This is a genomic window from Ruegeria sp. YTSC002, from assembly GCF_059609845.1.
Genome location: NZ_JBXWML010000006.1, coordinates 172,473 through 228,977 on the forward strand (window position 1 = coordinate 172,473; position 56,505 = coordinate 228,977).

General features: G+C 52.8%; 57 protein-coding genes (2 of these 57 running past the window's edge). 23 read left to right on the forward strand and 34 right to left on the reverse strand.

Annotation, left to right across the window (positions count from 1 at the left end):
• The 3 genes in view from AC2FFD_RS13580 to AC2FFD_RS13590 are tightly spaced (each overlapping or abutting the next) and all read left to right on the forward strand, a layout consistent with a single transcriptional unit that may run on beyond the window.
• Positions 1-1,439, forward strand: partial view of an ABC transporter permease gene (locus AC2FFD_RS13580; RefSeq protein WP_496873322.1) — the 3' portion only. It extends 778 nt beyond the left edge of the window; 1,439 of the gene's 2,217 nt are visible here — the last part of the coding sequence; its start codon lies off the left edge, out of view; the stop codon is at positions 1,437-1,439.
• Positions 1,436-2,506 (forward strand): ABC transporter ATP-binding protein, encoded by a 1,071-nt coding sequence (locus AC2FFD_RS13585; RefSeq protein WP_496873323.1) that lies wholly within the window; start codon positions 1,436-1,438, stop codon positions 2,504-2,506. Before AC2FFD_RS13580 ends, AC2FFD_RS13585 begins: the two co-directional genes overlap by 4 nt.
• Complete coding sequence (locus AC2FFD_RS13590; RefSeq protein WP_496873324.1) at positions 2,507-3,079, forward strand: histidine phosphatase family protein; 573 nt, start codon at positions 2,507-2,509, stop codon at positions 3,077-3,079.
• Here the strand turns inward: AC2FFD_RS13590 and AC2FFD_RS13595 are convergent.
• The 4 genes from AC2FFD_RS13595 to AC2FFD_RS13610 form a co-directional block, all read right to left on the reverse strand.
• Positions 3,076-3,867 carry an inositol monophosphatase family protein gene (locus AC2FFD_RS13595; protein ID WP_496873325.1) on the reverse strand — a complete coding sequence of 264 codons (792 nt, stop codon included), beginning with the start codon at positions 3,865-3,867 and terminating at the stop codon, positions 3,076-3,078. The two genes, AC2FFD_RS13590 and AC2FFD_RS13595, sit on opposite strands and share 4 nt — an antisense overlap.
• Positions 3,868-4,525: 658 nt before the next feature.
• On the reverse strand, positions 4,526-4,933 hold the full coding sequence (locus AC2FFD_RS13600; RefSeq protein WP_425078527.1) for a universal stress protein: 408 nt from the start codon (positions 4,931-4,933) through the stop codon (positions 4,526-4,528).
• A 60-nt stretch (positions 4,934-4,993) separates the two neighbouring features.
• Positions 4,994-5,443 carry a phasin family protein gene (locus AC2FFD_RS13605; protein WP_480683633.1) on the reverse strand — a complete coding sequence of 150 codons (450 nt, stop codon included), beginning with the start codon at positions 5,441-5,443 and terminating at the stop codon, positions 4,994-4,996.
• A 131-nt stretch (positions 5,444-5,574) separates the two neighbouring features.
• Positions 5,575-6,045, reverse strand: a complete 471-nt coding sequence (locus tag AC2FFD_RS13610; protein ID WP_082643718.1) for a c-type cytochrome — start codon at positions 6,043-6,045, stop codon at positions 5,575-5,577.
• Between the two features lie 263 nt (positions 6,046-6,308).
• Here AC2FFD_RS13610 and AC2FFD_RS13615 point away from each other — a divergent pair, with 263 nt between their 5' ends.
• Positions 6,309-7,529 carry an APC family permease gene (locus AC2FFD_RS13615; protein WP_496873326.1) on the forward strand — a complete coding sequence of 407 codons (1,221 nt, stop codon included), beginning with the start codon at positions 6,309-6,311 and terminating at the stop codon, positions 7,527-7,529.
• A 48-nt stretch (positions 7,530-7,577) separates the two neighbouring features.
• The gene (locus AC2FFD_RS13620; RefSeq protein ID WP_425078529.1) at positions 7,578-9,194 is read left to right on the forward strand and encodes an MFS transporter; all 1,617 of its coding nucleotides are present in this window, start codon (positions 7,578-7,580) and stop codon (positions 9,192-9,194) included.
• A 9-nt stretch (positions 9,195-9,203) separates the two neighbouring features.
• Here the strand turns inward: AC2FFD_RS13620 and AC2FFD_RS13625 are convergent, their stop codons facing one another.
• From AC2FFD_RS13625 to AC2FFD_RS13660, 8 genes are all read right to left on the reverse strand, one after another.
• The gene (locus tag AC2FFD_RS13625; protein WP_170397476.1) at positions 9,204-10,778 is read right to left on the reverse strand and encodes a trypsin-like peptidase domain-containing protein; all 1,575 of its coding nucleotides are present in this window, start codon (positions 10,776-10,778) and stop codon (positions 9,204-9,206) included.
• Between the two features lie 150 nt (positions 10,779-10,928).
• Positions 10,929-11,429: an Hsp20/alpha crystallin family protein gene (locus tag AC2FFD_RS13630; RefSeq protein WP_496873327.1), complete on the reverse strand. Its 501-nt coding sequence runs from the start codon at positions 11,427-11,429 to the stop codon at positions 10,929-10,931.
• A gap of 196 nt (positions 11,430-11,625) precedes the next feature.
• Positions 11,626-12,744 carry an ABC transporter permease gene (locus tag AC2FFD_RS13635; protein WP_170397480.1) on the reverse strand — a complete coding sequence of 373 codons (1,119 nt, stop codon included), beginning with the start codon at positions 12,742-12,744 and terminating at the stop codon, positions 11,626-11,628.
• Positions 12,745-15,441 carry a ribosome-associated ATPase/putative transporter RbbA gene (rbbA, locus tag AC2FFD_RS13640; protein WP_496873328.1) on the reverse strand — a complete coding sequence of 899 codons (2,697 nt, stop codon included), beginning with the start codon at positions 15,439-15,441 and terminating at the stop codon, positions 12,745-12,747.
• Positions 15,438-16,397: an HlyD family secretion protein gene (locus AC2FFD_RS13645; protein ID WP_480814663.1), complete on the reverse strand. Its 960-nt coding sequence runs from the start codon at positions 16,395-16,397 to the stop codon at positions 15,438-15,440. The genes rbbA and AC2FFD_RS13645 overlap by 4 nt, the downstream gene beginning before the upstream one ends.
• Positions 16,398-16,780: 383 nt before the next feature.
• On the reverse strand, positions 16,781-17,158 hold the full coding sequence (locus AC2FFD_RS13650; RefSeq protein WP_496873329.1) for a SnoaL-like domain-containing protein: 378 nt from the start codon (positions 17,156-17,158) through the stop codon (positions 16,781-16,783).
• A gap of 458 nt (positions 17,159-17,616) precedes the next feature.
• The gene (locus tag AC2FFD_RS13655; protein WP_496873330.1) at positions 17,617-18,402 is read right to left on the reverse strand and encodes a formate/nitrite transporter family protein; all 786 of its coding nucleotides are present in this window, start codon (positions 18,400-18,402) and stop codon (positions 17,617-17,619) included.
• A gap of 349 nt (positions 18,403-18,751) precedes the next feature.
• The gene (locus tag AC2FFD_RS13660) at positions 18,752-19,198 is read right to left on the reverse strand and encodes a universal stress protein (RefSeq protein ID WP_058283451.1); all 447 of its coding nucleotides are present in this window, start codon (positions 19,196-19,198) and stop codon (positions 18,752-18,754) included.
• A gap of 269 nt (positions 19,199-19,467) precedes the next feature.
• On the opposite strand from AC2FFD_RS13660, the gene AC2FFD_RS13665 reads away from it, so the two are divergent.
• The 4 genes from AC2FFD_RS13665 (at position 19,468) to AC2FFD_RS13680 (ending at position 21,896) form a co-directional block, all read left to right on the forward strand.
• On the forward strand, positions 19,468-19,953 hold the full coding sequence (locus AC2FFD_RS13665) for a hypothetical protein (protein ID WP_496873331.1): 486 nt from the start codon (positions 19,468-19,470) through the stop codon (positions 19,951-19,953).
• A gap of 133 nt (positions 19,954-20,086) precedes the next feature.
• Complete coding sequence (locus AC2FFD_RS13670) at positions 20,087-20,611, forward strand: flavodoxin domain-containing protein (RefSeq protein WP_496873332.1); 525 nt, start codon at positions 20,087-20,089, stop codon at positions 20,609-20,611.
• Positions 20,612-21,256: 645 nt separating this feature from the next.
• Complete coding sequence (locus AC2FFD_RS13675; RefSeq protein ID WP_142636283.1) at positions 21,257-21,532, forward strand: hypothetical protein; 276 nt, start codon at positions 21,257-21,259, stop codon at positions 21,530-21,532.
• A 187-nt stretch (positions 21,533-21,719) separates the two neighbouring features.
• Positions 21,720-21,896, forward strand: coding sequence for a hypothetical protein (locus AC2FFD_RS13680; RefSeq protein WP_496873333.1), 177 nt, complete (start codon positions 21,720-21,722; stop codon positions 21,894-21,896).
• A gap of 40 nt (positions 21,897-21,936) precedes the next feature.
• Here the strand turns inward: AC2FFD_RS13680 and AC2FFD_RS13685 are convergent, their stop codons facing one another.
• Both AC2FFD_RS13685 and AC2FFD_RS13690 read right to left on the reverse strand, forming a co-directional pair.
• A complete protein-coding gene (locus tag AC2FFD_RS13685) occupies positions 21,937-22,554 on the reverse strand; it encodes a recombinase family protein (RefSeq protein ID WP_496873334.1) in 618 nt (205 codons plus the stop codon).
• Between the two features lie 187 nt (positions 22,555-22,741).
• Positions 22,742-23,026, reverse strand: coding sequence for a hypothetical protein (locus tag AC2FFD_RS13690; RefSeq protein ID WP_496873335.1), 285 nt, complete (start codon positions 23,024-23,026; stop codon positions 22,742-22,744).
• A gap of 314 nt (positions 23,027-23,340) precedes the next feature.
• Here AC2FFD_RS13690 and AC2FFD_RS13695 point away from each other — a divergent pair, with 314 nt between their 5' ends.
• The 6 genes from AC2FFD_RS13695 (at position 23,341) to AC2FFD_RS13720 (ending at position 29,875) form a co-directional block, all read left to right on the forward strand.
• The gene (locus tag AC2FFD_RS13695; RefSeq protein ID WP_496873336.1) at positions 23,341-23,562 is read left to right on the forward strand and encodes a helix-turn-helix domain-containing protein; all 222 of its coding nucleotides are present in this window, start codon (positions 23,341-23,343) and stop codon (positions 23,560-23,562) included.
• 167 nt (positions 23,563-23,729) lie between these two features.
• Positions 23,730-25,328: a transposase gene (locus tag AC2FFD_RS13700; RefSeq protein ID WP_496873337.1), complete on the forward strand. Its 1,599-nt coding sequence runs from the start codon at positions 23,730-23,732 to the stop codon at positions 25,326-25,328.
• The gene (locus AC2FFD_RS13705; RefSeq protein WP_170347526.1) at positions 25,325-26,179 is read left to right on the forward strand and encodes a TniB family NTP-binding protein; all 855 of its coding nucleotides are present in this window, start codon (positions 25,325-25,327) and stop codon (positions 26,177-26,179) included. Before AC2FFD_RS13700 ends, AC2FFD_RS13705 begins: the two co-directional genes overlap by 4 nt.
• Positions 26,180-26,190: 11 nt before the next feature.
• Positions 26,191-27,237 carry a TniQ family protein gene (locus AC2FFD_RS13710; RefSeq protein WP_170347525.1) on the forward strand — a complete coding sequence of 349 codons (1,047 nt, stop codon included), beginning with the start codon at positions 26,191-26,193 and terminating at the stop codon, positions 27,235-27,237.
• 331 nt (positions 27,238-27,568) lie between these two features.
• Entirely contained in the window at positions 27,569-28,393 is an 825-nt protein-coding gene (locus AC2FFD_RS13715; RefSeq protein WP_496873338.1) for a hypothetical protein, read from the forward strand.
• A 21-nt stretch (positions 28,394-28,414) separates the two neighbouring features.
• The gene (locus AC2FFD_RS13720) at positions 28,415-29,875 is read left to right on the forward strand and encodes an SMODS domain-containing nucleotidyltransferase (protein ID WP_496873339.1); all 1,461 of its coding nucleotides are present in this window, start codon (positions 28,415-28,417) and stop codon (positions 29,873-29,875) included.
• 153 nt (positions 29,876-30,028) lie between these two features.
• Here the strand turns inward: AC2FFD_RS13720 and AC2FFD_RS13725 are convergent, their stop codons facing one another.
• Together AC2FFD_RS13725 and AC2FFD_RS13730 are read right to left on the reverse strand one after the other, a co-directional pair.
• Positions 30,029-31,936, reverse strand: a complete 1,908-nt coding sequence (locus tag AC2FFD_RS13725) for an NACHT domain-containing protein (RefSeq protein ID WP_257600042.1) — start codon at positions 31,934-31,936, stop codon at positions 30,029-30,031.
• Positions 31,933-32,952 (reverse strand): nucleotidyltransferase family protein, encoded by a 1,020-nt coding sequence (locus AC2FFD_RS13730; RefSeq protein WP_496873340.1) that lies wholly within the window; start codon positions 32,950-32,952, stop codon positions 31,933-31,935. Before AC2FFD_RS13730 ends, AC2FFD_RS13725 begins: the two co-directional genes overlap by 4 nt.
• Before the next feature lie 514 nt (positions 32,953-33,466).
• On the opposite strand from AC2FFD_RS13730, the gene AC2FFD_RS13735 reads away from it, so the two are divergent.
• Positions 33,467-34,177, forward strand: coding sequence for a glutathione S-transferase N-terminal domain-containing protein (locus AC2FFD_RS13735; RefSeq protein WP_496873341.1), 711 nt, complete (start codon positions 33,467-33,469; stop codon positions 34,175-34,177).
• On the opposite strand, the gene AC2FFD_RS13740 is transcribed toward AC2FFD_RS13735, so the two are convergent.
• The 3 genes from AC2FFD_RS13740 to AC2FFD_RS13750 all read right to left on the reverse strand — a co-directional run bounded on the left by AC2FFD_RS13740 (position 34,174) and on the right by AC2FFD_RS13750 (position 36,800).
• Positions 34,174-35,751 carry a GMC oxidoreductase gene (locus AC2FFD_RS13740; RefSeq protein WP_496873342.1) on the reverse strand — a complete coding sequence of 526 codons (1,578 nt, stop codon included), beginning with the start codon at positions 35,749-35,751 and terminating at the stop codon, positions 34,174-34,176. The genes AC2FFD_RS13735 and AC2FFD_RS13740 overlap by 4 nt on opposite strands.
• Before the next feature lie 42 nt (positions 35,752-35,793).
• Positions 35,794-36,345 carry a gluconate 2-dehydrogenase subunit 3 family protein gene (locus AC2FFD_RS13745; protein WP_496873343.1) on the reverse strand — a complete coding sequence of 184 codons (552 nt, stop codon included), beginning with the start codon at positions 36,343-36,345 and terminating at the stop codon, positions 35,794-35,796.
• A gap of 92 nt (positions 36,346-36,437) precedes the next feature.
• A complete protein-coding gene (locus tag AC2FFD_RS13750; protein WP_496873344.1) occupies positions 36,438-36,800 on the reverse strand; it encodes an antibiotic biosynthesis monooxygenase in 363 nt (120 codons plus the stop codon).
• Positions 36,801-36,935: 135 nt separating this feature from the next.
• Between AC2FFD_RS13750 and AC2FFD_RS13755 the strand changes: the two genes are divergently transcribed.
• Positions 36,936-37,340, forward strand: coding sequence for a PaaI family thioesterase (locus tag AC2FFD_RS13755; RefSeq protein ID WP_496873345.1), 405 nt, complete (start codon positions 36,936-36,938; stop codon positions 37,338-37,340).
• Between the two features lie 344 nt (positions 37,341-37,684).
• Here the strand turns inward: AC2FFD_RS13755 and AC2FFD_RS13760 are convergent, their stop codons facing one another.
• The 5 genes from AC2FFD_RS13760 to AC2FFD_RS13780 all read right to left on the reverse strand — a co-directional run bounded on the left by AC2FFD_RS13760 (position 37,685) and on the right by AC2FFD_RS13780 (position 41,778).
• Positions 37,685-39,061 (reverse strand): pyridoxal phosphate-dependent decarboxylase family protein, encoded by a 1,377-nt coding sequence (locus AC2FFD_RS13760; protein ID WP_170556127.1) that lies wholly within the window; start codon positions 39,059-39,061, stop codon positions 37,685-37,687.
• Between the two features lie 344 nt (positions 39,062-39,405).
• Positions 39,406-39,984: a hypothetical protein gene (locus tag AC2FFD_RS13765; protein WP_496873346.1), complete on the reverse strand. Its 579-nt coding sequence runs from the start codon at positions 39,982-39,984 to the stop codon at positions 39,406-39,408.
• 245 nt (positions 39,985-40,229) lie between these two features.
• On the reverse strand, positions 40,230-40,874 hold the full coding sequence (locus AC2FFD_RS13770; RefSeq protein WP_171615710.1) for a LysE family translocator: 645 nt from the start codon (positions 40,872-40,874) through the stop codon (positions 40,230-40,232).
• On the reverse strand, positions 40,871-41,374 hold the full coding sequence (locus AC2FFD_RS13775) for an anthrone oxygenase family protein (protein ID WP_171615708.1): 504 nt from the start codon (positions 41,372-41,374) through the stop codon (positions 40,871-40,873). Before AC2FFD_RS13775 ends, AC2FFD_RS13770 begins: the two co-directional genes overlap by 4 nt.
• Positions 41,374-41,778, reverse strand: coding sequence for a hypothetical protein (locus AC2FFD_RS13780; protein WP_171615706.1), 405 nt, complete (start codon positions 41,776-41,778; stop codon positions 41,374-41,376). Before AC2FFD_RS13780 ends, AC2FFD_RS13775 begins: the two co-directional genes overlap by 1 nt.
• Positions 41,779-41,864: 86 nt before the next feature.
• On the opposite strand from AC2FFD_RS13780, the gene AC2FFD_RS13785 reads away from it, so the two are divergent.
• The 3 genes from AC2FFD_RS13785 to AC2FFD_RS13795 are packed head-to-tail and all read left to right on the forward strand — an operon-like array spanning position 41,865 to position 43,264.
• The gene (locus tag AC2FFD_RS13785; protein ID WP_171615703.1) at positions 41,865-42,461 is read left to right on the forward strand and encodes a TetR/AcrR family transcriptional regulator; all 597 of its coding nucleotides are present in this window, start codon (positions 41,865-41,867) and stop codon (positions 42,459-42,461) included.
• A 28-nt stretch (positions 42,462-42,489) separates the two neighbouring features.
• Positions 42,490-42,792 carry a chorismate mutase gene (locus tag AC2FFD_RS13790; protein ID WP_171615701.1) on the forward strand — a complete coding sequence of 101 codons (303 nt, stop codon included), beginning with the start codon at positions 42,490-42,492 and terminating at the stop codon, positions 42,790-42,792.
• A gap of 43 nt (positions 42,793-42,835) precedes the next feature.
• Complete coding sequence (locus AC2FFD_RS13795; protein ID WP_496873347.1) at positions 42,836-43,264, forward strand: hypothetical protein; 429 nt, start codon at positions 42,836-42,838, stop codon at positions 43,262-43,264.
• Between the two features lie 167 nt (positions 43,265-43,431).
• Here AC2FFD_RS13795 and AC2FFD_RS13800 read toward each other — a convergent pair whose 3' ends face one another.
• Positions 43,432-44,064 (reverse strand): tyrosine-type recombinase/integrase, encoded by a 633-nt coding sequence (locus AC2FFD_RS13800; RefSeq protein WP_425079689.1) that lies wholly within the window; start codon positions 44,062-44,064, stop codon positions 43,432-43,434.
• A gap of 210 nt (positions 44,065-44,274) precedes the next feature.
• On the opposite strand from AC2FFD_RS13800, the gene AC2FFD_RS13805 reads away from it, so the two are divergent.
• A complete protein-coding gene (locus AC2FFD_RS13805) occupies positions 44,275-45,108 on the forward strand; it encodes a methyltransferase domain-containing protein (RefSeq protein ID WP_425079690.1) in 834 nt (277 codons plus the stop codon).
• A 281-nt stretch (positions 45,109-45,389) separates the two neighbouring features.
• Here AC2FFD_RS13805 and AC2FFD_RS13810 read toward each other — a convergent pair whose 3' ends face one another.
• The 9 genes from AC2FFD_RS13810 to AC2FFD_RS13850 form a co-directional block, all read right to left on the reverse strand.
• Positions 45,390-46,754, reverse strand: a complete 1,365-nt coding sequence (locus tag AC2FFD_RS13810) for a sensor histidine kinase (RefSeq protein WP_480774573.1) — start codon at positions 46,752-46,754, stop codon at positions 45,390-45,392.
• 556 nt (positions 46,755-47,310) lie between these two features.
• Positions 47,311-47,637, reverse strand: a complete 327-nt coding sequence (locus tag AC2FFD_RS13815) for a hypothetical protein (RefSeq protein ID WP_480774574.1) — start codon at positions 47,635-47,637, stop codon at positions 47,311-47,313.
• A gap of 88 nt (positions 47,638-47,725) precedes the next feature.
• Positions 47,726-49,087, reverse strand: coding sequence for a sensor histidine kinase (locus AC2FFD_RS13820; protein WP_496873348.1), 1,362 nt, complete (start codon positions 49,085-49,087; stop codon positions 47,726-47,728).
• Positions 49,074-49,751 (reverse strand): response regulator, encoded by a 678-nt coding sequence (locus AC2FFD_RS13825; protein WP_480901135.1) that lies wholly within the window; start codon positions 49,749-49,751, stop codon positions 49,074-49,076. The genes AC2FFD_RS13820 and AC2FFD_RS13825 overlap by 14 nt, the downstream gene beginning before the upstream one ends.
• Complete coding sequence (locus AC2FFD_RS13830) at positions 49,748-50,389, reverse strand: roadblock/LC7 domain-containing protein (protein WP_496873349.1); 642 nt, start codon at positions 50,387-50,389, stop codon at positions 49,748-49,750. The genes AC2FFD_RS13825 and AC2FFD_RS13830 overlap by 4 nt, the downstream gene beginning before the upstream one ends.
• Before the next feature lie 1,290 nt (positions 50,390-51,679).
• Positions 51,680-52,969: a PIN-like domain-containing protein gene (locus AC2FFD_RS13835; protein WP_496873350.1), complete on the reverse strand. Its 1,290-nt coding sequence runs from the start codon at positions 52,967-52,969 to the stop codon at positions 51,680-51,682.
• A 123-nt stretch (positions 52,970-53,092) separates the two neighbouring features.
• A complete protein-coding gene (locus tag AC2FFD_RS13840; RefSeq protein ID WP_496873351.1) occupies positions 53,093-53,299 on the reverse strand; it encodes a hypothetical protein in 207 nt (68 codons plus the stop codon).
• The gene (locus tag AC2FFD_RS13845; RefSeq protein WP_496873352.1) at positions 53,296-53,850 is read right to left on the reverse strand and encodes a hypothetical protein; all 555 of its coding nucleotides are present in this window, start codon (positions 53,848-53,850) and stop codon (positions 53,296-53,298) included. The genes AC2FFD_RS13840 and AC2FFD_RS13845 overlap by 4 nt, the downstream gene beginning before the upstream one ends.
• An 82-nt stretch (positions 53,851-53,932) precedes the next feature.
• Positions 53,933-54,439: a hypothetical protein gene (locus AC2FFD_RS13850; RefSeq protein WP_496873353.1), complete on the reverse strand. Its 507-nt coding sequence runs from the start codon at positions 54,437-54,439 to the stop codon at positions 53,933-53,935.
• 182 nt (positions 54,440-54,621) lie between these two features.
• Here AC2FFD_RS13850 and AC2FFD_RS13855 point away from each other — a divergent pair, with 182 nt between their 5' ends.
• Together AC2FFD_RS13855 and AC2FFD_RS13860 are read left to right on the forward strand one after the other, a co-directional pair.
• Entirely contained in the window at positions 54,622-56,124 is a 1,503-nt protein-coding gene (locus tag AC2FFD_RS13855) for a type I restriction-modification system subunit M (protein ID WP_496873354.1), read from the forward strand.
• Positions 56,121-56,505, forward strand: the 5' end (the start) of a protein-coding gene (locus AC2FFD_RS13860) for a restriction endonuclease subunit S (protein ID WP_496873355.1). 863 nt of this gene lie beyond the right edge of the window; only the first 385 of its 1,248 coding nucleotides appear in the window; it begins with the start codon at positions 56,121-56,123; its stop codon lies off the right edge, out of view. Before AC2FFD_RS13855 ends, AC2FFD_RS13860 begins: the two co-directional genes overlap by 4 nt.

Sequence of the window (56,505 nt, forward strand, 5' to 3'; positions counted from 1 at the left end):
GCTACAAGCGCGCGTTGCGGGCTCTGACCGTTCTGCCCATAATCACCCCGCCATTCGTGATCGGCCTGGCGCTGATCCTGCTTTTTGGCCTGTCCGGGTCCGTCACCCGGTTCTTTGCCGAACTGTTCGGCACGCAGCCGACACGCTGGCTGTATGGAATGCCGGGCATCCTGATCGCGCAGACACTCGCGTTTACGCCAATTGCCTTTCTTGTTCTGATCGGTGTGGTTGAAGGTGTCTCTCCGTCGATGGAAGAAGCGGCGCAAACGCTCCGCGCCAACAGATGGCAGACATTCAAGACGGTTTCCTTGCCCCTGATGCGGCCTGGTCTTGCGAACGCATTTCTTCTGGGCTTCATCGAAAGCATGGCCGATTTTGGCAACCCACTTGTATTGGGCGGGAATTTCGACGTGCTTTCGACCGAGATATTCTTTGCCATCGTCGGCGCTCAGTACGATCAGGGCAGGGCCGCGGTTCTGGCCATGGTGCTGCTGTTCTTTACTCTTTCCGCCTTTTACGCGCAGCGTGTTTGGCTGGGGAAGAAAAGCTATACAACCGTCACCGGCAAAGGCGATGCCGGCGTTCATCCACTGATGCCGACTGGCCTTTCTGTTCCGGTATTGCTCATCGCTCTGGGCTGGGCGCTGTTCACGATTGTTGTCTACGCAATGATCATTTACGGCAGTGTTGTCGAGCTGTGGGGCGTCGATAACTCGCTGACGATCAAACACTACATCACTGCATTCTCGGTCCGCTTCGAAGACGAGGGAATTCGCTGGACCGGAGCCGCTTGGGACAGTTTCTGGACCACCATAACCATCGCGGCCATTGCTGCCCCATTGACTGCCGCCGTTGGTCTGGTGACCGCTTACCTGCTGACAAGACAAAGTTTTGCAGGCAAGAACGCTTTCGAATTTGGAACAATGCTGTCCTTCGCCATCCCCGGGACAGTGATCGGCGTCAGCTACATCCTGGCCTTCAACGTTCCGCCAATTGAAATCACGGGTACGGGTGTCATTCTCGTTGTCAGCTTCATCTTCCGCAACATGCCGGTTGGCGTTCGTGCGGGGATCGCGAGCATGTCGCAGCTTGACCGCAGCCTGGATGAATCCTCGCTGACCCTTGGTGCAAACTCGTGGCAGACGTTCCGAAACATCATTCTGCCGCTGTTGCGCCCTGCGATACTTGCTGCGCTTGTTTACAGCTTTGTGCGCGCCATGACGGCGATCTCGGCCGTCATCTTTCTGGTCAGTGCAGAATATGACATGGCGACCAGCTACATCATCGGTCGGGTCGAGAACAACGACTATGGCCTTGCGATCGCCTATTCGACGACGCTGATCTTCGTGATGCTCGCGGCGGTCGGCTTTTTGCAACTTCTCGTCGGTCGGGTCCAGATTGGTCGACGCACGCAGCACGGAACGGAGACATCGCCATGACCGACACCAAAATCGGTTCCAAGGCTGCCCCAGTACGCTTTGAGAACGTGTCGAAAGTGTTCGGCAAGGATGTCGTCGCCGTCGACAACATCGACCTGCACGTCGAGGCAGGAAAACTCGTCACACTGCTTGGCCCGTCAGGCTGTGGGAAAACAACGACTCTGCGCATGATTGCCGGGTTGGAAATGGCGAGCTCGGGCAAGATCCTGATCGGTGATCGGGACGTGACCAAATTGCCTGCCACCGACCGTGACGTATCCATGGTGTTCCAGTCATACGCGCTTTTCCCTCACATGAGCGTACTGGAAAACGTGATGTATGGCCTCACTTTCTCGGGCTTTGCAAAGGATGAAGCCCGCAGCCGCGCTCTGAACGGGCTGGAACTGGTTGGTCTTCAGGGGTTCGACAACCGTCTTCCCTCTGAACTGTCAGGGGGTCAACAACAGCGTGTTGCAGTCGCCCGCGCGCTGGTTCTTGAGCCGCAGGTTCTACTGTTCGACGAGCCGCTGTCCAATCTTGATGCCAAGCTTCGCCGTCAGGTGCGAGAGGATATTCGGGCTATCCAGCAAGATCTTGGTTTGACCGTTGTCTACGTGACCCACGATCAGGAGGAGGCACTGGCGGTCTCGGATGAGATTGTTGTCATGCGCAACGCAGCAATCGCCCAAATGGGCACACCACGCCAGCTTTATGATGCCCCGAACGACCGATTTGTTGCGGATTTCATAGGCGAGGCAAACCTTTTGGAATGCCAAATCGTCGATATCAATGGCGGCGCGGCAACGATAGAAATAGAAGGCTACTTTCACACGCTACCACGTCGCGGATTGTCCGAAGGACCCGCGACCATTGCCGTGCGACCCTCTCGTCTGGTCATCGGCTCAGACCAAGGCATCCCAGCCACGGTGGCCAAGGCGACCTATGTTGGCGTTCGGATGGAATACACGCTGACCGGTGAATTCGGTCAGGTTTTTGCCGTTCACGATGACGTCGATGCGCCGCTGGATCCCGGCACCGAGATCAAAATGGGCTTTGCTGACAAAGGCCCCGTTCTTTTGCCGGATTAAATGCCGAAACTCATTATCATCTCGCACCCCGAGGTCGCAATCGATCCGGCCGTCCCGATAACCGAATGGGGCTTGAACGCTGTGGGCCACAAACGCGCTACTGGATTTGCATCCAGTGAAGTCTTGTCCAACGTGACGCAGATATGGACCAGTGGCGAGCGGAAGGCCCGCGAAACAGCTGAGATTCTTGCTGCACCACGAGCGCTACCCGTGAATTGCAACTTGAGTCTTGGTGAGAACGACCGCAGCGCAACCGGTTACTTGCCTCGGGACGATTTCGAGGCCGCGGCCGATGCTTTCTTTGCTCAGCCGGATAGGAGCTATCGTGGTTGGGAAACAGCTGTCGAGGCGCAGAGACGCATTCATCGAACAGTATCAGAGATAATCCAGTCGCATGATGCCGGGGATCTTGCAATCGTGACCCATGGGGCAGTGGGCACATTGCTTTGGTGCGCACTCTCGGATTGTTCGATAGACCGCACATACGACCAACCCTCACAAGGCCATTTCTGGCAGGCTGATCTGGCGACACTCAAACCTGATTCATGTTGGGTCGCCTGGCATAGGCGCTAAGCGTTCCAAGCGTTCTCTGCGATCTCACGCAACGTCTCGAATACATCTGGCGTGCCTGCGATCACGCGCCCGCCGTCTCGGATCATCGCATCCGCGTTCTGATCCTCGACAACGCCACCCGCTTCTGAGACCAGCAATTGCCCAGCCAGGCAATCCCAAGCATTCATGTGCTCCTCGACATAACCCAGAAGGCGCCCGGCCGCGACGTAAGCCAACGAAAGCGCTCCGCTGGCGTTTCTGTGAAACATCGCCCCGTGTTCGATCAGATCCTCGATCACAGGTAAAACATGACGGCTTTCAATCCGGTTCGAATACCCTACGGCCACAGTTCCATCGCGCAACGCCACTCCTGATGCGACGCGTATCGGTGATCCGTTGAGTGTCGCTGTTTCTCCGCGCGTTGCGACAAATGTTTCATCCACGTTCGGATCATGGATCACACCAATCTCCGTTTGGCCGTTGGTGACACCAGCCAGAACAATGGTCCATGCTGGAATACCGTTCACGAAATTCGTGGTTCCATCGATTGGATCAATAACCCAGTCAAAGCCACTCTCTCCCGTTGCCGCGCCATGTTCTTCACCGTAAACGCCATCTTTGGGCCAAGCCTCCGCGATCCTTTGACGAATGAAAGTCTCGACGTTCCTGTCTGTCTCGCTAACCCAGTCCTGAGCGCCTTTTTGATCAACGACAAGATTGACCCGATCTGCAAAGAGCTTTTTGGCCATTACCCCGGCCTGCTGGCAGACTTCGGTGGCAAAATCTCTGCGTTCTGAAAGTCGAGACATAAGTGCTCCTTTTTCGGTTGGAGAGTTGCCAGCAACATTTTCTGGCGTATCCGATCTCTTCCGCGCCCAGAGTGCTGGGGCAGGGCATTCTGCTGATCAACTATGCTCCAGTAAGATACACTACGCCGGTTTCCAGGTTGCGAAAAGGCTCACTGGTTTTCCGTTTGACGTAGACTTGAAGCGCTTGAACCGTCGAAGCATTCAAAAAGCGCAAAAATCTCAAGGTGTTGAATTCAAAGGGGGACGAGTCTCAATAATTCGATCCCATGTCGGATCACCTTAATAGTGAGACTGCGATTCCAACAAAAACAGCTACTTAGAGTTTTGAATTTTTGAGACTCCAGAATCCGCGATTTTCTAACCGAACAATTAACAAGCAGTCCTTCATTCAACGAGCAGAGAACGACTGCAATGAGCCCAACCCGTGAATTTGATTTTCTCGCTGCGAGCGCTCGCAGCACGGATTTTGCCGCGAAGGCATCATCTTTAGCGCGGCAATGCTGTGTTAACAGCCGCCATTCATGTCGGGCGCAGCAAGATTTCGTCAGGCAAGGAACGAGTCGCGGGACAAAGGGTAAATTCACCGCGTTTGCGCCAAGGTCTGCAATATCGAGTAACCGGCCGCATAATCGACGTGCGGCACTCACCAGAAACCGTTTCAGCGGATCACGTGGACAGAACAATTGGCGTGGTGAACGACCCGGTTTGCAGTTGACCCAATAAAAATGTTCTCGATCCCCGGCTTGTGTGAGGCCAGCACTATGCAATCGATGTCATTTTCATTTGCGAAGTCAACGATCGCGCGGCCAGCGCTCCCCGAGACAAGGCGCGGTTTCGCACCCGATAGCTCCGCAGCATTCAGATGTAAGCTTTCCTGAAGTTCTTTTCGCGTATTTGCCAGAACTTCCTCGGGTATCTGAGATGCCACATATGCAGGGATCGGTTCCTGCACATGAAGCACTGTGAATTCCGCATCGGCATTTGCCAGCAAACGAGCAGCTTCAAATGAGGCCTGTGTATCGTGATCTTTGTCCAGTGCGACTGGTACCAGAATGTTTTTATACATATGAGCTACCTTCCATTGCTCCAGCTGCGATCGTTCCGACCTCTGCGGTGATACGGCTCTCTATACCGGTTCTGATTTCGAAGACTTACCCGCTTTCTTTGCTGTGCTTGCAACATCATCTATTGTCTTTTCCACAGCTTCGGCTTCGGTTTCCGCTGCATATGCTGCACATCGGGCAACTGTTTCGAACCATTCCTGAGCGTCAGCCACAAGGCGTTCGGCTGAGTGCTTCTGCCACTCTGCTATGGATTGCAGCGCTTTTGCCGGATCAGTCGGGTCTGCAGCAGACGCCGAGCGCGAAGCTTCCAGCGCGGTTCGCACAGCCTCGTGACGCCTCTCAAACCAATGTTGAGCAAAGGCCTCTGCCTCTTTCAGTGACTTCTCCTGCGTGTCCCAAAATTGCTCAAGCTGAGCGCCCAGAAACGGATTGGCTGTAGTAGTCGGCTGCATCTGCTTGAAAATATCTACAAGTGTGTTGGAGTAACTTGATTTTGGCTTCTCTTCAGGCATCGGAGATTCCTCCTCATCTCTAAATGCTGAATATTAACTGAGATCGTGGAAACTTGCCTTAATGTAAATCAACCACCGCCGGCAAACGTGGTAGTGGTGTCCTGCAACCCAAGGGTGGGCTTTGTGCCAACCTATTCAGTCTGTATAGCCTCAAGATACGCAATCACATTCGCCAACGGCACACCTGCGAACATCGGTTGGCCGTCAGGCATCGTCAGCGCAACTTTTTGATCCGAATCCAAAGCTGGTCCAAAAATGGGCATTTCTCCACCATGCGCGAGCAATGGTGCGCGACCATCAATTTGACGCGCCACCGCCTCAATCGGAAAAACACCGTCGTTTTGGGCCGCGAGCCTCGTCAGATCAGGTGTCCTTATCGCCAGCATCTCCGCCATTGGACCATCTCCTGTGGCCTCGAAACCATGGCATTGCCAACAATAAGTTCTGTAGAGATCGTGCCCATTTTGAAGGTCAATATCCTGCGCCAGTGCAGCACTTGCAGCAAATATTGACAAAAGAAGTCCGCGACAAACTAGCATCTGTTCCTCCTCCGAGATCAGCATTTCGAGTTGAAAATACGCGATATCGAATGAATGCTTCATTGATCTCGCTCATATTCAACCTTTGAGTACCAGCTGGGAAAAACCATCACGAAACGACGGTCGCAACACTCGGATCCGCCTCTCCGATCAGTCTTAGCGCCTGATGATATAGATCAACGCCAAATAAAGAATTACATATCAAAGTATGAATGTTTCAGAAGAAGCTCGGCATGAGCGGTGATGAGCCCTTGGTTTATCATCGGGGTGCTTGTTTGCGGCACAGCTTCGGTAACCCGGCAATTGCCCATCAAGGAGTGAGGTGAATGCATACAGTTGATCCACCGTCCCCTAAACTCCGACGTTCTCTCACCACCCCGTTGCTTACATTATATGGGCTCGGTGTTACCGTCGGTGCGGGAATTTATGTGCTCGTCGGCGCAACCGCCGAGGCCGCGGGCCCTTATGCTGCAGTTTCGTTTCTTGTTGCAGCGCTCGTCGTTTCGCTGACGGCTTTGTCGTACGCCGAACTCGCGACACGCTATCCCGTAAGCGCGGGTGAAGCGGCATACGTTGAAGCGGGATTTCAAAGGGGCTGGATGGCGGTTCTAATCGGTCTTGCCGTTGCTGCGTCTGGGATTATTTCAGCCTCCGCTGTTGCGATTGGGGCGGCCTCATACCTTCACACCCTGACGGGGCTTGGCACCGCATTGCTTACGATCGGCGTTGTGTCGGTCATGGGGCTGATTGCAATCTGGGGCATTACACAATCGGTATTTGTGGCAGCCGTGATCACGGTCATCGAGATCGCGGGGCTTCTTTTTGTGATTGGCTGGGGCATGTCTGTGCAGGAACCGCAAGGCCATGAAATTAGTGAGATGATTCCGGGACTCGAGCTCAGTACCTGGCGCGGTATTATGGCGGCATCTCTGCTGGCATTTTTTGCCTTTGTCGGCTTTGAGGACATGGCAAACGTCGCGGAAGAGGTAAAAGACCCAACCCACACAATTCCAAAGGCCATCCTTTTGACGCTCGTTCTGGCGACGGGTTTGTATCTAGCGACCTCGATCACGGTTCTGCTCGTTGTTCCTATCGATACTTTGTCGACCTCGGCCGCCCCACTCACGCTGGTTTTCTTCGACGCACCCGAAGTAATCAAACAAGGGTTCGCCGCAGTCGCAGTCGTTGCAACAGTCAATGGCGTCTTGATCCAGATGATTATGGCGTCGCGGGTGATCTATGGTCTTGCCGACCGGGATCATCTTCCGAAAATACTGGCGACTGTCCCGCAGGTTACCCAAACACCGGTCGTCGCAACCCTGTTGGTAGTTGCGGTAATTCTTCTGCTGACGCAAACCTTGCCAATCGGCATACTAGCGGAACGCACATCCCAGATCGTTTTGGGGGTGTTTGTTTTGGTCAACATCTCGCTGATATTGCTGAAGTCCCGGCCAGGGTCAACTCGGGAACATTTCCGCGTACCTCTTTTTGTACCAATTCTTGGGGTGCTGACCAGCGCTCTGCTTTTTGGTGCCGGATTTCTCTGAGAGAAAAACCGACAGCACAGGGTCATCAGAACGGGGTCCAACTGACGCATGAACACTGACCGATCAACATTTGGAAGGCGGTTTTCAGGCTGGTGGCACCGGACTTTCGTCGATCTGATCGCGCAATTGCAATGGTCTTACCTGCCACCATTGATGGTTTACTTTGCGGCCGGGGTTTCGGGGCTAACATCCGTCGTCGGTGCGTTTTTTCTTAAGGACTATCTGAATCTATCCGCCGCTTTTGTTGCGGGATTGGCATTCTGGGCCGGGTTGCCATGGATTCTAAAAATGCCGCTGGGTCATCTGGTTGATCTGTTCTGGCGCTGGAAATCCCTGCTGATTGTTGTTGGCGCATCCCTTATCACGGCGTCATTGCTCATCATGTACAGGCTTGTGGCTGCGCCTGACCGAATGGCCGGCATTATGCCACTTGAGGATTGGTACGTCGTTGCCTTGATGTTGGCTCCTTCAGGTTATGCCATTCAGGATGTCGTTGCTGACGCCATGACAGTCGAAGCAGTGCCGCAATCGGACCAAGACGGACGCGCGTTTATTCAGGACGAAGTTCGTGCCCGGCACACCACCATGCAGACCCTCGGCAGGATTGCGATCATATCAGGGTTTGCGGGGGTCGCCGCGGTTAACATCTGGATTTTTTCGGGGGCGGAAAATCTGGAGCAAACCGATCGTTTGGTTCTCTACGGTCGGGTCTATCTCATTGCCCTGGCTATCCCACTGTTGTCCGTCAGTGGAGTGGTTCTTCACGCTCTGATACAGCGTCGCCTCGTTCGTCGAGGACACCTTCTGCACAGACCAGATCAAACCACCGAAGTCAGGTGGCCGATACTGCTGGGCGGATTTGCGTTTGTTGTTCTCAGCATAGTGTTGGGAACCGCAAATTTTGCCTTCGCGCAAGAGACCGTTTTTGCGGTGTCGCTCACGGTTATTCTCTACCTCATGTCGCGTTTGCTGAGAGAGCTAGAGTCGAAACAGGCCAAAGTTCTGATCGGGACAGCAACTATCATTTTCGTTTTTCGAGCTGTTCCCTTGCCAGGACCGGGCCTGACCTGGTTCGAGATCGACGAGCTTGGGTTTGACGAACAGTTCCTGGCCATTCTAGCGCTTCTGACCTCACTACTTGCTCTGCTTGGCCTGATTATCCTCAGGCCGTTTATGGCAAGTCGTTCGATTGCGCAGGTTGTAGTGTTACTCACGATTGCCACCGGAGTGTTGTCCCTGCCAAACCTTGCCTTGTACTACGGGGTGCATGAATGGACGGCCGCGCGCACAGGTGGGGTCGTGGATGCAAGGTTTATCGCCATTCTTGACACAGCCGTTGAGTCACCGCTGGGTCAGATCGCGATGGTCCCAATGTTGGCTTGGATCGCGCGCAACGCCCCAACACATCTGAAGGCTACCTTTTTTGCGGTCATGGCTTCGTTCACCAACATGGCATTGTCAGCAAGCAGTCTCGGTACAAAATACCTGAATCAGATCTTTACCGTTACCCGCGCGGTTACCGATCCCAGAACGGGTACCGTTGCCTCCGTCGCTGACTATAGCCATTTGGGGAACTTGCTGATTACCGTGGGCTTGATCTCTGTCATCATCCCACTGGCTGTGGTTTTTCTGGTGCAAAACTCGCCTTATCAGACGCGCGATTGAATATGCGGATCAATCGCTTTCATCGAGAAGTATCTTGAGGTGTGACACCGGAACGCCAATATTCGAGCCGCCAAATTCGGGTAAGATCGCGGCATTTATAGCAACCACCTCGCCGTTTCGGTTAAGGGCAGGTCCGCCGCTTCCGCCGGTTGTGGTTTCAGCATCATAAACGACTGCACCGGGACTGGTCTGGGCGACGATCCCCCGGCTGGCCAGAGGCCTGATCTTGTTCTGCTCTGAAAGGTGTTTTGCAATAGTCCAGAAATCGACAGCGCCGTCTCTCTCAAGCGTTTTCAGAAAATCCGGCCCAGCCTGCACAATCAAGGCCTTAAGGCCAGTCGGAAATCCAAGCAAGAAAACTTCTTCACCTGCTCGCGTCGGGTGAGGTGCCAGTGAAAGTCCAAGCCCTTGAACACGGTTCGCATCAACGGACAGAAGCGCCAGATCGGCCGTTTTGCTTGCCCTAAGCAATACCGCTTCCATTGGCTTGGATTGTTCTGGAAGATAAGCCAGCAGGCTAAGTATCTCGGCTTCAAGCCCTGCTGCCTTCAGGGCCTGCGCTCGATCCCCGGTCGTCCAGGGCAAGGCGACATGACGGTTGGTCACCAAAAGAGATGTGTCCTGCAATAGAAACCCGGTTCCGGTGAACTGAAATTCTGCCGGCGCGCCTTCCGCATCTGGCTCAATCCATGGTTTTCCGAATGGAGTTTTTAGTTTCTCCCCGTCCGGGCCAAGCACATGCCGCAGCAATTTGCCGCTTTCGGTCTGTCGCAATCCGTAAGCACCCTGGATAAAGGCAATAGATCGCGTCGAGGCTGTGATAACTCGCCTTGACGCACCAGCGCGTTCTTCCAAAGTGCCAAGGCGCTGCTCGGTGGAAATCACCTGGTTGTCAAACGCTTCTCTGAGCGCGACCAGATCATCCGCCGTCAGTGCATCTTCTCGCGTCTGCGTAAGCATGACAGCAACCGCCTCGATCTTGAGAGACTCCTGTTTAAGGCTGTCCGCCAGCTTCCGATCGTTCTGAAAAAGCAAATAGCCAAAGGCAAAGATCAGAAGAAGCACACCGATAACGGTAACCCTGAACAAAACCGTGGTTTGTGATGTCAGCCGACGCCCGCCTTCGCGCAGCGCACCGGACATTTTTCTGGCGAAGGGTCGTCGGCTGGAGCGCGCATACACATAAGCGTCACTTATTATGTCTTCGACCGTGTGATGTGCCGGGAATGAGTGGTCACACACCCTGTAGCGCGACATGGGCCCCTCTGCACCGAACTCAATCATGTCGCCATGCCCAAGAACTGCCGAAGCAGTTTTTTGACCATTGACCCAGATATCCCGGCCAGGCAAAGCGTTTAGCGCGTAACCGCCTTGCGACCACTGAATCGTTGCCACGTCTTCGTCATGCGGGGGCAAATCCTCTTTTCGCCTGAACTTCAGGATACGATCAGGACCCACCGAAGCAGCCAAAGCGTTGCCGACAAGCCAGGTAACGGTTCCGCGGGACGGCCCCGTCAAGCTCTCCAGAAATGCACGGACATCGCCCGTTTCAGTTTCCACATCGCTTTTGTCCGGCGTCCGCATTGTCCATCTCAGTACTCTAGCCCTATTGGCACATTATCATGCGCAGCAGTGAAACCGCTATGGTGGGCAATAGTGTGCTCGTTTTAAGAACACCAAGGGTCCGCGCATGCTGCCTGGACCATGAAGGTTGCGTGTGCGCCTCCATTGCGCCTATTTCGATGAGACCTTGATCTTCCGGCTGGGATCCTGAGGTTCGGTTTTCGGCATCGTGACGTGCAGGACACCTTTGTCGAACGCAGCGGAAATCTCCTCGATATCGACTGCATCAGGCAGCGTCATTGTCCGAGTGAAACTGCCATAGCTTCTCTCGCTAACGCGCAGATCGCCTGTGTCATCATGCGTAACATTCTTCTGGCCCCGCAGCGTCAATCTACGGTCTTTGATTTCGACTTCGACGTCGTCTTCTTCGAGACCCGGCAATTCAGCCGTGAGAACGATCGCTGTATCCGTTTCGTGGATGTCAATCGCCGGCGAAATCGCACCCGTCATGTCCAACGACGGGAAGCCGGTGCGTTGCGCGGCTGTTTCCAGCGGAAGGAATGGCGCTGCGCCCCCGAAAAAGCGCGACATCATGGATTCCATTTCGCGTCGAAAATTATCAGAGAGCGGATGTGTTCCAGCAAACAGTTGTGTTTTTTTGTCTTCAAGCATTTTCTGATCCTCCTCCTTCGGTGCGATTGGGGAGAGGCTGCATTATGGCAAAAAACTCGTCCAATTACCTTGATCTTGCGCAAGCAAGCGTCCTCGGTAACGCGCCAAAAGGACATCCCGGCCGTATCGGCATTCCGAATGAAACAAGGCGCATTACCGGTCATACGTCCAGGCCAAGGGGTAAACTGATCTGACTCTATTGCGCCACCGAGCGTCTGAAAAGCATCAGGCTTGACGCCAGAAGGATTGCGCCGAGTAACGCCATCCATAAGAACTCTGGCCAGACCGTCTCAAACCTCGCCCCCTTGAAGATGATGGATTGGCTGGCGGACATGTAATGGCGGGACGGAAGGATCGATGTTCCGACCTGAAGCCAGTCGGGCTGCCCCTCGATCGGTGTCTCACCTCCCGACAGCATCAGCATCGGAAGGACTGTCAGCATTACCAAAAGTGCGAATTGCGCCATTGAGCGTGCAATCGTTGCAAGAAATACCCCAAGTGCGGTTGCTGTGAAAAGAAACAGCGCGGTGCCAAAAAGAAACAACACCTTCGACCCCGCGATGTTGATCCCCAGGAAACCTTGCATAACAAAGGTCAGCGATAAGGCGGCCGCGACAAGAACCACCGCTGCGTTTGCCCAAATCTTGGCCATCGCAATGTCAAACGGGGTAAGCGGCATCGCAAGCAGATGTTCGATTGTACCATGTTCACGCTCGCGGATCATCGCGGCACCGGTGAGGATCGTGGTCAGCCACATGATCTGGCCGATGAGCGCCACAATGCCAGCAAAACGAACAGTATCACGGTTGGGATTGAACGCACTGCGCATGATGATATCGACGGGCAATGACTCAGCCAGGTCCGCACCAATGGCAAAGCGACGGATCTCGGCGCTTAGGATATTGACGATATAGTTTGCGCCAATCCCGGCCTGTTCCATCGCCGTCGCATCAATCAAAACCTGAATTTCCGGCGTGCGCCCGGCGCGAACATCTTTCTCGAACCCTGGTGGCACCGCGACCACAAACAGGAAATGCCCGGCATCCATCTTTTCGGCTCCGGTACCCGGTGCGATCTGGACAACGGGTTGAAACTCAGGAGGGAAGAATGCCGTGGCAAGAGACCGTGAAAGGGGCGAGCCATCCTCATCGGCAAATGCAATGGAGGCATTGTTGACCGAGTTCGAAACCCCCGTCGCCTCCATCACGGGTGCCAGCGTGAATGACCAGACCAGCAGCGCCATCATCACCCAATCACGCCGAAGGCTCATCATTTCTTTCAAGCCAAGCCAGAAGATGCAGGACAACCGTTGCATTTATTTCTCCTGCGCTCGAAGTAAAAGGGCAGCGATCAACGTTAGCACCGGTCCGAAACAGGCCAGGGCCAGAAGATCAGGGGCAAGCGCATCCCAGCCCAGCCCTTTGGTGAAGGCACCGACATTCAGGTGCAGGAAATAGGATGACGGCCAGAGCGATCCGATTGTTTGCGCACCGCCTTCAAGCGTTGAAACCGGTTGTAACAACCCGGAGAACTGAATCGTAGGTACGACCGAGGCGATCGCGGTGGCGAAGGTAGCGGCCACCTGGCTTGAAGTCATGGTCGCAATGAGTAGCCCATAGGATGTTGTAGCCCAGACATACAGCAACGCGCCGATTGCCAGAGGAACCGGGTTGCCTTTGAGCGGTACATCAAAAACCAAGACCGTCATTCCAGCCAAGAGCAGGAAATTGGCGAACGCGATTGCGATATAAGGGATTTGCTTGCCAACCAGAAACTCAAGCCGCGTCGTTGGCGTTGCATAGAAATTGGTGATTGTTCCCAACTCTTTTTCACGTGCGACGCTAACCGCCATCAGAACTGCCGGTAACATTATCAAAAGGATCGCAGGCATGGCCGGGGCCATTGCGGCAATACTCTCGAAACTCTGATTGTACCTGAAGCGTGGCTCGATACGGGCGATCTCGACCGGATGCACACCGTTTTGGCGGGCCATTGCCGCCAAAAAGGTATTGTGGAGCCCCGCCACATAGCCTTCTACAGTCTCGCCTTTGAACGGAATTGCGCCGTCCACAATTGCAAGCACGTCCGTTGCTTCAACAGAGCGGATCTTGCGCCCAAAGTCAGGTGGGAGTTCGACAACCAGCGAGGCATCTCCTCGGGCCAGCCGTTCATGGCCCTCATCGATACTCGTCAGTGGCTGCGTTGGGTTGAAGTAGCGCGATCCTGAAATCTCTGCAATGTAGGCGCGGCTTTCTGGCCCCTGTGACAAATCCAGTACCGCGAAATCCAGTTCTTCGATGTCCAGCGTAATCCCGTAGCAAAAGACCAGCATCAGGATCACCGAGCCCAGGAACGCAAACGCCAAACGCACGCGGTCGCGCAAAATCTCGATGGTTTCACGCTTCGTGTATGCCAGTGTGCGCCTGATACCCCCGCCAGCGCTGTCATCAAGGGCATGAACCGATGCCTCAGGAGCTTTTACCGGTGCCGGAGGGTCAGCTGCCTTCAATACCGTGACAAATGCTTCTTCCAGACTGTCTACCTGTGCCCCGGCGATCAACTCATCCGGTGTTCCCTCAGCCAGAACACGGCCCGCGTGCATGAACGACACCCGATCACAGCGCTCTGCTTCGGCCATGAAATGGGTCGAGACGAAAATCGTCACTTCTTCATCTCTCGAAAGCTCAATCAGCAACGCCCAAAACGAGTCGCGCGCCTCAGGGTCCACCCCCGAGGTTGGCTCATCCAGGATCAGCACGCGAGGTCGGTGGATCACAGCGACGGCCAGGGAAAGACGTTGCTTGATGCCAAGTGGCAACGCCGTGGCCAGCATGTCCATTTGTGCAATCAGGCCAAAGCGTTCCGCCAGTTCATCGATACGCCTATCGCGGTCCGTGATTGCAAAGATCCGGGCATGTAGCTGGAGATTCTGCCGAACGGTCAACTCGCCATAAAGCGAGAATGCCTGACTCATATAGCCAATCTCGCGACGCATCCTCAGGTCGCGTGCATCAACCGGTCTTCCGAACAGTAGCGCCTCACCGTCACTTGCGGGCAGAAGACCTGTCAGCATTTTCATGGTGGTCGACTTGCCGCAGCCGTTTGACCCGAGGAAGCCGAAAATCTCACCACGGTTGATCGAGAATTCGACGTTATTGACTGCCGTGAAATCGCCAAAGCGCCGCGTCAATCCACGTGCCGTGATCACTGGGTCTGCCTCACGGTGATGTGTGGGCGCTTTCCTTGGTGCGATCAGGGGATCTCCGTGCGCCTGCAACCGCCGGTAGGACGTTTCAAGATCGCTGGCTTCCCCCTTCAATTCTGCCGGAGAACCATGGAAAAGCACGCGCCCGGCATCCATCGCGACGATAAAGTCGAATTGTTCGGCTTCTTCCATATAAGCTGTCGAAACCAGTATGGAGAGGTCGGGTGTAGCCTCTCGGACCGCGTCGATCAGCGCCCAGAACTGACGCCGCGACAGTGGGTCGATGCCGGTGGTCGGCTCATCCAGAACCAAAAGCTTAGGGTCATGGATCAGTGCACAACACAGCCCAAGCTTCTGTTTCATGCCGCCCGAGAGTTTTCCCATCAGCCGATCAGAGAATGGCGCAAGCCCGGTTGCCGACAGCAATGCTGCGATCCGGATGTCACGCTCCTGCTGCCCTTGTCCGAAGAGACGCGAAAAGAACTCAAGGTTCTCGCGCACCGACAATTCTGCATAGAGGTTCCGGCCCAACCCCTGCGGCATAAATGCGATCGCAGGGCAGATTTTGTGACGATGGGCACGGTCGTCGATTGGGCCTCCGAGAACATTGATTGTGCCGGATTGAAGCTTCTTCGCGCCGGTGATCAATCCCAAAAGCGTTGATTTGCCAACCCCGTCAGGCCCGATCAGCCCAATAAGCTGACCTACCGGCAGGTTAAGCGACAGGTTATCGAGTGCTGTCCGCTGGCGGTACTTATGCGTGACACCACTGACGCAGAAATCAGATGTGCCCACCTGGGAATTCATTCGAACAGTTCGGGTGGAATCCGCCTTTCCAGATATTCCGGCCATACACTGTCAGAAGAAAGCCTGATCACAGCGATACCGCGAAGGCCGGTTTTCACATGTTCGATCCGTTCAGTGATCAGATCCTCAGGAATGCGAACCCGAACGCGAAAGACCAACTGTTCACGCTCGCTCAATGTCTCTACCTGCTTCGGAGTGAACTGGGCTTCGGGGGATACAAAAGTGACGGTTGCAGGAACGGCAAAATCCGGCAAGGCATCAAGTACGATGCGCGCCTCAGCCCCGATGGGCAGCAACCCCGCTTCGCGTGCGGGCAGGTACACGTCCATATAGACGTTCTCTAAGCTGAGAAGTGTAAGGATCGGCTCCCCTGCGCCAACAACTTCACCTGGCTCAGCCAGTCTGTAAAGAATGCGCCCTGGCATAGGGGCAACAAGCGAAGCATCCTCGATCTGGGCGGCGATCCGGCGCACTTCGGCTTCGGCAGCCGCGATCTGGCTGTCCGAGGTTGCAACCCGGGCCTTGGCGGCACCCAGAACGGCGTCGGCAACCTGAAATGCGGTTTCGCGATCTTCAAAGACTGTCATCGAAATGTTTTGACCGGCCAACAGTGCCTTTGCCCGTTCCAGTTCCTGCGCCGCGCGACGCTGTTGGCTTTCTCGTTGGACAACAACAGCCTCGGCTTCGGCCTTGGCTTGACGCGCCAATGCTACTTCGGCTTTGGCGCGATCAAGCGCTGCAGACAGTTCATCGGTGTCCATCTCAACCAACAGTTCACCCACAACAACCAAGTTGCCTTCTGCCGACAAAACCTGTGCAACCCGCCCTGCGAAGGTGGGGGCAATTTCCACTTGTTCGGCCTCTATCCGTCCATTGCCCTGTACAAATCCAATTGGCAATTCACTGCTGTCTTCTGAAACGAATATGTACAACGCCGCACCTGCGAGAAGGAGCATTACGACGATCAGTATTGCGCGCACATTCTTTTTCATGATCTGGCGTACCGCGGTTAAAGCTACTAGGTGACGTTATCTCAAACCCCGCATAACGCTTTGTTTTGGATCAAACAGAGCCCTTTAGAGGGTTGTTCAGGCCAAACTCGGGTAGAAAACCGGCGCAGCAGTCTGATTGTTAACCCGCATCAATAGCTCAATGCGGATTCCACGGCGTGACTTTAGATTTCGGTTGCGCCGAACTGACGGAATTGTTGCGCATGCGCAAGCATCACGCGATCGAAACAAATGCCCAATTGTCCATCCATCGTGTCAAAGCACTTACAAGTCACACTTCCAGCGTGCGGATGAAACCAACACTGCGTCAGTATTGCGGGTTGCCGCTCCTACTTCGGCAACATGAAGAACTCTTCCAGTACAATCTTTCCGTCTGCTACTGAATAAACTGCAATCTCACTCAAGGTGATACGTTGCCCAGTATCCTTCTGCTTTACGTCAGCCTTATATCGCACACTGAAGCGGTTTGGGGGATGAACATAGGGGCCATCGACGTCAAATTCGATGATTTCATGAGCTGCCAGCCAATCCTCTCTTTTCCCTTTGATAGCATCACGGCCTTTGGTGATGCGAAACTGTCGAACCGGAGGCACAACCGCTTCTATGGATTGAGCGTTCTCGGCATACATTTCATCAACATTTGCAAGGCCCCTGCGATCACGCATCGCCTGAACAAATGTTCTTCCAATCTCGACTAATTCTTCCATGATAGCCCTCATTTTAGGCACCAACTGTATCACATCTTGCCTTTTCCAATCTTGACGAGGATCAATGAATTTAGATGTTGGCGAAGAATCCAGTTCGGGAACGAGAGGGCAACTAGTGCAGTGGCAAAGAACGGCCCAATTCCCGGCACCGTCATCAGCCAATGCGCCATCTCCTTGCCCCAAGGTCGGTGAGTTACCTCCGCATCCAACTCTCATATCTGACTGATCAACCGGCTCGCATCCCAATCAGCGGACTTAGGCAAGCCTGTGCCGCTTCCGCTCGTGTTGCACCATCATGCGACAACCGATATCGACCACGAAGACAACCATGCTCCCGGCATTTAGACTACTAAGTGCAGAAAAAGCTTGATCTGGGCTGCACAATTAGACAACGCCTTCAAAACCATCTGAAACCGTTCGTTTTGCTCTGGCAGGCGCTGTGATCGAAGAAGTGGGTCTTACCCTTTAGTAGCACCAAGGTAAGCAAACCAGTAGGCCAAGGCGACTCCTCCCGCCCCGCCGACAATGTTGCCCAGAGTAACCCACAATAGATTGGTCACTACTGAGAAAACCGGCACAGTTGCCCCCGCCGCCCAACCCTGCGGAAAGAAAAACATGTTCGCAATCGAATGCTCGAGCCCCAGTAACACAAAAGCAGTGACGGGCCACAAAACGGCCAGAACCTTGCCGGCGACGCTGCGGGCGGCAAAGGACAGCCAAACAGCAAGGCATACCAACCCGTTGCACAGTGCGCCACGGGCGAAGGCCTCCATCGGTTCCAACCCCGCTTTGGCATCGGCTATCACCACGGCGGTATTGCCCATCGGCCCCTCGAGCAGGCCGGTTAGAGAGAAGGCCAATGCAAGCCCGAGGGCGCCCACGAAGTTTCCGGCGTAGACGATGCCCCAGCTTCGAAACAGCAGTCGCAGTGGTATCTTGCGGTCGACCGCTGCGATCACCATCAAAACATTGCCGGTGAATAATTCTGCACCACCTGCGATCACCAGGATAAGGCCCAGGGAAAACACCGCGCCGCCCAGAACGCGGATCGGCCCCGCAGCACTGTCTGCGCCAGTAACCGCCATCGTATAGGCCGCTGCGCCAAACCCTATGTATGCCCCGGCCAGCATCGCAAGAACGAACATGGGTGCCACTCGCAACTTTGCCTTTGCGACCCCAGCAGTCTCAACTAATGTCGCAATTTCAGAGGGTTTATGAGCGTCGAACAGGGACGGGGTGTTCATGTCGGGCTCCAAAGTTACCACGGATCTACGTATCAGGGATTGTACAGCCTATCTTCTGACCTTGAACCAAAGCACAAATAAAAAGGGGAAGTTTATCTATTCCACCACAGTTCGGGTCGTTTCGCCTAACACAGTTTGGTCGCCGGTCATCGCCACAGGCACCCATGACCTCGGTTTCAGCATCCGTTTTCGTGTCACCGTCATGAAGCAGTGGATGTCAGACTCCGTTTTCACGGCCGGGAGTTCAGCATCACATAGTAGCCATCGAACCTTAGTTTTGTCACGAGGCTTCAATGCTGAGCTTATTGATCGTCATCGTTTTTGTGCCGATTGGGACCAAGTTTGAAATTTAGGCAACGGTCAAAACCGCACAAGTGGCATTCCGACTGATGCCTTGAGAGGTGCTCCCTTGAATCAGGCTACCAATGCTTCCCAATCCGCGGCGGCCCGTCACAATTAGGTCAGCTTTGCATTGCTCGGCGCATGCGATGATCTCGTCGACCGGATCACCGCGTTGGGTATGTGTTTGCGAAACTGTCTGATTGTATTCTTTGGCAATCTCTTTACCCGCGGAAATGATCTTGTCTGCTGCCTGCTGAACCTCTTCGTCTGAAGGCATTGTCGTGACGGCGTGATAGCCAGCAACCGCGCCCATTGCGAAAGCCACGGTTTGCGGCTGAGGTGTATGGACAAGGTGAATTTGGGAGCCATATTTGCTTGAGATATCACAGGCAACGCGTAGAGCTGCTTCTGACGCCTCTGATCCATCCAAGCCAACCACAATTATTTTGAACATGTCGCACTCCCTCCTTTGTGAGGGGTCAGTATGGGTGAACTTGCAGCAACTAGCATTGACTCAAATCAACACTTTTCGCTGCAAATTCGAGCGTTGTCGTCCGTTCGTTTCCAGAAGATTCACGGTAACCGAACCAACTTTAAAAATCGTTGGAATTGCAAACGGTTCATCCCAAAGAGGAAACAGCACATATTTATTGCGAAATACCTCCTGCAAACGCTGCTTTTTCAATGGGTATCAATTTAGCCCAACGATAAAGATCAAGGGTAATGGCGAGAAAAATTGCTACTATGGACGTGCGTTTCAGTTCGTTTGGCGAGGACGGCGGATTGCTTACGACACGAAATTCAATCTTATTCCAGAGGAAAACAACGATGCCTTCCTCTTCGCCTTGGGTTCGCCCAGTTGCAATAGCCGCAGCACTCTTTGGTCTTCTTACTATTTTCTCCGGCGGAACGGCACTGTTCGGGGGTGCTGCTGCCAGAGATGCAGTCGGAGATGCAGTTCCATTCGTGCTTTGGTTCAATTTCCTGGCTGGATTTGTCTATTTGCTTGGTGCAATCGCGCTCTTTAAATCAACAACCTGGGCAACTCGAATTGCCTGGGTGATGGGCTTATCTACACTACTTGTGTTCGCTGTTCTGATATTAGTGGCACTGTTTGGAACGCCGTTTGAATGGCGAACCGTCGGTGCAATGACCATACGCACTGGATTTTGGCTGGCGATAGCTGTAGCGCTTTCCAGAACCGCATGAGCCGACCAAACGACGCCGCACCCGCGTCCAAAAAACTTGGCAAGACAGTCACTTTTGATTGAGATCAAGGGCTGAAGCGAACGGTTTCGGCATAGTTGGCGCGCTTTTCGGATCGATTTACGGGAGGATCGAAATGACAGTGCTGATTGCCTACGACACCGTTGAAGGTCAGACTGCCAAGATTGCTCGTTTTATCAACGATGTCACAAGAAAAGCCGGCTACGATACAATACTGATAAACACCGGAGACCAGATACGGCACGTGTCCCTTACAGGTGTGGACAGGGTCATTCTTGCGGCTCCTGTCCATGAACGCCGGCACCCTAAGCTATTCGAAGCGTTTGTTGAAACGCACAGAGACGCGCTTGCGTCCCGGAAGTCGCTAGTGCTTTCGGTAGGCCTAAAGGCGGCTTTTGCAAGAGGCCAGGAAGACGCCTGGGACTATCTCACCGAAATGCTGATGCGTACGCATTTTGAACCTGACCTAACGGCTTTGGTTGCGGGCGCTGTGCAGCCTGACAACTATGGGTATTTTGAAGAAGAGATCGTTCAGCATGTTGTCTTAAAGGATCAAAAGATCGATCCAAGGGACGGTGCTCGGGAGTTCACCGATTGGGACGCTTTAAGGGAAACCGTGGTAACATTCTTGGACAATTGATCCATCCCGTGGCTTAACTGCTGCCTTTCTTCAGTTGTCTTACCTGGAAATTTCGCCGCCACATTCCGCCTACGCCAGTTTTAACAGGCGTTCGAATTCACTGAATTCCATTCGCATGCCGCCACCAGCCAGGCTATAGGATGCACGATATGACATTGAACAAGATGGCTATGATTGGGGCCTGAAATATTAAATTAGTGATGCGTGTCATTGGATCTAACTTCTTCGACTATCGTGTCTTGAGGTTATTCTCGAACCAGCCCTTCGAGAAACCGCAGTGCGTGCTCACCTCGTCCGCTCCTCAATGGTCGGTTCAGGTTGCAGCAAAAAAGGCAGTTTGGAATTCGGCAAAATTGTTCTTAGTGAATGACTGTTTCGGAGAGTTGTGCTGCATCGCAAGGATAGGCGTGCCGCAGGAGCGAAGACCTTCTGCACGAGCAATAGCCGCGGCTGCGAAAGGCGGGTTTGTCCCGCGTTGCGGTCTTTCCAATCAAGCCTGACGTGCGGCCGGTTCGTGCCACCAAACGACGTTGCCGGCAGGGCTAGGTCGTGATAGCTGAGATCATGCCCTGATTGTTTTCCACTTAATCGCACCCAACGCGGATTTCTCCGTGCCTGCTGTTGTGCGGATTGAAAGGAAAACGAATGAAACGACCAAAGTTACCACCAATCCAAGGCAGACGTTTTGACGTCGAGATGCTCCAAGATACGGCATTTAGTCTGACCGAGCATGCTTCCAAGGGGCCGACGTGGCTTAGACATAGAGGACGAATTTCCTTCGTTGTTCTGACAGAGGAGCTGTTCGAACAAATTTGGCCTGACCAGCGGCGCGCTTGGAGCGTGGATGATATGCCAATTCGCCACGAGCAAATGTTGCTCGAAGCGCTTGAGGCTTCGCTTTCTCACGACAATGAAGAATAGAGCACAAAAAGCGTGAGGGCAGGGTGGTCAGGGGTTCTGTAAATCCTGGCCACCTGACGGAGTTCAGGAAAAACTAGACAATCACCCTTGCGACAGTTTGAAACCACGAGAAAACAACATCTCGCTTAACAGACATGCACAACAAGATATGTTATCTGTTATGAACAAAAAAAATTTGCAGAGAACGATGACTAAGATCGGCGACAGCCTCATTAGAGGTTCAAAAGAAGCACTGGAAATTGCAAAGGGTAAACTCGACCCTGCTGGAGCATCTGTGCCTGGTGAAAAAACCGAGAACGCCGAAGATGTTTCCGATAGATCAGCTATCGGCCAAATGCCTTCACGGGATCCCCATAAGGCTTGAATTTTCAATTCTATTTAGCCGAACCGACAGGAAACAGCGTCTACTTTTTATTGCGTGGATGCACTTCAATCTTGTTTTCCACATTTGTCGGGTCCTCAGCACTATGCGGCCCAAACGATGTATCGAGCGCGCGATATATAGTCATCCGAGACACACCCAAGTCGCGTGCGATCTGGGCCTTTGATAACCCGCTAGCCGCAAGAGATCGAATTTGTGCGTCGTCTACTTGTTTTCGTCTGCCACGATAGACACCTCTTTCCTTGGCGGCATCAATACCCGCTCTCTGTCTGTCGCGGATGAATTTCAACTCCATATCAGCGACCATGCCGAGCACCGTTACCACCATTCGACCAATATCACCGGCTGTACTCACTTCCGGTTCAAGAACCCGCAGGGAAGCGCCTTTGGCATCCAGTTCATGCACCAGGTTCAGAACATCCCGCGTAGAACGACCTAGGCGATCAAGTCGATGCACAACCAGTTCATCACCTTCGCGTAAGAATTCGAAGATGGTTTCCAGTTCCGTGCGCCCATCACGCGATGCGCCTGACCCTGTCTCAGACCGTACGATCTCGCACCCAGCTTTCTTCAGGGCTGCGGTTTGAATGTCGAGATCTTGGCTCGCGGTGCTGACTCTGGCGTATCCGATGCGGGGCATTTGGTATCTGTCACGTTAGGGTAGGGGTGATGTTCAATCTGTCACATGGTTGAATTGACCACCCTAACGGGACGGTGGATCGTGTCACATTTGGGTGTCATTTTGTGGTGTACCCAATTGTTACACAGGGATGTGCAGGCTATCGAAAACGAAGGCAGCTTCCTGACAGGGTAGGATGTTTGACTTTTCATGCTTGCCACGTCTTTGCGGATCGTGCGTAGGCATCCGTGAGTTCAGTTGGTGACAGTTTGTTCAGATGGCTCTCTTCGAACACAACCACGTCGTTGGATAGAAATTGGTCAATGTTCATCCGTTCCCTGGCTTCGAGGATGAAAGGATGTTCAACCGCCAGTGCTGCCACTAGGCTTCCTGTTTCGATATGCGCAGCTAATTCTCGCTGTAACGCCTGAAAGCTCAACGTATGGCCGCCATTGTCGGTACCGGTGACAATAACAGGGGAGATGAAACCCATGTTGCAAAGATCATTGGCACCATTGACGTCGACACATCCGTGGAGTTCGAGATTTACGAGTGCCAAACCGCGTTGGGGTGTGATGTATTCCGGGAAAGCCTTGTCCTCTCATCTGGTTCGTCAATTTGAAGTTTGTATCCGCGAGTCACTTGCTCTTGGGTTACTTGTCCGACGACAAATCGAAGATGACGTGTGACGTCGTTATAGCGCAGACCACGATGTTATAGTATTGTCATTAAAACCGTTTATTAACAAATGGTTGACTCGAATCTACTGGCAGCTTTCACTCTGCACAGAAGCTTCGAGATTTCAAGATGAACAACGCATATTTCAAATTGAAGGCTGACCTGGCCGCCGCTGGTGTGACTCTCAGATCCATAGCGAGGGATCTCGAGGTTTCCCACACGGCAGTCACCGACGTAGCTAGGGGAGCTAGACGCTCTAAGCGTATCGAGCAGGCAATTGCAGTCCGTTTGAAAACAACCCCCGCCTCACTTTGGCCTGATCGATATGGGCAAGAGGGAGGTGCGACATGACCTGACGCAGAAAAGCAAAAACCTATGTGCTCCAACACATAGGCTTTCACAAAGATCGAGTAACGTTCCAATCCAGTCTCCTCGATCTTCTCCAATCAAACTCCAAAGTCAAGGCTGTCACTCGATTTTTCGAGCCTGTCGGTGTGCCTTGCTACAAAGAGGCGATTATGTCGAAGAACGACGATGCTCGCGATGAACGCGAGTGGGCTAGGGCGTTTGCGCTTCGCAGAGACCTTGCCCCATATCTTCAAACTGGATTTCAGACCAAAGCGGCGGTGCAAGACTTTTGCAGGGCGCACAGACTTTCGAGATCCGCGGCATACAGGCTACTAAAACGAGCGCAACTTGATGATCGGGCTGCTGTGTTGCTACGTTCCAAACCCGGTCCCAAAAAAATGAGCACCAGGCTCATCAGTGAGCAAGAGGACGTTGTCAGTAAATTCCTTCGAAAGGAATTTCTCACTAGGAACAAAATATCTCTGAAAAAAGCGGTTAAAGACATCAACCGTGAACTAGCTGCACTTGGTTGCCCGGTGATTTCAAAGTCAGCGTTGATCCGCAGGATCGATACGATGCCGGATCGGTTACTCAAGCTGAAACGCGAAGGGGGCAGGGCAGCGCGACAGGCCTATCAGATCGTTCGAGGCAAATATCTTGTAAAGGATCCGCTCGCGGTTGTTCAGATTGATCATACGAAACTGGACTTGATGGTCATCGATCCCATCACAGGAGAATGCCTGGGGCGCCCGTATTTGACAGTCCTGTTTGATGTGGCGACGGCAATGCCAACAGGTATTTACCTGTCGATGGAAGCACCCTCCGCCATCAACCTAATGAAAGCCTTTCATCGATCCGTTTTTCCAAAAGCAGAATACCTTTCTGAAATGGGTATTCCGTATGAGTGGCCAGTATATGGGCTGCCCCTCGTGATCAGCAGCGACAACGGGACCGACCTCAAATCCAAAGCCTTCAATTGGGGGCTGGAACAATACGGCGTCGAGCACATATTTCGCCCCGTGGCGCAGCCGCATCTCGGTGGCCACGTCGAGCGTTTCATAGGAACAATCCAAGCCTTTGTTCAGACCCTTCCTGGAACCACTTTTTCAAACACCGAAAAGAAGGGAACCTATCAACCCGAAAAGCAGGCAAGGCTTGCCTTGTTTGACGTTGAGAGACTCCTGCTCGAGTTCATACTTCGTGACTACGTCCATGATAAGAAGCGCCGGCTGCTGACGTCTCCCATAAATGCTTGGAATACCAGCTTGCGCGAAAGTGAGTCCAGTCCGCGACTGCCAAAAGAACCGGATCGGTTTCGCCTTGAATTTCTGCCGTTTGAGAGACGCACAATCCAGCGGGAGGGTCTGGAATTTTTCGGCATGTTCTATCGCTCGGAACAGTTACAAAAGATGAAAAACTGCGGCGTAAAAAGCGTCATGCTCAAATATGACCCCACTGACATCCGGACAGTATACATCAGTGCCGACGACGGTATCTTTCACGAAGCCCGGAGTGAGTTTTTCCCACGCGATCCAATGTCCCTCGATGAATGGAAAGAACACAACAAACGGAAGGAAAAAAGGCTGCAGGCGGCAATGAACGCACCTGACCCTACCGTAGTTCACGATCATCGAAAACAGATCCTGGAGGAAGCAAATCGGCGCAAAAAGGCGATCAGTCGCTTCGACGGTTACCCTCAAACGCATGGTCGCGACATTCGCGATCTTGGTGACCCACTAGGCTTCTCGGTGCCGAGGAAGTTGTCATGAACCATACTCCATCTCAACACTTCCCAGATATGTCAAAGGCATCGGTTCCAGAGCGTATTCGTTATGTTCGGAACGGCGCGTATTTTGAGACATCAGCCATTCGCGCCCTCCGAAACCGATTGAATGAACTGCTTAATGAGCCGCTGGATTGCGAAAACAAGCTTGTTTTCTTGACCGCCCCGGCTGGAATGGGCCTGACCCGAATTATCAAACAGTTTGCGGCCCAACATCCACCCGCAACTAAGGGACGAAGTGGTCAGCAAACAGTCCCGGTCGTAAACCAACTCATCCATCCAAGCGGCAACTTTATCGACTATTGTGATGCACTTCGTGCGCAGCTTGGCATCCCGGGCTATGGCCCAATGACACGCCGGTCTTCCTACCCCAAAACCCTCGAGTTACTGAGACATCTGAATACGAGACTCGTCATTTTAGAGGACTTTCACCGCACCTATAGCTTTCAGAAACACCAACGAATTTCCTATCAAAACTACGTCCACTACCTGATTTCCGAATACGATATCAGGGTCGTTCTGACGGGCGCTCCACGTATTTGGCGTTGGGCGCTGGAAGATGAGCAAACCCTGGGGCGAGCCGTACATTATCAGTATCGTGCCTGGACATCCCGCGAAGATGATTTCATCGAGTTTCTTGAAGGGTTTGAGCGATGGTGCCCCGTGCGGGAGAAAGGGGCACTGTCCCGCGAACCAAAGCTCTGCAAGGCCATCATCAGGAAGTCGAATGGTATCTGCAAAAATGTGATGCAGGTGCTCACTGGTTTCGCAATCTATGCGATTATGTCTGGCAGTGATCGCTTGGATTTCGACACCTGGGTAAGCTATCGCAGTTAGGAACGGCCGTTATGAACGTCACACCCTATGCGATGGAAAGCCTGATTTCGTTCGTAGGTCGCGCGGCTTCGATGAATTCGACAGATTCTTTATCCTACCTTCGGGAGCTGTTCCCGTCAGCGGCACATCAGAGTTTCACGAGACTCCCCGAGGATCTGGATGCACTGGATCATGGTGTCTTTTTGGCTGGCTTGAACGATGCACTGGACCCCGAAAAACGCAGGCTGGAACTGCTGACCTTACCGGGCACCAGCCCTGGCGTTCACACAAAGTGGCTGAGGCGGGCAGGGGGGAAACACTTGGGCTCGGACCGCTTCAGCAAAGCGCCTTCGTTTGCGTGGTGCCCACGCTGCCTGCTTCGCGACCAGCTCGACGGTCATGATCAATTCATGCGATTGGCTTGGAGGATGACTACCCGGACGTTCTGTTTGGCTCACAGGAGGCCGCTTACCACCCATTGCATGGCATGCCATGATCGTGAAGCCGAACCGGCATTCGTATTTAACGGTAGCAATGTCGTTCTCGCATGTAGTGCTTGCGGCTCACTCTATTCGACGCAGCTTGGACTACCCGACATGTCTTCTTCGACCGTCTTGGAGCTGCGCGACAACCGTAATGTGCAGATAGCCTGGAATGAGGTAATCCAACTGGAATTGGCGTTTGAAAAGAGCCTGTCGGAGCGATCAAATACCAAGAACAAAAGCGAATTCAGAGACTTCGCGATGGCATTTGCAAATGTTCTGATGAAATCAATCCGGCTCGGCCGCGCACCTATAGACCTCTTTTCTAGCGTCGCGTTTCCGGCGCAACCAAACCCTCGCTGCATCACCTCAATGGATCGGCCTTACCGCGCTTCTTCGATCGCTGTACGCCGAAAAACTCACGGTCTGATCGCAGCCATTCTAAAGCGCCGGGCGAATCTGTTTTCAATTAAAGGCGTACATGAGAAGCGTTGGGGCAGGGTGCCTTCGATGCAAGAACTAAGGTCCGAGCTCGAGCCAGAGCAAAACAATGAACTCGATCGGCTATTGCTACGGTTCCCGGCAAAGTGGTTTTGAAAACTGGGCGGAAAGTGTGAATTCGCCGCTTCGCAGCATGAAAGTGAGCGGACCGCCAAAGCAGACATTGATCTCAGGTTTTCAGGGAAGAAGGCATTCGCGGCAGTGTGAGATTCCGGGGAACTGCTGAGGCAAACCAGACATTCTGTATCGCAAGCTCGAACACCGAAATCGACCTTCCCTGGATATTGGGCGTGCTTCCCTTTTTAACGTTCAAGCTGTAGGTTTAGCTTTATGAACACGAACGATATTTTCAAAGAGTAACACGCTCACCTTAGCTGATAAGGCCTTTTGAAATTGCGCCCTATCCCAAACACTCATAGGAGGCCTGATGAATTTGGATGCACCGGGGCTAATAGGTTACCTCAGGGCGGAATACTCTGCCTCAGGGAAGTGGCGCATTGCATCGTTTCTTGTTGGTTTGGTGGTGACCCTTCCAGCCGTGGCATCCGTTGTAACAACGGACGGAAAAACTCTCTACTACTTGGCCGCAGTAAATTTCCTTCTTCTGACTGTATGGTTGTGGATTAACTATAACTATCGTCGGAAACAGAGCGCAGCACATGCTGCGAGACGGGCGGCCCTAATTGTCAACGGTCTGGGAGAAGAACTGTCGGCGGGCGAGAAACGGCGTCTGTCCGAAAAGTTCACCGTGGGCGCAGACAAGGCGCAGAATGCTCAAAAGACCGACTACTACGCCTCTGACAAAGAACCCGGACCATTGAAGCTGTTAGAATGCTTGGAAGAGTCGGCGTTCTATAGCTCTAAGCTGCACAAGCTAAGCGCAAACGCTTGGTTTGGGATTGTCGCGGTATACGCCGTAGTCTTTGCCATACTTGCCATATTTGTAATCCCTTCTGCGACCATCGACTACTTGATGATGTCTGTCAGGATATTTTTCGCAGCCACCGTCTTTGTTTTGTCGGCGGACGTTTTCGGCTCACTGCTGGCGCATCGTCGGTGCGCGGAAGAAACCAGCGACGTTCTAAGCAGGATCGAAATCGCCAAGAAGGACACGGTAAACACCGCGGACGCCCTACTGATCTTGGAAGATTACACGAGCGCGATTCAGGGTGCACCAGAGATCGTTCCCTTCATCTACAAGGTTCAAGAGCCCAAACTAAATGCTCTTTGGGAAACCTACCTTCAGGGCTGATCTTCGAAGAAAGTAGTTCAATTGAAGAACCTCAAAGTTTTTAAAGAGTTTTTGACCGACACAGTGAACCTCAACCCAACAAGATTGGAGAGCCTAGAGAACACGTCCGCAGCACTAAGCGCATTTGTAGAAAAATCGGATTGGGAGCCCGCCAATCTGGAATGGTACCCGCAGGGCTCTTGGGCTCACGAGACGATAATAAAACCGCTTTCGAACAAAGAATTCGATGCTGACGTTCTCGCTATCGTTGATCCCGTCGATGGTTGGACGGCCAGCGACTATATTGACAGTCTTTACTCAACCTTCAGAGGTAGCGACCTCTACAAGAAAAAGGCTCATCGGTATTCTCACTGTGTGACACTCGACTATGCCGCTGACAAGCGAATTGATATTGCTCCCTGTATCAGAAATCGTTGGGGCTTTGAAAGGCTTGAAGTCTGCAACCGGGATACGGACGAATTCGAAGACAGTCAGCCGAAATACTTCACTGAGTGGCTCAAGGAAAAGAACATCCTTTCGGGAAACAACAGTTTTCGAAAAGTTACGAGGCTTGTTAAGTACCTGCGAGATATTAAGACCACTTTTACGTGTTCGTCAGTCTGTCTCACCACTTTGCTTGCCCATCAAATCCAAGCGAACGACAAGGGCACTGCCGACTTCGCCGATACGCCTAGTGCACTCAGAACGATGTTTGAGCGTCTTGATACTTGGTTGCAGGTCAGGCCTGTAAAACCTAAGGTATCCAGCCCGTTCAGCAATGAAGATTTTGCCGTTTGCTGGACCGACGACCAATATTCGAATTTTCGAGACAAGGTGAACAAATATCGCGCCTGGATCGACGACGCCTTTGAGGAAACCGACAGAAACAAGAGTATATCAAAGTGGCGGCGTGTGTTTGGAGATGACTTCGGCAAGATAGAAGGCGAACAGCAGGCAAAATCTGTCACGGCGAAAGCGGTTGATCATCTTCGCGAAGACGTAAGAGCCTTACCCGCTACGGCAATAGGCTTTGTTGGCGACGTTGTCGACTTAGTGAAACAGTATGGCGCACGAGCGATACCCTGCACGCTCTCGAATCTTCCATATCTTTCACAACCAACTTGGCGGGCAGTAGGAAACCATCTGTTTTCGGCGTATCTTACGGCAACACTACACCGTTCGCGCGGGGGCGCAACCGTCTGTGACGTGAGCAGCGGCGACGTTGTTGCCAAGAAAATGAAATTGAAATTCACTGCGAGACTTGCCACTGGAATGCCCCTCAATGGGCAGGACTATAGGATCGAGTGGCGCGTCACAAACACCGGGGAAGAAGCCCTTGCAAAAGGCCAGCTTCGCGGATCGTTCGTCGGTTCCAATTCTGGTGGTGATCGTTGGGAAAACCTCGAATTTCGTGGAGTTCATTTCGTCGAGGCATTTGTCATACGAAAGCGTGACGGTATTCAGGTTAGCCGAAGTGATCCCTTCTATGTAGTGATCGAATAGCTGAGGAAAGGTAGGACCAGTTCAGGAGTTCACGCGCTATTGCTAGTCACAGTTGTCGACTAATGTGGCCAACTTCAGAAATTCGGGCTGTGAGCGAAGCATGGGCGAGTGTCGCTCAACGGCAGCACTGGGCCGCCCGCGAAGACGGCCCAGTCAGGCTAGTCTCTCAAAATGTATCTGCAAATTGGCCAACTGGATTACCGGCACTGCACCCGTAGGAGAAAGAAGGATGAGCCGCGCAACTTCGGCAAAGCTCGAGTGGCGAGGGGAAATCTCTTCAAGTTTTTCGAGCAAGTGCCGTCCCGCACTAGTATCTCTGAGGTAACTGAGGTGTGTAACAGTCTTAGCCAATATCAAAACCGATTGCTCATCGAGGGACCGGCAATCTAACTCAGCCCCAAAATCGGTTTCAAAGAAATCAGGGAGATTGGAACCATCGACCATCATCTCCTCAGTTAGTCCATCAACAATCTTGATGAGTTCCAACTTACTCAGCCCATCATGCGAAAGTATCGAAGAGACCATCCGATCAACTGATTTTATCGCATCCGAAGAGCTACGACTTTGAGAAAGTGCGAAAAACTCTGGATCTTGGCAGAGCTGTCCAACCTGTCGCCAAACATCGACCCAGTTTCCGTCTCGCCCGTGCAAATTCAGTTCTTCCCCTAGACCACTGGCGCGTTCGACCAGGTAACTTGCACAAAAAAAATCTTGAAAATATCGATGGCTAAATGCCCAAGTGTCTGGGTTAAGCTCCTGAATAATACCAGTTCGGTCAGTTATTTCTTGCAGAATTGCGCGCGCGCCAAGGGTCTCGCTGTCAAATGGCAATATGCCCTCCAACAGCTCGGCTTCGAATTGAGCACCTTGTACGGACTGTAATCTATAAGCAAGCCTTCCCAGTGTGGATTGGATAGACTCTACCGAGATGTTTGTGTCGCGATCTATACCTCTCCGAGCATCCCACCTTTCGATTAGCTGGGCTACCAACTCTCGACACAACACACCAATGTTAAATGGAAGAGAACCGCGAAGCCGAAACATGCCAAGCGCAAGACTTAGAGAAAACGGGTTTTTCAAAAACTCACGCAAGTCGGGATTCGCGTCAAGTACACGAGTAAATCTCCTAGCGGAGTTTGGGTCTTCGAGAACTAACTGGCAATACTCGTTTACCTGAGCTCGACTGAACGGATGTAGTTTTGCCTTTTTGAACGTACCCCAGAGGCCGTAATCAAGTGACTTTAGTTGCCTTGATGTCACTATCGTACTTGAAGACGGACGGCTCTCCAAAAAACCTTCCAACCAGCTTCCGAATGCTGACCTATCTCTTACGTTGAGCTCATCCAGCCCGTCAAAAACAAAGAGGGTCTTTCCATCTGCCCCCATGTTAACAACATGGTTCCTGCCTGCTTGCTCCTCCTCTGAGACCAGCCACGTCTCGAACTCATTTGATTTATGAGCAAAATCTCTAAGCTGAAAATAGAATACTAATGGAGGGTCTGCCTTTCGCCGTTTTCGTCTACCCTCATTTAAGTATACTTGTGTCAGATAACGTACAAAGCTGGTCTTTCCCGCTCCTGGTTGTCCCACCAGCAAAATTCTGGAGTCTCTTCTGATCGTACTCGGATGAGTGATTGTTGATTGAGATTCATCATCCCACTCAACTACAGGTGCAATATATTTCGATGGTAGATCAATCTGGTAATTATGAAAAAAGACATCGGAGTTTCGTGACCGTACTAGCCATTTGGAGACCCAATCAGCGTCAGGAAGCGTGTCATCTGAGCCACGTTTCGGGCTGTTTTCGTCAATCGGACGAAAGTCCTCGTCCAACATGATGTAGTGACTAAAGACTTTCTCATTCTTGGGTACATGAACTCTGCAATTTTTGAATTCTGTCCCATCGATGGATACGGTTGATGTCTCCGTATCGAACTCCCGAACAATCTCTTCCTCAAACTGCTCCAAAAAGTTTTCGTCGCGCCAATCTCTGATATCAACATCTTCCGTCCGCGCGCGATACTTGCCATTGCCTTCGACGAGTGGGACGTAAATTTTCATGAGCCGCCTCCAAATTCGTCTTCTTTATGCTGGATAAACGTGTCCCAAATTTCTCCAAAACCTGTTTCGAATATGAGCGTCTTTGACTCCCAAAACAGCGCTCCTCTTTCCTCTTTCGGCACTTTACCTAGAATAGACCGATAGAACAGGTTCCAAATCTCGTCAGGTTTGCAGCCGTCCATCATGGGTTGGTAAATTTCTCGAATTGTATTGATGCAGTCTTCCGTGGGAGAGTACGTCCGATGCATAAATTTGAACATTCGCATGGCAATATGAGCCTTACGATTGACAGGGTGACTCAGGCTTGGGTCATTTACAACGTTTAGGATTTTCTTCTTGGCGTCTTCTATTCCGTGTCCGCAAGGATCGACATAGACGGCATTGAGAGGATCATAATAAACAGCGTTACATGAAAAATCTCGAAGACGATGATCATAGTCTAGATCGGCACCAAATTGGGCATCGTTGGTGCCCGGAGCCTGCAGAAAGAAGTTCTTAACATCTATTAGCGTACCCTTTCGTGCCTTCCGAACGCCAGCATTCCGTCCAATGCTCATAAATCCGTTTTTCTCATGCCTAGACCATCCGCCAGGCCCAAACATTGCCTCAGCGATTGATGACAGAATGTAGAACGGAATAGTAGAAACTAGGTCGACGTCGTTGGCTTGATCACCATTAAGTACGTCTCTGACTGAACCGCCAACCAAGAAAACTTCATAACCTCTCTGCCAGATTTCCTCAATTAGATCAATATACTTAGGCCCAGGTTCGATGTGCTTGTTGAGTAGCAGATCAAGCTTGTGTTTCTCTTCGCTACTCGCCTGCTGGATAACCGTTTGGCTGGAGCATCGAGTATAGCAACCTGCCAGCCTTTCGCCCGGGTTTGCGGGTCGCACACTGAAGACGTCATTCAGAGGGACCGTGCTGCCGGATTCACTGTTTTTTACGATCGGTTGATCGTAGATGTCGTAACCATGAAAAGTCCCGGAGTACTTTATTTCTCCACGGTAGTACACGACGTCTTCACCGGGGCGCGGTGTTAAACTCGGTGGAATCGCTCGTTGAAAACTATCTGTCAATTTGGCGTTGCCTTAATGTGCGTAGAAAAATTGGTGCTCGATAACCTCGCTGGTTAAAGATAACGAGACATTCTCCAAGGGACAATGATCGATGTGTGTTGGTGTCGGAACCGCGACAAGAGCATCTACCTTGCTCGAACTTGCTTGGGACCGCTGCCTGTGCTGGCTTTACAGGTAGAACTAAAGACACTAGGCAAATCGTCTTCGATCCGGAAACCCGACCAAGGTGAGCCGTCGCATATGCAACGAATGTCGGCAATCAAAGATTGCGGCGCAACATCGAGGGCGATCCATAAACGGCAGTAAAGGGCCGAATGATGGCGTGGCGGCTGCTCACCTGCGGTTGCGGACAGCCATTGACCAGAACTCCCTTGCGCGAGCATAACGCAAAAGTGGCCTCAGACGTTCCTGGCGATGTGCTAGACTGCCGTGAAACAGAATGGGCCCCAACATGATTTCGCACAAGAACAAGCGCAGGCTCTTTGAAGTTGTTGGTGAAAATCCAAAAGCCCATTTGAGCCCATACTGCTGGCGCAGCCGCATGGCGCTGGCTCATAAACAACTGAGTTTTGACTCAGAGCCATGGCACATAACCGAAAAGCAACGGATCGCACGATCCGGGGGAATAACGGCGCCGGTTCTGGTGGAAGGCAATCAGTGGGTCCGGGACAGTTGGTGCATTGCGTCTTATCTGGATGACGCCTATCCGGGTCATCCACTGTTTGCCAGGCCATCCGACAAAGCAAAGTCGCTATTCGTCAATCGCTGGGCCGACAGCACGCTGCACCCTCTGATCTTTTGCGCTGTCATAGCGGAGCAATTTCCCCTGACGGCGAAGTGCGACAAGGATTACTATCGGGAACGAACCCTGCGCAAATTCGGCCAGACCGTCGAAGAAATCGGAGCTGACCCTGAATCCGCACGTCACGCGATCAAACAAGCACTGGGCCCGCTTGAGGCAACGCTCGCTGAAACGCCGTTCCTGGGCGGCGCAGCGCCAGATTATTCGGACTATATACTGTTCGGTACATTCCAGTGGGCCCGGGTTGTCAGCCTGACGGCATTCTGGTCGCCAGAGAACGCTCTGCACCGTTGGTTCGAAGAATTGCTCGACGCATTTGATGGAATGGGGCGGGCACAACCGCCGCGCAGCGCTCTTTAAGGCAGTAACTCTGATCGGTGGGTGCGAATATAATCTGACGTGCGAAACACCAACGCAGCCAGCGTAGCCGTCGGGTTGATGGCGCCGGACGTCGGAAACAGGCTTGCGCCAGCGACAAACAGATTGTCGATCTCATGCACCTGCCCATATGAATTCGTGACCGATGCCGATGCATCGTCGCCCATGATTGTTCCGCCCATCATGTGCATAGGGTTTCGCGGGCCCGCCCAGGCATCAGTAGCCCCCGCCGCATTGAAGATACGAAGACCCTCGGCCCTGGCCAGCTCTGATCTGGAGGCATTTGCCTGTGGAAGAGAGTTTTGCACATGGGCTTGCGGTAACCCATACCGGTCTTTTTTTGATGCATCGAGCGTGACGTAGTTTTCCAGAATACTATCTTCCTCGCACAACACTGTCATATTACCATAGTGCAAACTGGCTTGACGCAAATATGCGTCCAGAGCCTCGCCGTACAATTCGGGTTTGGCCAGAGCAGTTCCCAACAGATCGTTGGGTTTTGCAGCCTGCCCGACAAGCCAGGCGCGGCTGCCAAAGGAACCCTTTGCCGGTTGCTTGTCCTCATAGCCATCCAGGCAGAGCGTATTTGCACCGGACACACCCAAATGCGGTTCCGTTTCCTGCGAGAAAAGCCCGTGGATGGTCGTGAGGGCATGGGACGTGAAATAGCGCCCCAATGCCCCGCTGCCATTGCCCAGCCCATCGGGATGTTTGTCGCTGGACGACAACAGCAGCAGCCGTGCATTCCAGATCGTGTGACACGCCGAGATGATGATGCCTGCGGGTTGCAGGTTTTCTCGGCCCTGTTCATCAAGATACACAACCCCGGTTGCCTTAGACCCCGAAGGGTCTGTTTCAACCCGCGCTACATAGGCGTTGTGGCGAAGTTCGACCCCAGCTTTTCTGGCCCGCGGCCATTGTAGTACCAGTGGGTTGGCCAATGCCCCGATTGGGCAGCCCGCGTCGCACCAGCCGTCAAGTAAGCATCCTGACCGGCCACCATAGGGAACGGAGTTTACTGCCAATGTGTTTGTCGTGAGTTTCAGCCCTTCGGCTTCAAACCCGGGCTTGATGGCCTGTGACTGTTTGGAGATTGAAATGGCAGGCATGGGATAGGCCTCGCCGGGCGGCGCATTAGTATCTTCATCGCCAGAAACGCCAAAATAAGACTGCGCGTGGTCATACCATGGCCGCATGTCGTCATATCCGATGGGCCAGTCCAGACTACGCCCGAATAAAGACCTGACTCGAAAATCGTCAGGATGCAGCCGATACCAGTTCGCATACCAATGCAGGCCCGCACCACCGGTCCCCCAACCCATGGCAAAGTTTGCGGCCCCCACCAGATCGCCTGTTTCCCGGACCTCCGGCCCTGCCCATCTGAGACGTCGAGACCAGATCTGCGAGCTGATCATATCCGAAAGCTGGCGCTCCGGCCCGGCCTCCAGAACTAGAACATTGAACCCCGCCTCACCTAGCTCGGCCGCCATCGTGCTGCCGGCGATGCCAGAGCCGATGATCACGACTTCGACCTTATCGTGTAAGATTTTGGTCATTGGTCCTCTGTGTTTCGGGTTTCTCCTGGGTTAGCAGAGTTGCTACCAAGGCCAGGGTGGCGGAATATGCGCAAGATAGGGAATATTCAAATTCGCAAATCCCGCCTGCGTGCCATAAACAACATCCACCGCGTCGCTGCGTGAAATGAAGTAAAAGAAATTCGGATCTGGATCGGTCCAGACTTGCATCTTCGAGGCTACCGCAGCCTTAACCAAATCCACTCTCTGACCGGCAGTTGCCCGCGCAAAAGGTAGACCAAACCGGTGCAGGCATTCTTTTTCAATGCCCAAAATCCCTTTGCGGTAAAATCCTGCCATGTCGCTGGCATCGAGGTATCTGAGAAGTAACAGGGACGCGGCCTGATCTCCTGCGAGGTTTTCGTCGACAAACCTGGCGACCCCGGCCTTGTCTGCGCCAGAAACGATGGTCGCGCACCAAGCAGACAGAGTCTCAGCCTCGGTTGTTGTGAGTATCTTGGAGCTTTCGTTTTCGACGGTCTTAGCCTCCGCGTTTCGGAAAAGACTACGCATAGTGAAGGACGTCCAGAATGTTGTCGGAATCAGACGTGTCAAAAAGCGGCGTCTTCCAATCATGCGAACTGTCTCCACCGATCATAAGCAGAAACCCTGATCATCGGGCTGGCCACACCTTAACAGTTTTCAGCCCAAACTTCATGCACGCCAAACTACCGACGAAACCCAAACTCGGTTACAAAGAAACCAGGGTTCATTCCGCTAAACAGATCGCCCAGCTTTTCAAGCTCAGCCTGAGGGCCATGTAATTCGACCCCGGTGATCTCGACCAGCTGTTGCGTGGACTCAAAGATATGATTGCCCAATTCCATATGACGGATCACTGCATCGGCGTTGTCATAGTCTTCGCGGGATACAACTTTTCCACCGGCACCGAAACTGTAGGCTGACGCCAAATGGCCGGGTTCTTGCCTACGCAGTTCAATCATTTTGGAACAATTTTCTCTGAATGCCGCTGCATGTGATTCTAGGATCGTCATATAGCCAACGACTGTTACAATCTGCGGGACGGACACAATAGTTCCTCCTACAATTCGATTTTGAATACATCACAAGACTAAGTGTATTCCGCCCGCAGGTAAAATGATGATGGGTACCCGAGTTCGGACACCAAGGAACACAGATGATTTCGTCCATGAGTAAAATCGTACATGCATAACAAGAACATTCAGCACTGGTTACCACCGTACTCCCAATCTCTGGGCCTCGAATTGGTGTCCGTTTCAATGGAGGAAGTGGTGGCGAAACTGCTCGTCCGGGAAGACATGGGCAACCGAAACGGGGTGATGCATGGTGGTGCGATCATGGGGGCGGCAGACTCCATAGGAGGAGTAGCTGCGGCAGTGAACCTTGACAAAGACGCAAGTACAACAACCCTGGAGAGCAAGACGAATTTCATCCGATCGGTGCGGATTGGCGACGAGATCACTTTGACCTGTATTCCCCTGCATCGCGGTCGAAAAACAATGATTTGGCAGACCACGATTACCCGACCCGATGGCCGTACTGCAGCGATCGTGACCCAAACGCAACTCACTCTGGATTGGAAAGGTTAAACCACCAGGTTCATAGCTGGCTGAGCTTGCAATCGGAAGCCATAACCAGGATTTGTCCGTGATCTGTGAGTTCGGCGCTTTCATAGTTTGCACGTGCAGTAAAAGTCAGCAAAGCGGGCTGCGCGCGCAGCAACTATGCACCTCACTGAGTGACCGGATTGGGCCGTCCCCTACGAGGCCAGGCGGCACAAGAGGTCACGTGTTGCACCAGATCCAATGATCGCGAAGAGCCCAACTTGACCAATGCTGCGGTCTGCATGAAGGTCTGCTCTCGGAGGTTTCGTATCAGATAATCACTACCAGAAGTGTTTAAAAAATTGGTATGGTATCGCGCTTTAGGAAGACTACACAGCGGGCCTGAGCGATCGTCTTTCAGCTCTGTGTGCGTCCAAAATTTCGCCTATGAGAAGGTCAATATCAGCGTTGGTGGTTGCATGGTTGATTATTGAGACGCGAATGATCTGCCGGTTCCGCCAAACGCCATGGCTGGGGTAAACCCGAGCCCTCTCTTGAATGCGTGCAAGGACCTTCGTTGTTAGGTCATCAGTCTCACAGGCAATGGCAACCTGATTCAGAACAACGTCATTCATGATCGTGATGCCCGGCTCAGTGGCCAATCGCTCCGCGAGATATATCGCCAAGGCACAATGGCGCGCGATCATCTTTCTCACGCCCTGTGCTCCCAAATGCTTGATGATCGCATAACTCGGTATACCACGCGCGCGGCGGCTCAGCTCAAGAGTTGAATCGCTGGGCTCCCATGTTTCGCCAAGTTCTGGAAGATACGCTCCTCGTGCGCTCATTGCGGATACCAGTGCCGCACGGTCACGCACAATGCAAAGGCCAGCATCGTAAGGCGCGTTGAGCCATTTGTGTAAATCGACAGCCCAACTGTCAGCGCCATCCACACCTGCGAGCCGCTCGCGCAATTCAGGCACGGCATGAGCCCAAAGACCGAAAGCCCCGTCCACATGCACCCAGCCCCCTGCGGCGTGGACCAACGGAATTACTTCGGCAAAGGGATCAAATCCGCCCGTGTTGATTTGACCCGCCTGAAGAATAACCAGCGGAGGTTGCTTGCAGTCAGCGAGAGCCTCCCGAAGCGCGCTTACGAGAATGCGGCCTTGATCGTCCGTTTTAAGATGTATTGCGTTACCAAGCCCCAGACCTGCATAGCGGATCCCTGCCATCGGGGCAGAATGCGCAGCATCGCCAATCAACACCGGAATGTTAGGCGCACCAAACAGCCCTTTCTCATTGAAGTCCCACCCTTGTCGAGCCAACAGGGAGTCACGCGCCGCGATGATGCCTTGGGTGTTTGCAACAGTCGCACCCGTCACGATCCCGACACCGCTGTCTATGGGCAATCCCAAAAGCTCAAGGCACCACTGGCAAACAGTTTGTTCGATCAGCGCAACAGACGGGCTTTCCCATGAAGACGCCGAATTCTGCCCCCATGAAGTCACAAGGAAATCAGCGGCAGCACCGACTGGCATTGACCCACCACAAACATACCCAAAAAACCGAGGAGACGCGTGGCCGTGGAGTCCCTTACCAACAAATGCAATTAAGTCGTCGATCACGGATGAAGCAGTGTCCCCCCGGGGGGGAAGTGTTCCGTCAAATTGCAACGCCAAGTCTGAAGGCCGCAGGGTTGGCTTGACCGCAGATGTGCCAAGGACGGCCCGATATTCCACCGCCTCATGCGCCGCGGCCAACATCGCTTCGCGGTCGTCCTCAGTCAGAGGCAGTCGCTCATCGTTCGACATATGGGCATTCCCGATCAGGTTTTTGTTCAGGATACGCTAGCTTGCACCGGGATCGTGGTCTAGCTTTTCCATCCGTCGATGCAGATGCCTGTCAGAGGGCTGATCGGACATTCCGATAGTCGCCCTGATAGGCAGTTTTGTCCCGCAGACTGTGAATTACCGTTCTAACAGGATTTTACGCGCGCGACGAATGGCAGCTATGCGGGTTGCGACTGCAGCATCTTGAATTGTTGACCAACGTCCGGATTGGGCCGAATAATCCCTCGGGGATCCAAGCGTAATTCAATCCCTCTAGCTCAGTCGCTTATCCTAGCGACAATCTCCTCATAGGTCATGCCTTTAGGTGCCGAATCCAGATAGGTCCGAATCTGACTGCGATCCTCAGCCAGTGCGAGCATCCGTGTGTGCTCTCGGTCCTTTTTATCGACCATATTAGCACCACCGGAGATGCGAATTTCCTCAAGTGCCACCCGGCCTGCATTGGGCATTTCCAGGTGGTAGCTGTAGGCATGACCCTGACCAAAGACGCGGTCATGATAGATCAGCTGGCCGGGCGGGTTGATCTCCGGTCGTGAGGTAAAAGTCAGGCTAACGTCTGTCTTCTTGTCCCTGAAATCCAACCAAGCATGAGAAATAAACACTTCGTCAGTGCCGTCGTTAATGTAACCGATAGTGGGCTCAACTATGATGCCATGACTGTTCTTAATGTATTCATGGAGAAAGAAGACCGAGTGGTAACACATCTCTGTAACGCGCTCCGGACGGATGAACCGGTCATAGAGCGCTCGCGCGGTGCTATAAACGACGCGCTCCTCCACTGTCAGCGCATCGAGCCATTGCTGCAGATCCCTTGCTTTCCGTTTTGCTTCGCCCATTCTCTCACTCGTTGGTGTTACGGCAAACATGCCTCGGTCCACACGGTATGTCCATGCTCGGAGAACGTTCATTGGCGCTCCTTGCCGAAGATTGCCTGATGGATGTCAGGTTCGGGCCGTCCCAGCCAAGTGGTAGCGTTCGGTTCCTCGAACATGCTGCATACAATCTAACGTTAGCAACAAGCTCAAAAAACTGGATGCTGTACATTGCCCGAATGTCAGCAAAGCGCGGATCGAATAGCGAATTACACATCACTGCGTCGGAGAAATGCCAGGGCGCAGCCAAGGGTAATGAGCAGCCCGCCGCAGGTCCGGTCGATCCACAGTGCACCCCGGTCGCTCAAAAACTGCATCGCCTTTGAACCAAGTCCAGCATAGGCTGCCATCACGGCTACGTCGACGCCGATGAAGACAAGAGCGAGCATGGCGTATTGCGCCAGAAGCGGTTCGTATGAGTTAAGGAATTGCGGCAGGAACGCAGTGAAGAACAAGTAGCCCTTAGGGTTTGTGACGGCGATCAGAAAGCTTTTGCGAAACAAGTTCAACCGGTGCCGCGACGCGCCTGAGTTTTGTCCATTTGGTCGCGATGGAACAGATCCCAGCTCCCCCGAGGACCGAAGCATCTGAACGCCAAGCCACACCAGATAGGCGACACCGACCCACTTCACGACGTTGAACAGAACCGCGGATGTAGCAAGTATTGCTCCCAGCCCCAGACCGGCCGCCGCGATGAGAACGCCGTCAGAAAATGCCGCGCCTGCGATTCCATAGCCTGCTGCCGTAAGGCCAAACCGCGACCCGTTGGACAATGCCAACAGAACCGTCGGTCCGGGTGTCATCACGACCACCAGGGCCAATAGGGCGAAGGTCAAAAGTGAGATTTCCATCATGTCGTCTCCGGTTTCAGGGAATGGATGGCGAGGCCGGTTAGGAGCAGGGCAAGCCCGCTGGCGAAAGTTCTGATCGTGTTCCAGAACTGCCACGGCGCCGAATAGTCCTGCCACAGGTCGGCTGCCGCGCCGCTGTCTGCTGGCACGGTCACTTGCGCAAGGGCTTCATTCATCGGCACGTTGACCAAGGCCGTGACCAGAAATGCCCCGGTGACATAGATCGCGACACTTGCTGCGAAGAGGACAGCTGACCTTGTACTGTCTAGGCGGACCGCGACAAACGCGGTCAGCGTTAGAAAGATCGGTGTCAGAAAGAACGCCGGAAAAAAGACAGGGTTGCGAACAGAGGCATTCATCGCCTGCATCGCGTTGATCGCAACACGAGGGTCGGTTGCGTCCAGGCCCCACATGGTCGAGCAGACCCAAGCATAGAAGAACCCGAAAATGGCGCCGGTGCTCAGGAGTGAGAGCATTGACATTGGCATGAGAATGCGAGCCATCAAGCTTGTCCTGCAGATGCGGCTGCGTGTTGGGCTGTCTCTTCCTTTTGACGGGACGCTATGACGCGAACAAAGATCACCAGCGCCGCGAGTTGGCCGAGGATCACAGCGGGCCATATCAGGGCAAACTGCGCGTCGAAGTATTTTTGCGGTCCGAACGATACTAGGGCCATCAGCGCCGCCACTACGCTTAGGACGCGCCCGGTGGTGGTTGCGAGCGGCTGCACAATCATCGCGGCCACGGCAATAGACACGGCGGCACCAAGATACGGGGCGATACCAAATAGGGGCGTCGCTACAGGCGGGTGTGGCCTTATGCCCGCATAGAGTGCCGACAGCATGATGATTTGCAGCAGGATCAGTGTGGTCAGGGCTGCATGGGCCTGGCGGTCATGATGGGTCATTCTTTTCTCCAAAAGCGTAATTGCAGTTACGGTTGTGTATATCCGTAATATCAGTTACGGATGTTGTCAACACGCGGGAGACTGGCATGCGCAAAGAAAAAAGATCACTGCGCCAACAACAAATCGAGGCGGCAGCTTATGAGGTGCTTGAGGCCAAGGGCTATGGCGGAACGTCGATGCTGGGCATCGCGAAGCAGGCGCGGGCTTCGAACGAGACGCTCTACAACTGGTACGGCGACAAACAAGGCCTGTTTCAGGCGCTCGTCACGCGCAATGCAGAAGAGGTGAAAGAGTACCTTGAATCCGAACTGAAGACCGATCACGACGCGATTTCCATTCTCGGCACGCTCGGACCGAAACTGCTAGATCTGCTCACAGGTGACAGGGCCGTAGCGCTGAACCGGGCGGCGGCGGCGGATAGCAGTGGTGAACTGGGTGCAACACTGTCAAAGGCGGGACGTGAGGCGATATTCCCGCTTCTCGAAAGGGTGCTTCTGCGCGCCCGGGAAGAAGGCGCGCTCAGCTTTGAACAATCCGGAGAGGCCGTGGCGCTATACCTCGATCTGCTAATTGGCGATCAGCAGATCAGGCGCGTCATTGGTCGCCTCCCGCAGCCATCGGAGACCTTTTGCCAGGAACGATCTGAGCGGGCCGTGAGGCTCCTCTGCGAACTTCTGGGCTAAATTCAAAACTACCAAAGGAATTCAAAACATGACGAACCTTCTCACGCCCAATGCCTGCCAGAACATGGTTGATCTCCGCGCGCAAATCGATGCGATCGACGTAGACCTCATAAGGCTGCTGGTCACCCGGAACCGCTATATCGACCGGGCCGTGGACCTCAAGAAAACCGAAGGCCTGCCGGCGCGCACGACGGACCGGGTGGCTGAAGTGCTGGACAAGGTCGGCTCAACCGCGTCCGAACAGGGTCTGGACCCGGACCTCGCACGCAAGCTTTGGGCTGAGCTGATCGAATGGTCGATTCAGCGGGAAATCCGGGAGCTTGGGGAATAATGTATTTCGGAGACGCCAGGGGCGCAGTTGATAGGGCTGACCTGTGAAACTCATCCGCAATATCACGGCTGCTGGGATTTTTCACAAGGCGGTGAAGTCCATGCAGGCAGGAGATTACTCGGCCGTTCTTGACCGCCTGGACGGGTTCCAAGCGCAACCATATTTTATGGCCAAGGCAGAACTATTTCGTGCAATGGCGCAGCATCGGCATGACAGGTTTGCGGAAGCGGTTCACCACTATGACAACTTCCTGACGAACCATCTCGCGGACATGCCGCCAAAGGACCGTGTCTATGTGGAAGAGTACGCGAAATTCTTCAGAAGCCGTGCGAAAGCGAGAATTGATCCGTCAACGCCGTTGTATTCATCGCTTGCGGAATTGAGAAAACTTGCAGCTATGGCGCCGTTCCTCACCAGGGCCGAGTTTACTTTTGACGACTCGGCAGAAGCCGACCTGACCGGAAAAACCTGACCTTCTACTTCTTGGAAAAATGGCGTCTCGGTCCTGCACAGTGTAAGTTCGGCCATCGCCGAATTTTGCAGGCGTGGCGAATGGCAGGAAAGCGGGCTGCGACCGTAGAATCTCGAAGGCGCGGTGAAAGGCCGGTATGGGCCGCCAGTGAAGGCGACCCAAATACCCTAGATTTCAATGGCTTCGGCGATGGCCAACGCATCCTCGAGTTCAACGCCCAGGTACCGGACCGTGCTGTCCATCTTGGTGTGACCGAGAAGAAGCTGAACAGCTCGAAGGTTGCCGGTCTTCTTGTAGATCTGGGTGACCTTGGTTCGGCGCATCGAATGGGTGCCGTAAGCGCTCGCCTCGAGACCGATCGATGTGATCCAATCACGCACGATCCGGGCATACTGCCGGGTCGAAATGTGCAGCCGTTCATGAAACCGACCCGGCCAAAGATATTCTGAGCCGACCATGAGCTCGTCTTCCATCCACTTCTCGACCGACGCGCGAGTCCCTTCCGATATCTCGAAGCGTACAGGTTTCTGTGTCTTGCTCTGCAAGACCGATGCGCGTTCCTTGATCTGACCAGACGCCATCACATCGACAACTTTCATCTTGACGAGGTCACAACCGCGCAGCTTGCTGTCGATCGCCATGTTGAACAATGCGAGATCGCGATGGTTCTCAGCCAATTCCAGTCGCACTCGGATGGCCCAAACGTGTTTTGGCTTCAATGGTCGCTTCTGACCGACGATGCGACCCTTATTCCATGCTGGGCGAAGTGCGCGAATGGCTGGTAAGTTTAGTGCTTCCATGACTGATCCTCCGATCCGCCAATCCCTCCCAATACGACAACCCGACGTTGACCGAAACATCCTATCACAGGATGCTGCGCTGCCTCCGAGGTCAGGTATGAGCCCGTTTGACGAATGCTGCGTGGCGGCGAATGTCGTCTTCAGGGAACACTCGTTGACGATCAGTCTACTCAGAGTGTTCACTACGTCAAAGATTTGCAGGAGAGTGGGATGCGAGAATCTGAACAATCCGACACCTTCGCTGCGTTGGAGAAACGCGAGTGGGCTAAAACAAACGTGGCGAAATCCTATGCGCAAGTATTTGCGAAAGCTGCAGATATGGTGGTGCCCACCTTGGTAAAAGCGGTTGAAGCCCGTTCAGGTACCGAAGCACTCGATCTGTGCTGTGGTCACGGGAATGTAACCGAAGGTCTCATCAAAGCTGGTGCCAGTGTAACGGGACTGGATTTCTCGTCTTCTATGCTGGAGATGGCCCGGTCGTCAGTTCCGGAGGCCAAATTCGTTGAAGGAGACGCGATGGCGTTGGACTTCGACGATGGCACTTTTGACATCGTGACAATTGGGTTTGGAATACCGCATGTCCCTGATCCGCGGAGAGTATTTACTGAAGCCCGCCGCGTGCTTCGTCCAGGAGGACGCCTTGCGTTTTCGGTTTGGTGTGGTCCGGAAGTGGATACGGCACTTGGATATGTCTTCGGTGCAATCGGCAAATACGGAGCCCCGGACATTGTATTGCCGCCAGGACCCGGAGCTAATGATTATGCTGATCCGGAAAACGCCTTTCCAGCACTTCTGAAAGCAGGATTCGCCAATTTTCACCAATCTAAAGTCGCTTCGGAGTGGGTGGTTAGTGACCCCGGCGCACCGTTTGATTTCTTCTTGGAGGGCACGGCACGGGGCGGCGCATTATTGCGCCCTCAGCCGCCGGACAATGCGGCAGCGATCAGAAAGGCGGTTGTATCCCAAGTCTTAGAAAGACATGGTTCAGGTCCCGAATGGGAAGTGCCAATACCTGCGGTGGTAACCGCGGCGAAAGCGGTTTAGGAACGTCGGGTTGGTACAGCGACGTTGTTCAAAGCTGACGTTAATTCTCTTGCAACGAGCGGCAGAAATAGTCCGCGGACTGTGAGTTCGTCGACGACCAGATTTCGCAGTCGCAGCGAATGGCGGCAATGCGGGCTGCGACCGCAGCATTCTGACCAGTGGGTGAATGGCCGCAAAGCGACCGAACCGGTTCGAGTAAATCAGCTATGCTTGCGCAAGGTCCGTTAGACGTGTGGGGTGAGCCATCAAAATCCGACGCAGCAGCGATACTTGTTCCTTTGCTACGCTACGTCGAATCGAACCGAGACCGTCAATCCGGGTGAGCTGTTTGTAGCCATTAAGAGCGCCGAATGATGATCTGCGATAGCCTTCACCAGCGCCAGTCCTAAACCATTCCCAACACTATTTCGTTCGCTTTTAAGCTTATAGAAAGGAACAAAGAGCTTTCCCAGAGTGTTTTCGGGAACGCCGGGACCATCATCAACCACCGAGAGCGTAACGATGCCGTCTTCTTTTTCAATAAGCAGGCGAACTCTGGAATGCTTTGGGCAGTGATCGATAGAGTTCTGCAAAAGGTTTGCGCAAAGCTGTTTCAGCATACCTTCATCGCCTTCGATCAGGGAACGCCCTGATTGGTTCTCAACAAAATTCAGGCTTTGACCCTTAGCCTCCGCAAGTGGAATCATCGTTTCGACTGCTTCTCGACCCAGCCTATTCAAATCTAGATAGCTGAACGCTTTTGGACTGTTACCTTCTTCGATACGGTTGATCCGCAAAACAGTTTCAAAGGTCCATTTTAGACGGTCAAGTTCAGACTGAATATTGTTGATCACCTCTAGTGGCTGACCTTCGGATTGAAGCGTGTCTCTCGCTTCCTGAAGCGCGATGTAAGCATGAGTGAGCGGGTTCTTCAAATCATGTGCAATTGATGCAGCCGTCGATCGAGTCGTGGACATTAAAGCTGTCAGGTTGTCGAGATGTCGGTTCATCAACCGGGCAATCCGGTCTATCTGATCGTTGTTCTTACTGACTGAAAGCCTCGCTTTAACATCACCTCTTGAGACTTTGTTTAGCGTCTTCGCCATTTGATCGAGTTTGCGATATGTTCTTATGCTGGAGATGTACCCAACCAACAAAGTGCACACCGTTGCTCCAAATCCGATTGCAACCAAAGACCACGCCAGCGAACGAAGCGTGCTTTTCACAAAGGCAAGATCGCGACCAACCACAACTACAAATCCACGGTAGGTTTGCACGTTGACACGGTGGATACGTTTTTCCCCACCCAGATCTATACCATCGTCTTCGATTTCTCCCCATCCTCTAAAGGACGGGTATTCGTCGATATTTCCCGCCAGACGCTTCCCCTGGCTGTCGAACAGGCCAATCAAACTGGTGTCGAATGGCAACCAGAGGGTCGCGTCATCAATCGCTTGTACAACATCTGAATCGTTGTCGTTATCGTCCAGAATTTCCTGAATGAAACGCATTTCGTCGATCAACAACGAGTCCATTTCCCGTTGCAAATCGCCACGAATTCTTTCGAACGTTAAAAAAGCCAACGCTGTAACTGAAAGTAGTATTACTACAGCTGCATACAACGCTGTCGTAAACGCTGCTCCAGAGACAATGTTTGAGCGCTTCATTTGTTTTTCATCCGATTATAGTGGCGACCGCATGTGATTTGGCTAACAGCAAACCCTTTCTGGCCAGTCAAGCGAGTGATCCGAGGGTGTTAACTGAAAAACTAGCGGGAAAATGGGGAATTTAGCTAAATTTGTCGCACCATTGGAGATGCGAGACCAATAAAGCACACGAATGTCAATGCTCTCAACTCCCAGCTCCGTTTGATTGAGCACACCCGAACACTTTCAAAAAACTATGTGCGGTGTTGCTCGCCTGATACGGCGGCCGATGGAGCCTAGATTTCCGAGAACTTGCAGCGCTCCCTTCCGAGGGGGTGGAGGGGAGCGCTGCTTTGACTGAGGGAAGCAAGCGTGCGAGTGAGTGGTCCGTGTCCTCACGGTTCCGGTGGCACCCTTCAGGAGGGTAACGAGTGCTTCCTCAGTCGAGTATTCGGTTTCAGTTCCAACCTTGACGGCATCTTCTGCAACGTTTCCTTGCCATCTGGCTTTCATCAACCTTACGTTTTTGAAAAAAACGTGCGATCTTCCCCCTGGATCATTGAGTTTTCGATGTTGTTCACCCACCTTTTGTGCACTGTCCGTGATCTTCGACAGATGTGGCACCGTGCGTGGACAGCTCATAGGTCATGGTTGGGAAATGAAGCGCCAAGGTCCAGACTTCGTCGGTCTTGATGTGGATGAATGTTACTCCGTCCAGCCCGTGTGCGACGGAGGCTACGCCTTCTGTGTTTTGCACAATCAGGCGCGCTTCTGAGCGGTCAGCACCCTGAAAGACCTGGATGATTTCACCATTGGTTTCTGACGTGCATAGGTATTCTGTTTCGTCTGCGATCGCTGCAGACGCAGGCAAAAGTGCCATTAGGAGTATTGCTTTCATCGTCATTGTTTTTCCGTTCAAAAGGTTGGGCTTTCTAGTTTGAGTTGTCCAAGTGGTGGTTCGAATTATGAGTGGACCGTTCTTCCGCATAGGTTCAGGCCGCGACGCGAGGCTTTCCAAAGCTCACACACACCCGCAGGCCCGGTTCATTGTTTTCCGCAGTGACTATTGCGCCGTGGCGTGTGGCAACGGCCTTTACAAGCGACAGGCCAAGCCCATTGCCATCTTCATATTTTGTGCCGTCTGCTCGGAAAAACGCGTCAAAAATCTTGTTGATTTGGGGTTCCGGAACCCCTGGACCGTTATCTGTCACAACCAGCTCAATCACATCGGGCTTGGCTGTCAGGGAAATCCTGATCCAAGAACCGGAAGGGCAATACCGGAGCGAGTTGTTCACAAGATTGACGAGCAGCTGCTTCAGCATGTTTTCGTCGCCTCGGATCAATATCGTGTCGGCGTTGTAGTCCGCCGAGATGTGCTTACCTGCATCGACGGCAACTGGATACAGCGCCTCAGCAACACCCTCAACGAGCGCGCTCAGGTTCACTGTTTTAAAGCTCTTTTGATGCGTTCCTTCCTCAATTTGCGAGACCTTGAGGGTCGTGTCGAAAACAACTCTAATGCGCTTTAGGTTGCTCTCTAATTCATTGAGGCCGGATCGCGGGTCGCCACCATACTCAACTTCGCTGTAAACCTGTTGCAAAGCGATAAAACCACTGGTTAATGGTGTCTTTAAATCGCGGGCAACTGTGACCGCAGTAGCATGTGTGCTATTCAGTAAACTCGAAATCCAGTCGAGACGTCGGTTAACCAACTGGAAAATCCGATCGAATTGATCGCCCTTTCCCGAAACCGGAAGACGAATAGAACCATTCGCTTGAACAGGAGGTTCCAGGGCTCGCTCAACCGACTTTAGTTTCCGATAGTTTTGAGAGCTGAAGTAGTAGCCAAGACCTAAAACAGTCATGGTTGTTGCAAGCGTCAGTAGCAATAGCCCTTCCCAAAGTGTTGTCAACGCTTGACTAAGTGATGTCATGCTACGGGCGACTACTGTGCGATACCCAAGATACTCGGACGCATGAAGCATATAGACGGGCGCGGTCCCGCCGAATTGAACAAAATCCGGATCTACCTCGTGCCATCCGTTCGTATCAGGCACTTTCGCGATTGAACTGGCAAGTGCTGAACCGTTTTGGTCAAACAGCGCGATTACGTGAAGTTGGGTTCGATTAGGGTTATTCAAATGTTCGATTGCTCGCTGAACTGCGTCAGCGCCGCCTTCCTGCAATATCTCATGAAGCAAAAGCTCTTCATCGAGGAATTGTTGTTCGAGGTCAGAGCGGAGCTTGTCTTCCAGCGCCAGATAGGCTGCATATCCGAAAACAGCGGTGATGATCCAGACAATCAATGCGGCGAAACAAGCTGGAGCGCTCGAGGCAATGCTAGCGCGGCCCATGAAGGCTGTATCCAACGTTTCGAGACGTGTGCAAAAGCGGCATCTCGAAGGGCTTGTCTATCTTCGACCTCAGACGACTGATGTATGTTTCAATCACGGTCGAACTCGGGTCAAAATTATAGTCCCAAACTTGCTCCAGAAGCATGGTGCGTGTCACCACGCGACCTGAATTGCGCATCAAGACTTCTAACAACGCAAATTCACGTGGCAACAACTCTATTGTCACATCTTGCCGTTTCACAACTCTGCTGAGTAGGTCCATTGATAGATCGTGGACATGAAGCTCAGTTGTCGAGAAATCGGACGGTTGTCGCCTGATTATGCTATTTAAACGCGCTAGCAGCTCTGAAAAATGAAAAGGCTTTACTAGGTAGTCATCTGCACCTTCGGTCAAACCTTCTACTCTGTCCTGAACGTCTCCTATTGACGTAAGAAACAGAACCGGGGTCTGTTTTTTCGCGGCCCTAAGTGCTTTGAGAACGGAAAGACCATCCATTCCTGGTAGCATGCGGTCCAGGACTATGGCGTCACATTCATTGTATAGACAATATGACAGGGCATCCCGACCATCTTCATACCACTCCACACTAAAACCGTTTGATCTGAGTCCTGAATTGACAAAGTCGGCGGTTTTTTTGTCGTCTTCTGCGACGAGTATCTTCACTTTAAGCCCTCCGATTTTGCCACTGGACCTGCTTGTTTCAGTTTGGAATGCGCTGTAAGTGAACCCAGCCATAACGTGATGGCTAAGTCCATTTGGCAAATCGTTGCAGACTTGAGACTCAACGTTTCTTCGACGGCTTTCACCTGAAGCCGGGCGAGACCAAGATTGGCGGTTTTCTTGTCTAGTGCGACATACACAAAGATGTTTGGGTTTTTGTCCAACGGGCGGACCAGATGATACTGTTTGCCAAGCGTTATCAGAATGTCTTCGATGGTATCGTTAAGTTTCAGCGCTTCGATTGCCTGAAGTTTGGCGCGGACGACTTCAACATTCGCAGCGCCTGCAGTTTCAAGATCAAATTTTGAGCCACCCTCAGAGCCTAGTACTAGGCCTGTGTCGCTGTCCACGAGGCACGCCCCCAAAAGACCCTTGATTTCGCTTAGTTTAGAAATGTCCAACGACATGTTTAGCTCCTTTTTGGCTTTGGAATTGCTGATCTGACTCGCTCCGGGCGTTTGATGGATTGGACGAGTTTCTTTGTTTGCAGGTGGGATGGTAATGACGTGTTTTTGAACCAGGCCAAACCTTTCGCTAAATCTGGCCAGAACAGACGATGTATCACTCTTGGAATTCGACATTTTCTATCCAATTCTCGCTGTGATGGTGGAAGTGGATTGTCGAACTATGTGTCCGCCACTGCGAGCGGCTTGGGTGCGAAGGAAGAGCCGATCAACCAAAGTGTCATCCAACCCAGGGAGAGTGTCCTTCCTATGCTGTACATGACATTCGGGATCTGCCCTGACGTTCAAAACCGGTGCGATTGGTCCCTGAGAGCTCTTGGGGCCTCTGTGCAAAAACCTTAGTGCAGCAATACAGGCAGTGGCCAAGTATTGGGCATTGTTGGCTGAAATGGTCAAAACACCTTCCGGACCCAGAAGGAATGAAGACCACAGATACCCAAGTTCAGAAAGGACGCCGGCCAAAACTGATAAAAAAACAGAACTTAGCATAGGCCCCTCGCCTCGTTACCAATCAACTAAGCGGTTCGTAAAATACTGGAGGTTTTAACCGGCTTTTCAGAAAGCTTAAATTTTTGTAAGGAATTTGTTTTTTGTCGGTTGGGGGATAGGAACTTAGGTGCAGCGGGCTATTTGACTGATTTTGTGAGCATTTTGACACCGGCAATGGTTTAGAGTTGGATAACCGTGATTTGTGATCGTCAACCCTCATTGTTTTGGCAGGATTTGCCGTGGGGGAGAGCATTGTTTGTTACACGGCACCAACCTCTATTTTCGGCAACGCAGCGGCAGCAATTCGATTGCGGTTCCAGAGTCTCCTGTGGGACGCGGACTGTGCATTCGAAGGACTCATTTGTTTGTGCTTGAAGCCAACAACTGCTTCGACAAGTTGTATCGTTGCTTTCTTACCCATGAGTGAAAGGTCGGTTTGCGCCACTAGACCACTTGCTGCGAACGGCAGCTTTGTCGGGCCGCATTGCAGCGTCGTGTTTAGTGGATGAACGACCGGAATGGGCCGAGCGCTGGGGCAGGGTATTCTGCTGATCAATCAAAACCCAAGTAAGACACACTGCGCCGGTTTCCTGGTTGCGAAGAGGCTCATTGGCTTTCTGTTTATCGTCGACTTGAAGCGCTCGAACCGTCGAAACACTCAAAAAGCGCAAAAAATCTTAGGGTGTTGAATTCAATGGGAAGCGAGTCTCAATAATTCAGTCCCATTATTTACGTACTCCGACATCCCATTATTTTTGCATCTAAAATACGCATAATGATGATTATGGTAATTTTATTTGGTGCGGGTGGAGGGACTTGAACCCCCACCGCACCTTTTAATATCAATAACTTACGTGGTATTTTGTAACCGTGTAACCGACCCTAAAATGGGCTAGTTAACCTAACGTCAATGGAGCTTCAATCGACATTCCGAAAATGCATCACTCTTGACCATTGTCGCTCGATCCGTGCTGCAACTGAACGCTCTAACTTTCTTAGGTTTTCAAGAATACTTTCGATGGTTGCCCTTTGGTCTTCTGCTTCACTTTCACTACCTAGCTCGCTGAGTAGCTCCTCATTGAGATTAATGGCGGATGCCAATTCAATTCTCTCGTCAAGAAGCGATATAAGCTTATCGATTTCTGGATGCGCTTCTTCACCTTGGCTAACTTGCAGCATCTTACGTAGAAACTCTTTTGCGTTGCGAAAAGTGTCTGCACTATTGGTCTCCCTTGATTTCAACAGCGCTGAAAGCCCCGGGAGTGCTACATTTGTTTGTTCAGCCGCCTTCCGTTCCCAGAGCTTAGCCCGAGGGTCATAAACTGGGCGCGAACGAATATTTTGCTCTGTTTTCACTTCTTTGATAGTTTGCAGGCTCACTCCGCCTTGAAGTCGTTCTCGCGCATGCCTCAGGAAACTCTCGGGCGAGTAGATCAAGACTCGTTGCCCTGTCTCTCTGCAAAACTCACTAATCAGCTCGGGCCTTGGCCCAACCGTCTTACCAGATACAATCTCCCACCAGTCCTCTTTCTGGTCATCGGTGACGATGATTAGAGAAAGACTGTCAGACTTGGCTTTGTGAATTGCCTGTTTCCACCAGATTAAGTCCCCGAATCTGGATCGCAGAGCGAAATTTGTGTCCAAGTCTTTGTGTTTTGATGCATCCATATAGCCCGGAGGGGTCTTCTCACTGTAGCGAGCGTTACCGTCTTTATAGAGTTTTTCTAATTCGTCTTCAGCGAATGGATCACCCACAGCACCGTCGAATATGTCCGCTATTTCTTCCTTGATATGATCTTGAGTTAATCGTTTGATCTGACCATCTTTGCCATCTGTCAGCTCTTTCTCAATAGCGGCAAGAGCGGCGTTCAGACCTTTGAAGCTACTTTCGGAAATGAATGGATGGGCTTTACTTCCCTCAAATTTGGTCCTGATCTGGCCAATAGCCTTTTTGGTATCATCATACGACTTGATTTGATCTTTGATGACGTTTGCCCGGTTATCTACGAACTCCCAAGCACACTGCTCAGGCAACCAGCACCGCTCACTGATCTTCGACAGAAAAGTAAGAAATTCAGTTCTCGCTGAATCCGAGTATCTGTAGAGATTGAGCAGCACATTGGCGTCAAACACGAAGGTCGCAGACTGCCAAAGCTCATCGATGGTTTCCTGAGTTTCGCTGAAATGGCCCCGGAATTTTGAACGCATGAGCTGCCCCTAGAATCTTTTTTGGGACTTTGATCCGGCGAGTGGGAATGTGCAACCCAAAGAAGAAACCCGCCAGTTTGCACCGGCGGATTTGCTGCATGAAGTGATGACAAACGTTGATGCCTAGCTGTCGATTTTCTGACCCGGAACAATTTCTATCATCAACTCAGCCTTCAACTCAGCCAGAATCTGCTCGGCTGCACGAATTTCTTCCGCTACCTTCGACGCAGCATACAGCATAGTTTCAAGCAGTCTTTCAGCATCGGCGGTCTCTCCGGCACTGTCTCGTGCTCTGTCCGGGAAATGGACAACATTAGACCCGGCGTTCATGCTGCCACCTCTGAACTCAACTTTTCATCCTGCACATGATTGGGGCGGATAACACAAACACGGTCATAACTTTCAATAGCACCGATAATCGGACCCAACTTTGTGTTGTAGATTTCGAGACGGAATGACTTTTCAGTCGAAACGCTAGGCGCTTCTGCGCTACCGCCGTGAACCATCCGCCCAAATGCTTCCTGCACAAGCGCCCCCTGTGACCGCCGCGTCATATAGTGGACGTTGTAGGCCGGTGCATCGCGATGCAACCGTCTTAAGGGTTCAACAATATTCTTGTCATTCTCGATGCTTTTGCTGATTGCCGGCGGGTGGATACCATCCACCTGCGATGCAACCGTGTCTTGATGAGCCAATACAACCAAACCTTTAGGCGAGTTAAGATATTCAACGTCATAGTAAGGAGCCACCAAAACAGCGGAGGCGCGGACCTTTTTGCGTCCAACAACATTGGATATGAACAGCTTGAATTCAGTAAAGGTCGTAGATTCGTGAGAAAAGATTGCCCCTGCCGGGGTGGTGATGGTATTAACGCTAGTCATATGTCTCTCCTTTGATTGAGACGTTGAATGAGCGACGTGGTTTCAGTTTGCCGACCGGGGCCACGTCGCTGCTTTTGAGGGCCTAGACGCCCGTTACTTTCCACTGAGGGAAAGACCTGCGGACCTGCTTATCAAGCTGATCGAGTATCTTGTTGAGCCGAACGGCCTCCTTCATGGCCGTGGTCCTGTCCGCCGTATCAGAGCGTTCCAGTTCTGCCAGGTAGTTGGTGATCTCCTGCTGCTTATAGGCATTCACCACCTCGGCTAGCCCCACGGCTGCGTCGATTAGGCAATCGATGATCACCTCAGCTCGCCCTACGGCGCCCTGTGCGCCGCCAAAGGGATTTTCTTCTCCGAGTGTCGCATCCTCCAGCACGAACGCCTCTGGACCACGCTCATCGTCGAACGAGGGCGCGTCTATGCCCGCGGTCCACAATGGAAGCTCGAACTCAGTGAACCCGCCGTGTGCTTCTGCCTGCTCACTGAATGTCCGTTTCAGGTAAGGGTAAGTGCTATCCTGCGTGGCCCGTTGCTGTTCTTTCTCCCGTTGCCGCTGTAGCCGTTTTCGTTCCGCGGGTGACATTGCCATTTCGACACTCCTTGTGACCGTGACTAATAATGTCACGGTCACGTAGAATTGTCAATGAGATTCCTCAATCGCTGAATCGAACACCAGTCAGATATGTCCAAAGGTATGGAATGTCCTTGAGTTCCCCCTGCGACCACAAGATACTTACGGCAAAACAAAACTCGAACGAGCAGGCAGAGACGATGACCCCCATCACCCAATCCGAAATCAACAAATCCGCATGGGGAGCATGTGACACTTTCCGGGGCGTGGTCGATCCGTCGATCTATAAAGATTACGTCCTAACGATGCTCTTCCTGAAATATGTCAGTGACGTATGGAAAGATCATCGGTCTCGGTATGAAGCTGAACACCCCGGCACTCCAGAGCTGGTGGACGCATTGATGCAGCAGGAAGCGTTTGTCTTACCCACTGGCGCTGGCTTTGACGACCTTCATGCCCGCCGGCATGAGGCTGGGAATGGCGAGCGTATCGACAAGGCCCTTCATGCGATCGAAGAAGCCAACGGCGACAAACTGCGCGACGTATTCCAGGATATCAGCTTCAACTCCAACAAGCTCGGAGACGAGGAACAGAAGAACGACATTCTCCGTCACTTGCTGGAAGACTTCGCCAAACCAGCGTTGGATTTGCGCCCGTCACGTGTCGGTCAACTCGACATCATTGGTGGGGCTTACGAATACCTGATCTCGCGCTTTGCGGCCACGGCGGGCAAGAAGGCGGGCGAGTTTTATACGCCTGCAGAGGTGTCTGATCTCATGGCCCGCTTGGCCGACCCCCAACCTGGGGACCACATCTGCGACCCCACCTGCGGCTCGGCGTCGCTGCTGATGAAATGTGGCAGGCTCATCCGCGACAAGGGCGGCAAGGGCTATGCGTTGTTCGGGCAAGAGGCCATAGGCTCTACCTGGGCGCTGGCCAAGATGAACCTCTTCCTACACGGGGAGGTAAATCACCAGGTCGAATGGGGCGACACGATCCGCAACCCCAAGCTGCGCACTAAGGACGACGCACTGCGGCACTTCGATATCGTAGTGGCCAACCCGCCGTTCTCCCTTGATAAATGGGGAACTGAAGCCGCTGAGACGGACAAGTTTGGACGGTTCCGCCGTGGCATCCCTCCCAAGACCAAGGGCGATTATGCCTTCATCCTGCACATGATCGAGACGCTGAAACCAAAGTCAGGCCGCGCCGTGGTGGTCGTGCCCCACGGCGTGCTGTTCCGCGGATCGTCTGAGGGGAAAATCCGCCAAAAGCTCATAGAAGAAAACCTGCTCGATGCCGTCATCGGCCTGCCGGAAAAGCTGTTTTTCGGCACCGGCATCCCCGCCGCCCTTCTGGTGTTCCGCAAACACAAACCTGACGACTGCGTAATGTTCGTCGATGCATCACGGGAGTTCGTATCCGGCACCAACCAGAATGCCCTGGACCAGAGCCATATTGACAGGATTGTGGCGACCTATCAGGCGCGGGGGACGGTGGACAAATACGCCTATCGCGCCACCAGAGCCGAGATCGCGGAGAACGATTACAACCTCAACATCCCCCGCTATGTGGACACGTTCGAGGAGGAGGAAGAGATTGACCTGATGGCCGTGCGGGCCGAACGAGTCGCGCTGAAGGCAGACCTAGCCGAGTTGGAAACCCGCATGGAGGGATATCTGCTGGAGCTTGGTTTGGCATGAATGCGGTCACCCTCGCTAGTTCTTTCCCTGCAACCGTTCAACCTGGCATCCCAAAGCTGTCAGACACGCCTGATGGATGGACACGTGCTCCGCTTGGTCAGTTCCTCACCGAGGTTCGTCGTCCCGTTAAATTGATTGATGATCAGACTTACAAACTCGTAACGGTGAAGCGGGCACGTGGCGGTGTAGTCGACCGTGGCAGCTTCCTGGGACGGGAAGTTCTTGTGAAATCCCAGTTCAAGATCGAGGCGGGCGACTTCCTAATCTCAAAACGTCAGATCGTGCACGGAGCGTGTGGGTTGGTGCCCGATGAACTTGCGGGATCGGTCGTCTCCAATGAGTATTCCGTTCTGAACGGCAATGATGGGATTGATACCTCCT

Coding starts and splice junctions, on each gene's coding strand:
- AC2FFD_RS13725 (WP_257600042.1), bottom strand. CDS start 31,936: ATGAAAATTTACGTCCCACTCGTCGAAGGCAATGGCAAGTATCGCGCG.
- AC2FFD_RS13705 (WP_170347526.1), top strand. CDS start 25,325: ATGAACCATACTCCATCTCAACACTTCCCAGATATGTCAAAGGCATCG.
- AC2FFD_RS13760 (WP_170556127.1), bottom strand. CDS start 39,061: ATGTTGGCCGCGGCGCATGAGGCGGTGGAATATCGGGCCGTCCTTGGC.
- AC2FFD_RS13665 (WP_496873331.1), top strand. CDS start 19,468: ATGGCGAGAAAAATTGCTACTATGGACGTGCGTTTCAGTTCGTTTGGC.
- AC2FFD_RS13650 (WP_496873329.1), bottom strand. CDS start 17,158: ATGGAAGAATTAGTCGAGATTGGAAGAACATTTGTTCAGGCGATGCGT.
- AC2FFD_RS13625 (WP_170397476.1), bottom strand. CDS start 10,778: ATGCGGACGCCGGACAAAAGCGATGTGGAAACTGAAACGGGCGATGTC.
- AC2FFD_RS13660 (WP_058283451.1), bottom strand. CDS start 19,198: ATGTTCAAAATAATTGTGGTTGGCTTGGATGGATCAGAGGCGTCAGAA.
- AC2FFD_RS13685 (WP_496873334.1), bottom strand. CDS start 22,554: ATGCCCCGCATCGGATACGCCAGAGTCAGCACCGCGAGCCAAGATCTC.
- AC2FFD_RS13830 (WP_496873349.1), bottom strand. CDS start 50,389: ATGTCGAATTCCAAGAGTGATACATCGTCTGTTCTGGCCAGATTTAGC.
- AC2FFD_RS13775 (WP_171615708.1), bottom strand. CDS start 41,374: ATGGCTCGCATTCTCATGCCAATGTCAATGCTCTCACTCCTGAGCACC.
- AC2FFD_RS13835 (WP_496873350.1), bottom strand. CDS start 52,969: ATGCGTTCAAAATTCCGGGGCCATTTCAGCGAAACTCAGGAAACCATC.
- AC2FFD_RS13590 (WP_496873324.1), top strand. CDS start 2,507: ATGCCGAAACTCATTATCATCTCGCACCCCGAGGTCGCAATCGATCCG.
- AC2FFD_RS13615 (WP_496873326.1), top strand. CDS start 6,309: ATGCATACAGTTGATCCACCGTCCCCTAAACTCCGACGTTCTCTCACC.
- AC2FFD_RS13735 (WP_496873341.1), top strand. CDS start 33,467: ATGATTTCGCACAAGAACAAGCGCAGGCTCTTTGAAGTTGTTGGTGAA.
- AC2FFD_RS13785 (WP_171615703.1), top strand. CDS start 41,865: ATGCGCAAAGAAAAAAGATCACTGCGCCAACAACAAATCGAGGCGGCA.
- AC2FFD_RS13680 (WP_496873333.1), top strand. CDS start 21,720: ATGACTAAGATCGGCGACAGCCTCATTAGAGGTTCAAAAGAAGCACTG.
- AC2FFD_RS13630 (WP_496873327.1), bottom strand. CDS start 11,429: ATGCTTGAAGACAAAAAAACACAACTGTTTGCTGGAACACATCCGCTC.
- AC2FFD_RS13855 (WP_496873354.1), top strand. CDS start 54,622: ATGACCCCCATCACCCAATCCGAAATCAACAAATCCGCATGGGGAGCA.
- AC2FFD_RS13790 (WP_171615701.1), top strand. CDS start 42,490: ATGACGAACCTTCTCACGCCCAATGCCTGCCAGAACATGGTTGATCTC.
- AC2FFD_RS13620 (WP_425078529.1), top strand. CDS start 7,578: ATGAACACTGACCGATCAACATTTGGAAGGCGGTTTTCAGGCTGGTGG.
- AC2FFD_RS13805 (WP_425079690.1), top strand. CDS start 44,275: ATGCGAGAATCTGAACAATCCGACACCTTCGCTGCGTTGGAGAAACGC.
- AC2FFD_RS13745 (WP_496873343.1), bottom strand. CDS start 36,345: ATGATTGGAAGACGCCGCTTTTTGACACGTCTGATTCCGACAACATTC.
- AC2FFD_RS13800 (WP_425079689.1), bottom strand. CDS start 44,064: ATGGAAGCACTAAACTTACCAGCCATTCGCGCACTTCGCCCAGCATGG.
- AC2FFD_RS13765 (WP_496873346.1), bottom strand. CDS start 39,984: ATGGGCGAAGCAAAACGGAAAGCAAGGGATCTGCAGCAATGGCTCGAT.
- AC2FFD_RS13595 (WP_496873325.1), bottom strand. CDS start 3,867: ATGTCTCGACTTTCAGAACGCAGAGATTTTGCCACCGAAGTCTGCCAG.
- AC2FFD_RS13585 (WP_496873323.1), top strand. CDS start 1,436: ATGACCGACACCAAAATCGGTTCCAAGGCTGCCCCAGTACGCTTTGAG.
- AC2FFD_RS13840 (WP_496873351.1), bottom strand. CDS start 53,299: ATGAACGCCGGGTCTAATGTTGTCCATTTCCCGGACAGAGCACGAGAC.
- AC2FFD_RS13675 (WP_142636283.1), top strand. CDS start 21,257: ATGAAACGACCAAAGTTACCACCAATCCAAGGCAGACGTTTTGACGTC.
- AC2FFD_RS13700 (WP_496873337.1), top strand. CDS start 23,730: ATGTCGAAGAACGACGATGCTCGCGATGAACGCGAGTGGGCTAGGGCG.
- AC2FFD_RS13815 (WP_480774574.1), bottom strand. CDS start 47,637: ATGACGATGAAAGCAATACTCCTAATGGCACTTTTGCCTGCGTCTGCA.
- AC2FFD_RS13850 (WP_496873353.1), bottom strand. CDS start 54,439: ATGGCAATGTCACCCGCGGAACGAAAACGGCTACAGCGGCAACGGGAG.
- AC2FFD_RS13845 (WP_496873352.1), bottom strand. CDS start 53,850: ATGACTAGCGTTAATACCATCACCACCCCGGCAGGGGCAATCTTTTCT.
- AC2FFD_RS13810 (WP_480774573.1), bottom strand. CDS start 46,754: ATGAAGCGCTCAAACATTGTCTCTGGAGCAGCGTTTACGACAGCGTTG.
- AC2FFD_RS13755 (WP_496873345.1), top strand. CDS start 36,936: ATGCATAACAAGAACATTCAGCACTGGTTACCACCGTACTCCCAATCT.
- AC2FFD_RS13645 (WP_480814663.1), bottom strand. CDS start 16,397: ATGCTCCTTCTCGCAGGTGCGGCGTTGTACATATTCGTTTCAGAAGAC.
- AC2FFD_RS13770 (WP_171615710.1), bottom strand. CDS start 40,874: ATGATGGAAATCTCACTTTTGACCTTCGCCCTATTGGCCCTGGTGGTC.
- AC2FFD_RS13655 (WP_496873330.1), bottom strand. CDS start 18,402: ATGAACACCCCGTCCCTGTTCGACGCTCATAAACCCTCTGAAATTGCG.
- AC2FFD_RS13635 (WP_170397480.1), bottom strand. CDS start 12,744: ATGCAACGGTTGTCCTGCATCTTCTGGCTTGGCTTGAAAGAAATGATG.
- AC2FFD_RS13690 (WP_496873335.1), bottom strand. CDS start 23,026: ATGGGTTTCATCTCCCCTGTTATTGTCACCGGTACCGACAATGGCGGC.
- AC2FFD_RS13670 (WP_496873332.1), top strand. CDS start 20,087: ATGACAGTGCTGATTGCCTACGACACCGTTGAAGGTCAGACTGCCAAG.
- rbbA (WP_496873328.1), bottom strand. CDS start 15,441: ATGAATTCCCAGGTGGGCACATCTGATTTCTGCGTCAGTGGTGTCACG.
- AC2FFD_RS13780 (WP_171615706.1), bottom strand. CDS start 41,778: ATGACCCATCATGACCGCCAGGCCCATGCAGCCCTGACCACACTGATC.
- AC2FFD_RS13715 (WP_496873338.1), top strand. CDS start 27,569: ATGAATTTGGATGCACCGGGGCTAATAGGTTACCTCAGGGCGGAATAC.
- AC2FFD_RS13600 (WP_425078527.1), bottom strand. CDS start 4,933: ATGTATAAAAACATTCTGGTACCAGTCGCACTGGACAAAGATCACGAT.
- AC2FFD_RS13820 (WP_496873348.1), bottom strand. CDS start 49,087: ATGGGCCGCGCTAGCATTGCCTCGAGCGCTCCAGCTTGTTTCGCCGCA.
- AC2FFD_RS13710 (WP_170347525.1), top strand. CDS start 26,191: ATGAACGTCACACCCTATGCGATGGAAAGCCTGATTTCGTTCGTAGGT.
- AC2FFD_RS13610 (WP_082643718.1), bottom strand. CDS start 6,045: ATGAAGCATTCATTCGATATCGCGTATTTTCAACTCGAAATGCTGATC.
- AC2FFD_RS13605 (WP_480683633.1), bottom strand. CDS start 5,443: ATGCCTGAAGAGAAGCCAAAATCAAGTTACTCCAACACACTTGTAGAT.
- AC2FFD_RS13695 (WP_496873336.1), top strand. CDS start 23,341: ATGAACAACGCATATTTCAAATTGAAGGCTGACCTGGCCGCCGCTGGT.
- AC2FFD_RS13740 (WP_496873342.1), bottom strand. CDS start 35,751: ATGACCAAAATCTTACACGATAAGGTCGAAGTCGTGATCATCGGCTCT.